Annotated in this window: 54 protein-coding genes, 1 tRNA gene and 1 pseudogene; 13 read left to right on the top strand and 43 right to left on the bottom strand. The window is 50.8% G+C overall.

Features of this window, described 5'->3' with window-relative positions; genetic code table 11:
- Window positions 1-25: 25 nt before the first annotated feature.
- From AC3RCL_RS07455 to AC3RCL_RS07445, 3 genes are all read right to left on the bottom strand, one after another.
- Window positions 26-466, bottom strand: coding sequence for a hypothetical protein (locus tag AC3RCL_RS07455; RefSeq protein WP_096775385.1), 441 nt, complete (start codon window positions 464-466; stop codon window positions 26-28).
- A gap of 61 nt (window positions 467-527) precedes the next feature.
- Entirely contained in the window at window positions 528-992 is a 465-nt protein-coding gene (locus AC3RCL_RS07450) for a GNAT family N-acetyltransferase (protein WP_492535077.1), read from the bottom strand.
- Between the two features lie 281 nt (window positions 993-1,273).
- Window positions 1,274-1,347, bottom strand: a tRNA-Arg gene (locus tag AC3RCL_RS07445).
- Window positions 1,348-1,506: 159 nt separating this feature from the next.
- Between AC3RCL_RS07445 and AC3RCL_RS07440 the strand changes: the two genes are divergently transcribed.
- Complete coding sequence (locus tag AC3RCL_RS07440; protein ID WP_015733988.1) at window positions 1,507-1,803, top strand: magnetosome magnetite crystal formation protein family; 297 nt, start codon at window positions 1,507-1,509, stop codon at window positions 1,801-1,803.
- A 50-nt stretch (window positions 1,804-1,853) separates the two neighbouring features.
- Here AC3RCL_RS07440 and AC3RCL_RS07435 read toward each other — a convergent pair whose 3' ends face one another.
- From AC3RCL_RS07435 to AC3RCL_RS07425, 3 genes are all read right to left on the bottom strand, one after another.
- Window positions 1,854-3,335, bottom strand: a complete 1,482-nt coding sequence (locus AC3RCL_RS07435; RefSeq protein ID WP_277748290.1) for a copper amine oxidase N-terminal domain-containing protein — start codon at window positions 3,333-3,335, stop codon at window positions 1,854-1,856.
- A gap of 297 nt (window positions 3,336-3,632) precedes the next feature.
- Window positions 3,633-3,998, bottom strand: a complete 366-nt coding sequence (locus tag AC3RCL_RS07430; RefSeq protein ID WP_036662602.1) for a hypothetical protein — start codon at window positions 3,996-3,998, stop codon at window positions 3,633-3,635.
- Between the two features lie 52 nt (window positions 3,999-4,050).
- Entirely contained in the window at window positions 4,051-4,365 is a 315-nt protein-coding gene (locus AC3RCL_RS07425) for a hypothetical protein (RefSeq protein ID WP_090910465.1), read from the bottom strand.
- A 162-nt stretch (window positions 4,366-4,527) separates the two neighbouring features.
- On the opposite strand from AC3RCL_RS07425, the gene asnB reads away from it, so the two are divergent.
- Window positions 4,528-6,372 carry an asparagine synthase (glutamine-hydrolyzing) gene (asnB, locus tag AC3RCL_RS07420; protein WP_096775381.1) on the top strand — a complete coding sequence of 615 codons (1,845 nt, stop codon included), beginning with the start codon at window positions 4,528-4,530 and terminating at the stop codon, window positions 6,370-6,372.
- A gap of 74 nt (window positions 6,373-6,446) precedes the next feature.
- Here asnB and AC3RCL_RS07415 read toward each other — a convergent pair whose 3' ends face one another.
- From AC3RCL_RS07415 to AC3RCL_RS07405, 3 genes are all read right to left on the bottom strand, one after another.
- Window positions 6,447-7,079 carry an XTP/dITP diphosphatase gene (locus AC3RCL_RS07415; protein ID WP_015733983.1) on the bottom strand — a complete coding sequence of 211 codons (633 nt, stop codon included), beginning with the start codon at window positions 7,077-7,079 and terminating at the stop codon, window positions 6,447-6,449.
- Between the two features lie 4 nt (window positions 7,080-7,083).
- Window positions 7,084-7,842: a ribonuclease PH gene (rph, locus tag AC3RCL_RS07410; protein ID WP_015733982.1), complete on the bottom strand. Its 759-nt coding sequence runs from the start codon at window positions 7,840-7,842 to the stop codon at window positions 7,084-7,086.
- Between the two features lie 115 nt (window positions 7,843-7,957).
- Window positions 7,958-9,016 carry a GerMN domain-containing protein gene (locus AC3RCL_RS07405; protein WP_096775379.1) on the bottom strand — a complete coding sequence of 353 codons (1,059 nt, stop codon included), beginning with the start codon at window positions 9,014-9,016 and terminating at the stop codon, window positions 7,958-7,960.
- 166 nt (window positions 9,017-9,182) lie between these two features.
- Between AC3RCL_RS07405 and AC3RCL_RS07400 the strand changes: the two genes are divergently transcribed.
- Window positions 9,183-9,746 carry a phosphatidylglycerophosphatase A family protein gene (locus tag AC3RCL_RS07400; protein ID WP_015733980.1) on the top strand — a complete coding sequence of 188 codons (564 nt, stop codon included), beginning with the start codon at window positions 9,183-9,185 and terminating at the stop codon, window positions 9,744-9,746.
- Between the two features lie 358 nt (window positions 9,747-10,104).
- On the opposite strand, the gene AC3RCL_RS07395 is transcribed toward AC3RCL_RS07400, so the two are convergent.
- The 7 genes from AC3RCL_RS07395 to AC3RCL_RS07365 form a co-directional block, all read right to left on the bottom strand.
- Window positions 10,105-12,549, bottom strand: coding sequence for a glycogen/starch/alpha-glucan phosphorylase (locus tag AC3RCL_RS07395; RefSeq protein WP_492535073.1), 2,445 nt, complete (start codon window positions 12,547-12,549; stop codon window positions 10,105-10,107).
- Window positions 12,550-12,586: 37 nt separating this feature from the next.
- Window positions 12,587-13,690, bottom strand: coding sequence for a glucose-1-phosphate adenylyltransferase subunit GlgD (gene glgD, locus AC3RCL_RS07390; protein WP_090910469.1), 1,104 nt, complete (start codon window positions 13,688-13,690; stop codon window positions 12,587-12,589).
- 13 nt (window positions 13,691-13,703) lie between these two features.
- A complete protein-coding gene (locus AC3RCL_RS07385; RefSeq protein WP_277748286.1) occupies window positions 13,704-14,885 on the bottom strand; it encodes a glucose-1-phosphate adenylyltransferase in 1,182 nt (393 codons plus the stop codon).
- A gap of 443 nt (window positions 14,886-15,328) precedes the next feature.
- Window positions 15,329-16,351: an MBL fold metallo-hydrolase gene (locus AC3RCL_RS07380; protein WP_492535071.1), complete on the bottom strand. Its 1,023-nt coding sequence runs from the start codon at window positions 16,349-16,351 to the stop codon at window positions 15,329-15,331.
- A gap of 634 nt (window positions 16,352-16,985) precedes the next feature.
- Window positions 16,986-18,713 carry a proline--tRNA ligase gene (locus AC3RCL_RS07375; protein ID WP_492535070.1) on the bottom strand — a complete coding sequence of 576 codons (1,728 nt, stop codon included), beginning with the start codon at window positions 18,711-18,713 and terminating at the stop codon, window positions 16,986-16,988.
- A gap of 372 nt (window positions 18,714-19,085) precedes the next feature.
- Entirely contained in the window at window positions 19,086-19,391 is a 306-nt protein-coding gene (locus AC3RCL_RS07370) for an ArsR/SmtB family transcription factor (RefSeq protein ID WP_009591630.1), read from the bottom strand.
- A 4-nt stretch (window positions 19,392-19,395) separates the two neighbouring features.
- On the bottom strand, window positions 19,396-20,442 hold the full coding sequence (locus AC3RCL_RS07365) for a flavin-containing monooxygenase (RefSeq protein WP_492535069.1): 1,047 nt from the start codon (window positions 20,440-20,442) through the stop codon (window positions 19,396-19,398).
- A gap of 245 nt (window positions 20,443-20,687) precedes the next feature.
- On the opposite strand from AC3RCL_RS07365, the gene AC3RCL_RS07360 reads away from it, so the two are divergent.
- The 3 genes from AC3RCL_RS07360 to AC3RCL_RS07350 are packed head-to-tail and all read left to right on the top strand — an operon-like array spanning window position 20,688 to window position 23,015.
- Window positions 20,688-20,939 carry a FeoA family protein gene (locus tag AC3RCL_RS07360; protein WP_015733973.1) on the top strand — a complete coding sequence of 84 codons (252 nt, stop codon included), beginning with the start codon at window positions 20,688-20,690 and terminating at the stop codon, window positions 20,937-20,939.
- A complete protein-coding gene (locus tag AC3RCL_RS07355) occupies window positions 20,936-21,679 on the top strand; it encodes a FeoB small GTPase domain-containing protein (protein ID WP_492535067.1) in 744 nt (247 codons plus the stop codon). Before AC3RCL_RS07360 ends, AC3RCL_RS07355 begins: the two co-directional genes overlap by 4 nt.
- On the top strand, window positions 21,630-23,015 hold the full coding sequence (locus AC3RCL_RS07350; protein ID WP_492535066.1) for a nucleoside recognition domain-containing protein: 1,386 nt from the start codon (window positions 21,630-21,632) through the stop codon (window positions 23,013-23,015). Before AC3RCL_RS07355 ends, AC3RCL_RS07350 begins: the two co-directional genes overlap by 50 nt.
- 194 nt (window positions 23,016-23,209) lie before the next feature.
- On the opposite strand, the gene AC3RCL_RS07345 is transcribed toward AC3RCL_RS07350, so the two are convergent.
- From AC3RCL_RS07345 to AC3RCL_RS07315, 7 genes are all read right to left on the bottom strand, one after another.
- The gene (locus AC3RCL_RS07345) at window positions 23,210-24,094 is read right to left on the bottom strand and encodes a carbohydrate ABC transporter permease (RefSeq protein WP_492535065.1); all 885 of its coding nucleotides are present in this window, start codon (window positions 24,092-24,094) and stop codon (window positions 23,210-23,212) included.
- Between the two features lie 13 nt (window positions 24,095-24,107).
- Complete coding sequence (locus tag AC3RCL_RS07340; protein ID WP_090910779.1) at window positions 24,108-24,989, bottom strand: carbohydrate ABC transporter permease; 882 nt, start codon at window positions 24,987-24,989, stop codon at window positions 24,108-24,110.
- 95 nt (window positions 24,990-25,084) lie between these two features.
- Complete coding sequence (locus AC3RCL_RS07335) at window positions 25,085-26,404, bottom strand: extracellular solute-binding protein (protein WP_096775369.1); 1,320 nt, start codon at window positions 26,402-26,404, stop codon at window positions 25,085-25,087.
- A gap of 112 nt (window positions 26,405-26,516) precedes the next feature.
- A complete protein-coding gene (locus AC3RCL_RS07330; protein ID WP_192569344.1) occupies window positions 26,517-27,305 on the bottom strand; it encodes a response regulator transcription factor in 789 nt (262 codons plus the stop codon).
- Complete coding sequence (locus AC3RCL_RS07325) at window positions 27,280-29,073, bottom strand: cache domain-containing sensor histidine kinase (RefSeq protein ID WP_492535064.1); 1,794 nt, start codon at window positions 29,071-29,073, stop codon at window positions 27,280-27,282. Before AC3RCL_RS07325 ends, AC3RCL_RS07330 begins: the two co-directional genes overlap by 26 nt.
- Window positions 29,074-29,251: 178 nt before the next feature.
- Window positions 29,252-29,524 carry a hypothetical protein gene (locus AC3RCL_RS07320; RefSeq protein ID WP_096775366.1) on the bottom strand — a complete coding sequence of 91 codons (273 nt, stop codon included), beginning with the start codon at window positions 29,522-29,524 and terminating at the stop codon, window positions 29,252-29,254.
- Between the two features lie 278 nt (window positions 29,525-29,802).
- A complete protein-coding gene (locus tag AC3RCL_RS07315; protein WP_006208732.1) occupies window positions 29,803-30,027 on the bottom strand; it encodes a helix-turn-helix domain-containing protein in 225 nt (74 codons plus the stop codon).
- Between the two features lie 289 nt (window positions 30,028-30,316).
- Here AC3RCL_RS07315 and AC3RCL_RS07310 point away from each other — a divergent pair, with 289 nt between their 5' ends.
- From AC3RCL_RS07310 to nagA, 3 genes are read left to right on the top strand one after another with little or no spacing between them, the layout of a single operon-like run.
- On the top strand, window positions 30,317-31,192 hold the full coding sequence (locus AC3RCL_RS07310) for a MurR/RpiR family transcriptional regulator (protein ID WP_015733966.1): 876 nt from the start codon (window positions 30,317-30,319) through the stop codon (window positions 31,190-31,192).
- 3 nt (window positions 31,193-31,195) lie between these two features.
- Window positions 31,196-31,924: a glucosamine-6-phosphate deaminase gene (nagB, locus tag AC3RCL_RS07305; protein WP_492535063.1), complete on the top strand. Its 729-nt coding sequence runs from the start codon at window positions 31,196-31,198 to the stop codon at window positions 31,922-31,924.
- On the top strand, window positions 31,921-33,108 hold the full coding sequence (gene nagA, locus AC3RCL_RS07300; RefSeq protein WP_492535062.1) for an N-acetylglucosamine-6-phosphate deacetylase: 1,188 nt from the start codon (window positions 31,921-31,923) through the stop codon (window positions 33,106-33,108). The genes nagB and nagA overlap by 4 nt, the downstream gene beginning before the upstream one ends.
- A gap of 95 nt (window positions 33,109-33,203) precedes the next feature.
- On the opposite strand, the gene AC3RCL_RS07295 is transcribed toward nagA, so the two are convergent.
- From AC3RCL_RS07295 to AC3RCL_RS07225, 15 genes and pseudogenes are all read right to left on the bottom strand, one after another.
- The gene (locus tag AC3RCL_RS07295) at window positions 33,204-34,277 is read right to left on the bottom strand and encodes a YhcN/YlaJ family sporulation lipoprotein (RefSeq protein WP_492535060.1); all 1,074 of its coding nucleotides are present in this window, start codon (window positions 34,275-34,277) and stop codon (window positions 33,204-33,206) included.
- 316 nt (window positions 34,278-34,593) lie between these two features.
- Window positions 34,594-35,444 (bottom strand): annotated as a pseudogene (locus tag AC3RCL_RS07290) (dTDP-glucose 4,6-dehydratase); the annotation flags it as partial.
- A 6-nt stretch (window positions 35,445-35,450) separates the two neighbouring features.
- Complete coding sequence (gene rfbC / locus AC3RCL_RS07285; protein WP_492535058.1) at window positions 35,451-36,008, bottom strand: dTDP-4-dehydrorhamnose 3,5-epimerase; 558 nt, start codon at window positions 36,006-36,008, stop codon at window positions 35,451-35,453.
- 170 nt (window positions 36,009-36,178) lie between these two features.
- Window positions 36,179-37,354 carry an ATP-grasp domain-containing protein gene (locus tag AC3RCL_RS07280; protein ID WP_492535057.1) on the bottom strand — a complete coding sequence of 392 codons (1,176 nt, stop codon included), beginning with the start codon at window positions 37,352-37,354 and terminating at the stop codon, window positions 36,179-36,181.
- Complete coding sequence (locus AC3RCL_RS07275; protein WP_492535056.1) at window positions 37,351-38,484, bottom strand: DegT/DnrJ/EryC1/StrS family aminotransferase; 1,134 nt, start codon at window positions 38,482-38,484, stop codon at window positions 37,351-37,353. Before AC3RCL_RS07275 ends, AC3RCL_RS07280 begins: the two co-directional genes overlap by 4 nt.
- Window positions 38,485-38,511: 27 nt before the next feature.
- Window positions 38,512-39,549, bottom strand: coding sequence for a glycosyltransferase family protein (locus AC3RCL_RS07270; RefSeq protein WP_492535054.1), 1,038 nt, complete (start codon window positions 39,547-39,549; stop codon window positions 38,512-38,514).
- A 22-nt stretch (window positions 39,550-39,571) separates the two neighbouring features.
- Window positions 39,572-40,774, bottom strand: a complete 1,203-nt coding sequence (locus AC3RCL_RS07265) for a glycosyltransferase (RefSeq protein ID WP_192569355.1) — start codon at window positions 40,772-40,774, stop codon at window positions 39,572-39,574.
- A gap of 1 nt (window position 40,775) precedes the next feature.
- Window positions 40,776-41,039 carry a hypothetical protein gene (locus AC3RCL_RS07260; RefSeq protein ID WP_041621943.1) on the bottom strand — a complete coding sequence of 88 codons (264 nt, stop codon included), beginning with the start codon at window positions 41,037-41,039 and terminating at the stop codon, window positions 40,776-40,778.
- Between the two features lie 23 nt (window positions 41,040-41,062).
- Window positions 41,063-42,397, bottom strand: a complete 1,335-nt coding sequence (locus AC3RCL_RS07255) for a glycosyltransferase family 2 protein (RefSeq protein ID WP_492535053.1) — start codon at window positions 42,395-42,397, stop codon at window positions 41,063-41,065.
- Window positions 42,394-43,221, bottom strand: a complete 828-nt coding sequence (locus AC3RCL_RS07250) for a GT-D fold domain-containing protein (RefSeq protein ID WP_492535051.1) — start codon at window positions 43,219-43,221, stop codon at window positions 42,394-42,396. The genes AC3RCL_RS07255 and AC3RCL_RS07250 overlap by 4 nt, the downstream gene beginning before the upstream one ends.
- A 283-nt stretch (window positions 43,222-43,504) precedes the next feature.
- Window positions 43,505-44,632 (bottom strand): CgeB family protein, encoded by a 1,128-nt coding sequence (locus tag AC3RCL_RS07245; protein WP_492535049.1) that lies wholly within the window; start codon window positions 44,630-44,632, stop codon window positions 43,505-43,507.
- 40 nt (window positions 44,633-44,672) lie between these two features.
- The gene (locus AC3RCL_RS07240; protein ID WP_492535047.1) at window positions 44,673-45,380 is read right to left on the bottom strand and encodes a sugar phosphate nucleotidyltransferase; all 708 of its coding nucleotides are present in this window, start codon (window positions 45,378-45,380) and stop codon (window positions 44,673-44,675) included.
- 28 nt (window positions 45,381-45,408) lie between these two features.
- Window positions 45,409-46,137 carry a glycosyltransferase family 2 protein gene (locus tag AC3RCL_RS07235; protein WP_015733953.1) on the bottom strand — a complete coding sequence of 243 codons (729 nt, stop codon included), beginning with the start codon at window positions 46,135-46,137 and terminating at the stop codon, window positions 45,409-45,411.
- 12 nt (window positions 46,138-46,149) lie between these two features.
- Window positions 46,150-47,280 carry a glycosyltransferase family 2 protein gene (locus AC3RCL_RS07230; protein ID WP_492535045.1) on the bottom strand — a complete coding sequence of 377 codons (1,131 nt, stop codon included), beginning with the start codon at window positions 47,278-47,280 and terminating at the stop codon, window positions 46,150-46,152.
- Window positions 47,281-47,284: 4 nt separating this feature from the next.
- Window positions 47,285-48,091 carry a glycosyltransferase family 2 protein gene (locus AC3RCL_RS07225; RefSeq protein ID WP_492535044.1) on the bottom strand — a complete coding sequence of 269 codons (807 nt, stop codon included), beginning with the start codon at window positions 48,089-48,091 and terminating at the stop codon, window positions 47,285-47,287.
- Between the two features lie 185 nt (window positions 48,092-48,276).
- Between AC3RCL_RS07225 and AC3RCL_RS07220 the strand changes: the two genes are divergently transcribed.
- The 4 genes from AC3RCL_RS07220 to AC3RCL_RS07205 all read left to right on the top strand — a co-directional run bounded on the left by AC3RCL_RS07220 (window position 48,277) and on the right by AC3RCL_RS07205 (window position 51,973).
- A complete protein-coding gene (locus tag AC3RCL_RS07220) occupies window positions 48,277-48,678 on the top strand; it encodes a CHRD domain-containing protein (RefSeq protein WP_041621942.1) in 402 nt (133 codons plus the stop codon).
- A gap of 253 nt (window positions 48,679-48,931) precedes the next feature.
- Window positions 48,932-49,846 carry a right-handed parallel beta-helix repeat-containing protein gene (locus AC3RCL_RS07215; protein WP_015733950.1) on the top strand — a complete coding sequence of 305 codons (915 nt, stop codon included), beginning with the start codon at window positions 48,932-48,934 and terminating at the stop codon, window positions 49,844-49,846.
- A 115-nt stretch (window positions 49,847-49,961) separates the two neighbouring features.
- Window positions 49,962-50,978, top strand: a complete 1,017-nt coding sequence (locus AC3RCL_RS07210) for a glycosyltransferase family protein (protein WP_015733949.1) — start codon at window positions 49,962-49,964, stop codon at window positions 50,976-50,978.
- A gap of 47 nt (window positions 50,979-51,025) precedes the next feature.
- Window positions 51,026-51,973 carry a phosphotransferase gene (locus AC3RCL_RS07205; RefSeq protein ID WP_015733948.1) on the top strand — a complete coding sequence of 316 codons (948 nt, stop codon included), beginning with the start codon at window positions 51,026-51,028 and terminating at the stop codon, window positions 51,971-51,973.
- Between the two features lie 48 nt (window positions 51,974-52,021).
- Here AC3RCL_RS07205 and AC3RCL_RS07200 read toward each other — a convergent pair whose 3' ends face one another.
- The 5 genes from AC3RCL_RS07200 to AC3RCL_RS07180 all read right to left on the bottom strand — a co-directional run bounded on the left by AC3RCL_RS07200 (window position 52,022) and on the right by AC3RCL_RS07180 (window position 57,382).
- Complete coding sequence (locus AC3RCL_RS07200) at window positions 52,022-53,542, bottom strand: glycosyltransferase (protein WP_492535042.1); 1,521 nt, start codon at window positions 53,540-53,542, stop codon at window positions 52,022-52,024.
- Entirely contained in the window at window positions 53,535-54,911 is a 1,377-nt protein-coding gene (locus AC3RCL_RS07195; RefSeq protein WP_492535041.1) for a nucleotide sugar dehydrogenase, read from the bottom strand. Before AC3RCL_RS07195 ends, AC3RCL_RS07200 begins: the two co-directional genes overlap by 8 nt.
- 244 nt (window positions 54,912-55,155) lie before the next feature.
- Window positions 55,156-55,743, bottom strand: a complete 588-nt coding sequence (locus AC3RCL_RS07190; protein ID WP_009591613.1) for a GNAT family N-acetyltransferase — start codon at window positions 55,741-55,743, stop codon at window positions 55,156-55,158.
- A complete protein-coding gene (locus AC3RCL_RS07185) occupies window positions 55,740-55,970 on the bottom strand; it encodes an acyl carrier protein (protein ID WP_015733945.1) in 231 nt (76 codons plus the stop codon). The genes AC3RCL_RS07190 and AC3RCL_RS07185 overlap by 4 nt, the downstream gene beginning before the upstream one ends.
- A complete protein-coding gene (locus AC3RCL_RS07180) occupies window positions 55,967-57,382 on the bottom strand; it encodes an HAD-IIIC family phosphatase (protein WP_251499236.1) in 1,416 nt (471 codons plus the stop codon). The genes AC3RCL_RS07185 and AC3RCL_RS07180 overlap by 4 nt, the downstream gene beginning before the upstream one ends.
- Between the last annotated feature and the right edge of the window lie 289 nt (window positions 57,383-57,671).

Below are 57,671 nucleotides of genomic sequence, written 5' to 3'. Positions count from 1 at the left end.
GATCAAGTACGGTGGCTATCTTATTTTATTGCAATCCTCTGACGGTCAATCTGACCTGAACGCCGTCTGACGCCGGCTCTTCCTGCAGGGTCCAGTTGACAGCCAGCGCTTCCTTCAAGCGAGCCAACTGCTCCTTCTGGAGCTTCAATCCTTCAATAATGCCCTCGCCCACGCTGAAATCGGATTCCGAGCTGATGCGGAAGGCTTCCTCCAGCCAGATCTTCAACCCGTTCCGGGTATTAAACGTAATTTGGTACCCCTCGCTAACGGCTTTCTCCAAATCTTCCCCATGCTCTTTTGCGTAAGAGAATAATTCCTCATAGTGAAAATGACCGTTATTGGCGATCTGGAATCTCTCTGCGTCTCCTGAGCGCACAGCCTCCAGCAGATCGGAAGAAGTCAGCCCCGATTTTCTGGCATGCTCCAATAGAATGGCGGTATTCTGTGATATTTTAGTAAGCTGCATGCTCGATGCCTCCTCGATAGGGTTCGTAAAATATTTTTTCTTCTATTATAAGACCAAATGGCTAGGATGTCAGACTCTTCTCAAGACATAAACTATATTCGCACCCGATGTATTCGCCAAACGGTTCAATCTGGGCATACCCCAGCTTCTTGTAAAAATGAACGGATTCCTTCTGCGGTTCGCCTGTTTCCAGGCGCGAGAAACGATAGCCCCGCGTCTTCGCTTGTTCTTCCAGAAAGAGCAGGATCCGGGAAGCTACTCCCCTATTTCGATACGGGACATTCACGAAAAACCGTTTAATTTCAACCGATTCTGCATCCAGCGGCCGGATGGCTCCGCAGCCGACAGGCTGGCCATCATGGTAAGCCACCACGAATAGCGTTTCGTTTACTTTGGGATCGGCCAGATCCAGCCCGAATATCCCTTCCGCCGGGTATAACGTCGATAAGTAATCGTCCAGCTTCGCGATGAGCTCCTGAAGATCCTTGTGAGTCTCTCTTACCAAAGTCATAGTGATGTCATTCATCCCATGTATCCCCTCCACTGTTTCTAATCGTGTCACGAATACCTTTCGTTTGCAAGAAAACCTTCAGGCCGACTGCGAAGTAATCCTAACGAAGCGTATGCGCAGGCGGACCCCCAATCGGGGTTCTCATCCTCACGGGACGTTTCGTCCCAGTCGGGATGCGGCCTTCCAGGCCGACTGCGATGTAATCCTAACGAAGCATAGCTCCGACGAACCCCAACTCGGGGTTCTCATCCTCACGGGACGTAAAAAACACCGTCATATGACGGTGTCTTTTTTTACGTCCCAGAAGGGATTCGAACCCCTGACCGACGGCTTAGAAGGCCGTTGCTCTATCCAGCTGAGCTACTGGGACATATATGTATGAAAATATTTTAAACAGTAACGAAGTATATTATATCGCATCTTTTGTTTTTTTCAAAGTACTTTTTTTCGGGTTGATCACCTGACCGAATCAGGAGCCTGCTTACTGGGTAAAATGTAAACATGAGAATGACTTCAGGAGCGTGATACCATGAGACAGCTTTTATCCTCTTTATCGTATTTCAGCATCTTCTTTGCACCGTTCATCCTCCCTGTCCTTGTATGGATTCTGTCTCCGGACGCCTATGTGGCCAAGCACGCACGCCGCGCCCTGTTCTCCCATCTGTTCCCCGTTATAGCAGCGATCCCGTTAATCTACATGGCCGTGACCTCGGGCTCCTTTGGTTCCGTCATCGGATACCTTATTCTGTTCGGCATCATTTATTTCGGGGCTTTTGTGTATAACGTGATCATGGGCATTCAGGTGCTGAGGGAGCACGCTTATTGAACTTACCCTATAAAAAAGGACCATGCGCTTACCGCATGGTCCTTTTCGCATTATTTGGTCGTAATCAATACCATTTTCTCATTGCCGTCCCATTTCACTTCACAGCCCAGCGCGGATGCCACGAAACGCAGCGGTACCATCGTGGTGCCCTTCACCATCCGTGGCGCCGAATCCAGCGTGACGGTCTTCCCGTTAACGACCGCTTGCTTGGAGCCCATCTTCAGCTTGATTTGGGTCGAGCCTTTGGAGGAGGATACGCTTTGCGTCTTTTGGTCCCATTTGACCGAAGCATCGAGGGATTCGAAGATCGGACGCATAGGCACAAGAACGCTTCCTCCGACCATCACCGGCGACTGCGCATAGGATTGGAGCTGGCCGTTGATTTTGATGCGGATCGGCGCTTCTCCGATTTCCCTGCCGGATTGGTCATAATATTTCAGCTTCACGCTTTTGACCCGAGTATCGTAATCAATGCGCAAGGTCGTCGTTTCATTGGCGGTCATGAACATGGAGTCCGTATCGGTTCCCAAGGAGCGTCCCTTCGCATCGTACGCCGTCGATTTCACGGTAATCCGTTGCGACACATCCCCGTTCTCCACGCCGATCGTAACGACAAGCTTGTTGTTGATGGTCGTTCTGCCCTCGGCTATGATTTTAGGCGTCTGGCTGTTGCCTGTCAGGAAAACCTTCAGGTCGCTGATGGCTTTGCCGCCTTCCAGCTCGGCCTGGAAATTCGCGATTTCGTTGGATGAAAGATATCCGGACGTCGTGTTGACCTCCAGAACCTTGCCGCCGGCGTTGCTGCCGACAACGATGACGCCGGCCTGCCCGCCTTTATTCCGGTTTTGAATCGAACCGGTAACGATAAGCTTTCCGTTCTCCAGGCGGCTGCCGGATTGCAGCAGCTTCACGGCATCTTCAACCGGATCAACGACCGATACCTTTACGCTCTTGATCAGCTTCGCTGCTTTAAGCTCTACGACGAAGGTGCCGACATCGCTGCCGCCAAAGTAGCTGTCCGCCGATGTCACTTCGACCGCTTTGCCGGAAGCATCATACCCTACGGCGAGCATACCCACATTGTGCCCGACCGTAGAATTCTGCACGACGCCAGAAACGTTGACCACGCCGTTGCTCGTATAGTATCCGGATGCCAGCAGCCGCGCCTGATCACCAGCCGGTCCTGCCGGGAGCACTTCCACCCGCTTGACGCTGCTGCCGCTGTCAAGATCCACTTCATATGTACCGATTTCGTCGCTCATCATATATTCGGAATCACCGACTGCCTCGAGCGCTTGGCCGTTTGCATCGTAACCGACAACATAGAATCCCGCTTCCGCTCCGGTTCCTCCGTTGCGAATGTCCGCCGTCACGCGCATCTTGCCGTTCACGAGCTCATGAGACGATTCAAGAACCGTAACGTTCTGCGTTGCTTCGGCGCTTGCCGGCATCTGCACGGATCCCAAGGTAAGCGACAACGCCAGGAATCCCGCTCCCCATAGCTTGACGATATGTTTATTCCATCTGCCCAATTCCAATCTCCCCTTGTCCATTATGTTAGTAGATGACACTAATCCAACATTATAGGGAGGATTCTCCAGTAATCATATAGAGGAAAAGCCCTATTTGTATCTATTTCGTAAACAAGGATACCGGATGGTCCATACTCCCTACCGCAGCGAAATCGAAATCGACAAGAAACCTATCTTTGTTCGACCTTTTTTGCAGAACTGCGTAAAAACCCCATGCAATCTTTCATAGATGAACCTGCACATGCAAAAAGAGATCTGCCGATGGTATCCGGTCAGATCTCTTCGTTCGTCAAAGCTCTAGAAATATTGAGGGCCTTCGCTGAGCCGCTGGTTCAGCTGCTCATATAGCTGGCCTGTCGAAAGCAGCTGCTGCTTGAATGCATCGCGGTCTTCCTCTGCCGTGGACTGAACGTTGTTCTCGAATGCTTCGTCCGTGGCATCCACAAAAGCATCATGCATGCTGTTGTCGAACCAGTCCACCTCCATGCTGGCGTTGCTGCGGACAATTTTCACCAGCTCGTAGCCTCCCAATGGGGAAGATGGCGTCAGATAAGCCAGCAATGCGCTTTCTCCTTCCGCGGCAGGATAGACTTCTACCTCTGCGCACGGGGCGCCGTTTACTTCCGTAATCCGGCGGATTTTTGCATCTCTGATTGCATACATCATACATTCTCCTTCATCAGGATGTACTGGGACAGCACGATCCTTCATATTTTCATGTCAAATCGGAGAGCAGCCGCAGCTCTTCCATTTGCTGGCGCGTAGCCGGCGTACCCAATTGATAAATGGTTCGATACACCTTGTCCAAGGAAGATTGAAACAGGGCGTTGGCGCTTTGTTGCGGCGTATCCGGCCAAGGAAACATGTAGCCTGTCGCTTCTTCGTCCTTCTCCTGCATCAAATCCAGCTCAATCCGAACTTGATCGGCCTCTTCCGGCGTTGCTTCGATCTCCCATTCATAAGCGCTCGCTCCCTGCTCGGTCAGCACGGACCGGCTCTGCACGGAAACATAATAGGTTGACTTCTCCATGGACGCATCTCTCCTTCTCTTTGATATTCGTCCTCTTCCTTAGTTTTCGTAAAAGGACAGACATTTTATGCCTTCCTTCGGCATATATCTGTATCACTTTGGCGACGTAGGATGAAAAAGAGTGGACAGCGTATGACAAAGACAAAGAGAGGATGAACCGTCATGTGCGGAATAACCGGTTTTATACAATGGAGCGGCGATTTGACGCAGGACTCGCAGCTGCTGGTAAAAATGACAGAAAGTTTGGCTCACCGCGGACCTGACGGATCCGGCACCTGGATTTCCAACCCGTGCGCATTCGGTCACCGAAGACTCAGCGTGATCGACCCCGAAAATGGCGCTCAGCCGATGATCATTCATCAGGAAGAGGAAGTCTATGCCATTGTATATAACGGGGAATTATATAATGCTGCGGAGCTTAAAGACGAATTGGTACGACGCGGTCATCGTTTCAATACGAAATGCGACACGGAAGTTTTGTTAGTCTCCTATATCGAATGGGGCCCCGAGTGTTTGGAGCGCCTCAATGGAATATTTGCTTTCGCTATTTGGGACAGCGTCCGGGAACAGGTATTTTTGGCTCGGGACCGGGTGGGAGTGAAACCCCTGTTCTACAGCTATATTGACGGAACGCTTGTATTCGGCTCGGAACCGAAAGCGTTGCTTCAGCATCCGAAGGTGGAGCCCGTCGTAGGGGCCGAAGGGCTTGCGGAAGTATTTATTATCGGCCCGGCGCGTACCCCTGGACATGGCGTCTACAAGGACATATCGGAGCTCCGGCCCGGCATGGCCATGATCTTTAACCGGGAAGGCTTGCGCAAGTATACTTATTGGAAGCTGGAAAGCAAACCCCACGAGGATGATGCCGACCAAACGGCAAGCTTCCTTCGCGATCTTCTCCGCGACACCGTGGAGCGTCAGCTGGTCTCCGACGTACCGGTCTGCTCCCTGTTATCCGGCGGGCTCGATTCCAGCGCGCTTTCCTCGCTGGCCGTCGATTACTACAAGCGGACGGGCCAAGGACAAGTGCACACCTACTCCGTGGATTATGTGGACAACAACAAACACTTTAAGTCCCATTCCTTCCAGCCGGGAGCGGATGCGCCATGGATTAAACGGATGCACGAGGAGCTGGGCACGAACCACCATTGGATCGAATTCGACACGCCCGAACTGGTAGAAGCGCTGGATGTCTCCACGCAAAAACGGGATCTTCCGGGCATGGCCGACGTGGATGCTTCCTTGCTTCTCTTCTGCCGCGAGATTAAAAAAGGCGCAACCGTCGCAATATCCGGTGAAGCCGCTGATGAAATATTCGGCGGTTACCCTTGGTTCCACCGGGAAGAAATGCTCAATTCCGGTACCTTTCCGTGGTCCGTCGCGCCGGATATGAGAGCCGGGCTGCTGTCTGCCGAAATCCGGGACTGGATCAAGCCGCTGGAATACCTCGGGGACCGCTACTCCGATGCGGTAGCCGAAGTGCCTAAGCTGGACGGGGAGACCGGGCAGCAGGCCAAAATGCGGATCATGTCTTACCTCAATATCACCCGCTTCATGCCAACCCTGCTTGACCGCAAGGACCGGATGAGCATGGGCGTTGGACTGGAAGTCCGGGTACCCTATACCGATCACCGCCTAATCGATTACGTGTGGAACATCCCTTGGAGCATCAAAACGACAGGAGACCGGGAGAAGGGCATTCTGCGCAAGGCCCTTGAAGGCGTGCTGCCGGATGACGTCCTGTACCGCAAAAAAAGCCCGTATCCGAAAACCCATAATCCGAACTATCTGGCGGCCGTCAAAGCGCAGGTGCTGTCCATTCTGGATGATTCTTCTTCGCCGCTCCTGCCGCTCATCGATACCGCCCGGATCCGGGAGCTGGCATCTTCGCCGGATGCTTCCTCCAATCTGCCTTGGTTCGGCCAATTGATGTCAGGTCCGCAGCTGTTTGCCTACCTGGCCCAGGTTCATTTCTGGCTCAAAGAATATAACGTATCCATCCGTTAAGTCCTTATGGACTGCGACAAATCAAAAAAAACCATACCGGCACATGCCGGTATGGTTTTTTCGCGAATGGTATATCAATTAAGCGCCTGCAGGTCCGCTACAAGCTTTCGCAGCGCTTTTCCCCTGTGGCTGATCTCCTGCTTCTCCTCCAGGGAAAGCTCGGCCATCGTCTTCTCATGGCTTGGCAAATAGAAGAGCGGGTCATACCCAAAACCACCCGCTCCGGCAGGATCCGAAGTGATCCAGCCTTCAACGTTCCCCTCCGCCTCGAGCTTTTCTCCCGAGACCGGATCATACAGCACCAGAACGCAGACGAACCGGGCCGGACTTAGCAGGGGCTGCTCGGTGTCCTCGCCGAGCCTTAACCGTTCGAGCTCGCCGAGCAGCTTCTCGTTATTGTCCTCGTCCGCGCCATGCTCACCCGCATACCTGGCGGAATAAACGCCGGGCGCGCCGTTCAGCGCATCCACGCACAATCCGGAATCATCGGCCAGCACAGGCAATCCCAGTGCGTCGCCGACTTCCTTGGCTTTTTTGAATGCATTGGCTGCGAAGGTTGCTCCATCCTCAACGACGTCAGGCAGATCAGGGTAATCGTACATGCTCTTTACATCCGTGCCGAAAGCAGCAAAAGCATGCGCGAATTCCTTGACTTTCCCCTGATTGCGTGTAGCTACAATGAGTGTATCTCCAAGTGTCAGTTTCATGGGATCAGACTCCGGTGCTCGCATTCACGGAACCGATCTTGGCCGCAATCGGGCCAAGCGCCTCCTGCTGACGCTCGATAAGCTCGCGGATTCCCTGTTCTCCCAGCTCCAGGATCTGATCCAGCTCCTCGCGGGAAAACGGGCTCTCTTCGCCGGTTCCCTGAACCTCAACGAATTTGCCGCTTCCGGTCATGACCAGGTTCATGTCCACCTTTGCCTTGGAATCCTCTTCATAGTTCAGATCCAGCAGCGCCTGTCCGCCGGCAATGCCCACGCTAATGGATGCCAGGTAGTCCGTGATCGGGAATACCGCTAATTTATGTTGTTCTGCAATTTTATTTACAGCTATGGCTAAAGCTACAAATGCTCCTGTAATGGAGGTGGTCCGCGTTCCGCCATCCGCCTGGATTACATCGCAGTCCAGCGTAATCGTCCGCTCGCCAAGAGCATGCAGATTCACAACAGACCTGAGCGCTCTGCCGATCAGCCGCTGAATTTCCATCGTCCGGCCACTGAGTTTACCGCGATTGGCTTCCCGTTGGTTGCGGGATTGTGTTGCGCGCGGCAGCATTGAATATTCAGCCGTCACCCAGCCCTTTCCTTGTCCTTTCAGAAACGGGGGAACTTTCTCGTCCACGGTTGCCGTAATCAGCACCTTGGTGTCTCCCATCTCGATGTACACGGAGCCTTCCGCATATTTATTCACATGGGTCGATAAATTCATCGGTCGGAGCTCATCGCTCTTACGTCCGTTAGATCTCATGTTTTCTGCCTCCTACTTCTTATCGCAATCCTGATTAGCATTCCCTATTCTACCAAAGTGCAGGCACAAAAGCACCTTTTGCGGGGGAAATTTCCCAAAGCTGGCGGAGAATCGGTCAGATCGAGATTTCGTTGATGAACTCCGGACGGCTGACGGGCTCGCTATAATTTCGGCTATCCGTTCCAACCACCTCCGTGAGATCGTTCATCCGGATTTTCACTTTGGCATCATCCGCATTCTCGGCTACGGTAAGCACGACGGCCTGCAGCAGCTCGGTCGGAACCTGCTCTCCCTGTTCAAACATGCTGTCCTGAAGCGATACGGTTACGGCTCCGTCCTCCCCTTTTTCAACCGCCGCAACGGTGGTGTCATCCGGGATGACCTCAACCAGTCCGTCGCCATACTGCGGTCCGCGAATCAGCTCGTTTAAGGCCGCCTTCACCGCGTCTTGTCCGGTTGGAACAAGTCTTGTGACCGGCACGTAGTACTGAATGCCTTCCGGCGTCACCGACGAGAAATAGACCGTGACCGGTGAAGAGTTCGTGTACAAGGCATCATCCGCTTTTTGAAGATTGATTCCCATCGAACGTGAAAGCGGACGGTCCAGCGGCGTGTGATTGACCGGCATTTCCGTCAGTTTGACGCCGTCCACCCATACCTGCATCTGCTCGATGCCTTCATGTCCTGTCAGCGTCCACGTCAACGCCTCCAGGATTCTCCGTTCATCTGCCGCTTTATATTCCGCAAATGATTTATTGAATTCGACGACCGCCAATTTGCTCTCCGGATCGACTGTCACGTTATGGACCTGCGTACCGGCAGGCAATACCGCCTGAAAGCCCTGTGGAACATAGCCCGCGTAACGGCCTCCGTTCACTAGCACTTCAAGGGATTCCTTCACCACGCTGGCGCCCTCCACCTTCGGAATGCCCAAGGTTACAGGTGCCAGCATCCCCCGTGCATCCGCAAGATATACCGTTGTCTGCATGCCGATGTCTCCTTGAGCCGCCGTGGATCCGGCCGTGTTCAGCATCTGCTTCTCCACTTGCGCAGGCGGCGGGTCAATCGCTTCCGATTGCTTCCCGGATAACATGCCGCAGCCGGACATCACGATCGGAACAGCAAGCAGCCCGGCGGCGGAAAGCCTGCGAAGAGTACGTGGATTACGTTTCATGTATTGTTCCTCCCTAACATTTTTTTGTACAGGTTGTACTCCTATGTATACGAGCCCTTTCCAAAAAAATAACTCTCAGTTTTGCCCTTTCTGGACAAAGGGGTGCGGAAAAAGTACAATCGTCGTAAGCATCTTCATCAACCACGAAAATGAGGTGAGTTCCATCATGGCAGAAAACGATTCAAACATTCCATACAGCCTGAACAGCAAGAAGGTAGCGGAAGCGACACGGAGCCTGCTGCATAAGCGTGGAATCAAGTTGGAGGAAATCGCGGAGCTGGTGATGATCCTTCAGAAAAAATACTACCCGAATTTGACGATGGAAGAGTGCATCGAGAACGTGGATGCCGTACTCAGCAAACGTGAAGTGCAAAACGCGGTGTTAACCGGCATTCAATTGGACATTTTAGCCGAGGAAGGCAACCTTATATCCCCGCTTCAAGAAATGCTCGCCAATGACGAAGGGTTATACGGCGTGGATGAAGTCCTGGCATTTTCCATCGTTAACGTGTACGGAAGCATCGGCTTCACCAATTACGGGTATATCGACAAACTCAAACCCGGCATTCTTGAGCAATTGAATGATAAATCAAGCGGCCGCGTACATACCTTTCTCGACGACATCGTCGGCGCGGTTGCCGCAGCCGCCAGCAGCCGGATCGCCCATCGCAAGCAAGCGGACCGGGAGATCGAGCTGTACGGTACGACCGAAGAGCTTCCAAAAGAATAAAACCACTTCAAAAAGGGAGATTCGCTCAGCGTGCGAATCTCCCTTTTCCAGCCTGCCGGAAGATTGCGGCTTATCCGCAACTAGCGACCTACCGCAGGGCTGATTTCAAAGAATCATAGACGATAGCAGGTAGAAACGCAGCCGGGATTCGGACCCGAAAGCTGAGTTTCTTCCTTTATAAGAAGGCTGGTCACCGCATGAAAAATCGGGCGGCCCCTTCACATCAATCGGTAAATCTATCTATTCATTTTTACGAGTCTCGATCATATGTTATGTTGAAGCACAATCCAATAGAGGACCTATGGAAAGCCCCGCCATTTCTATGGCGGGGTTCCTTTTTGAGCATCGATATCGTTGACTATCCCTTCAGGCCAACCTTCACAGGCGAAACATTCCAGATGTCGGAGGCATAGCGGTGAATCGTATTATCGCTCGAGAAATGTCCCGAGTGCGCGATATTGACGATCGACTTCTCGGTCCAGGACCGGGCATTCAAATAAGCATCATCAATGGCCGACTGGGTTGCGACATAACTGGCAAAGTCCTCTAACACAAAAAACTCGTCATTATGGTCCAGCAGGGACTGCAGGATCTGCCCGAACTCCAGCTCGTGGCAGCAGAACGGGCCCGAGGAAATCAACTGATTCAGCACGCGGGCGATTCTCGGATCCTGCTCATACCGCTCCCTGGATACATAAGCCCCCGTCCTGTAATACGCTAACACGTCCTCCAGCTCCAATCCGAAGAGGAACATATTCTCTCTGCCGAGCAGCTCGAACATTTCCACGTTAGCCCCATCCAGCGTTCCGATGGTCAACGCGCCGTTCATCATGAACTTCATGTTTCCCGTGCCGGAGGCTTCCTTGCCGGCCGTGGAAATCTGCTCGCTTACATCGGCTGCCGGAATAATCTTCTCCGCGAGTGAGACCGAATAATTTTCAAGAAACAGCACCTGCAGTTTGTCATTGACCTGCGGATCCTTATTCACGACATTCGCAACGACGTTAATGAGTTTGATGATGCTTTTGGCCAGATAGTAACCCGGCGCTGCCTTGGCGCCAAAAAAGACGGTACGGGGAACGCGCTCCATGCCCGGCTGATCCTTAATCTCATTATACACATGCATGACGCGTAAAATATTCAGCAATTGCCGCTTATAGCCGTGCAGCCGCTTCACGTGCACATCGAATATGGAATCGGGATTGACCGCGATCCCTTGTTTATTCGCGATATAATCGGCAAGCCGCTCTTTATTGCTCCGTTTGATCCGCTGAATGCCCTGCTGGAAGGCGGAGTCGTTCTTCAGTCCCTTGAGCTGAATTAACCGACGCGGATCCGTAATCCATGAATCGCCGATACCATCGCAGATCCATTGACTCAGGCCGGGGTTGCTGTGCATCAGCCAGCGCCGGTGGGTAATCCCGTTCGTTTTGTTGCTGAAACGCTCCGGATACAGCTCATAGAATGGTTTCATGACCTGCGTCTTCAGCAGCTCCGTGTGCAGCGCGGCCACGCCGTTCACGTGATAGCTGCCCACGATCGCCAAATTGGCCATGCGGATCTGGTCGCTTTCCAAGATGGCGAGCTGGGAGATGCGCTCATGATCGCCAGGATAACGGTCCAGCAGCATGCCGCAGAAGCGCTTGTTGATCTCTTCGATGATCATGTAAATGCGCGGCAGCAGCTCACGGACCATGCCGGCAGGCCATTTCTCCAACGCTTCGCTAAGCAGCGTATGGTTCGTATACGATACGGTCCGGCTCGTGATGTCCCACGCCTCATCCCAGCCGAAGCCTTTGTCGTCGATCAGAATTCGCATCAGCTCCGGAATCACCAAGGTCGGGTGGGTATCATTGATATGAATGGCAACATGTTCGGGAAGCTCATGATAGGTTTTGCCCAGCTTGTCGAACGTTCTAAGAATGCTCTGAACGCCGGCCGAACAGAGGAAGTACTGCTGCTTGAGGCGAAGGAGCTTGCCTTCGTATGCCGAATCATCCGGGTACAAAAACTCCGATATCGATTCGACCGAACGGTTGTATTCCAAAAATTTATAATAGCTGTTATGATGATGGGTCGAACGGATTCTGGATATATCCGAGGCGGACTCGGCGCTCCACAGCCGCAGCGTGTTCACCTGCCCCTCGCCGTAACCGATGACCGGCACGTCATAAGGCACGGCCAGGACCCGTTCGTAGTCCGCCGTGCGAAACACGGTCCGCCCCTCCTGCACGTCCACCTCCACGCGGCCCCAGAAGCGAACTTCCACCGCCTTGTCTGCCCGACGTTCTTCCCAGACGTTCCCCCGCTGGAGCCAGTTGTCGGGCAGCTCCACTTGATGGCCGTCGATGATCTTCTGTTCGAACAGGCCGTACTTATACCGGATGCCGCAGCCATGGCCTGCATAGCTAAGCGATGCCAACGAATCGAGAAAACACGCCGCAAGGCGTCCGAGCCCCCCGTTGCCTAGGCCCGCGTCCGGCTCCTGCTCCTCGATCTCATTCAAATTCCATCCCAGTTCCATAAGGCCGCTGCGGACCATATCCAGCACGCCCAGGTTCAGCAGATTGTTGCCCATCAGCCGGCCGATCAAAAATTCCAGAGAGAAATAATACACCTGCTTCTGCCCGGTATCCCGGTATATCCGGTTGGCATCGGCCCATTCCCGTCCGACATATTCTCGGATCATGCCGCCGATGATTTTGTAAACATCCTCAGCCGTTGCTTCCTCAAGTCCCTTCCCCAACCGACTCACCAATTGCTCCGTAAAGACCTGCTTGAATGTTTCCTTGTTGTTAAACAAAAGAAAGTTCCTCCTGACGGATCGTTTTATTTTAGAATCAGATCGAAATGTCCTTGGCAATGACAAAAGGTTTGCGAAAATCGCCTTGGAGCTTATGGTCGCGAGAGATGATCACATCTTTATCGAGTATGACGTTCTCGAGCCTTACGTTTTCGCCGATGACGCATTTTTGCATAATGATGGAGTTATGGATGCTTGCGCCCCGCTTCACCTGTACCCCGCGGAACAGAATGCTGTTCTTCACTTCCCCGTCGATCTGGCAGCCGTTGGCGACCAGCGCATTGCTTACATCGGCCGAATTCAGGTATTTGGCGGGAACCTCGTACTTGATCTTGGTGTGGACCGCCTGCTTGCGGAACAAGCTGTTATACGCCTTCGGATTCAGGAGGTTCATGCTCGTGCGGTAATAACTTTCCAGGGAGTTGATCACTGCGTGATATCCGAGGTATTCATATCCCGCAATGTTCAGCTTGTGCCGGTTTTGCATGATCGCGTCCCGAAAAAAGTTGTTGCCGCCATGGGCGATGCAATGATCGGCCATCTCGAGAAAGCGCGATTTCTCCATCACGAACATTTCCATATATACCGCATCATGCTTGTGTTCATAATGAATGTCCGTGACCATGCCGTCCTCGTCAACTTCCAGGCGGGCGCAGGAACGATGCTCCTCCCTCGGTGCATTCACCCTGGTATACACGAGCGTTACGTCAGCGCCTTGCTCCAGATGGTACTCGTACACCTCGTTCAAATCCACCGTGCTGATATGCTGGCTGCCGGAATGCACGATAAACTTCGCCGCCCCCCGCTCAAAAAAATCGAGATTGTTATAAATATGCCGCAGCTCGCCGGCGGACACATCCGTTTCATCGTTCCAATCCGGCGGAAGAATGAACAGGCCGCCCCGTTTGCGATGCATATCCCACGGCCGGCCTTCGCCCAGATGATCCATCAAGGAGCGGTACTTCCTGCGAACGAACAGGGCGATATCCTCAATGCCCGCGTGCATCATATTGGACATCACAAAGTCGATCAGACGGTACCTTCCCGCGAAAGGGACGGCGGCCCCGCACCGGTAATACGTCAATTCACTCAGCACATCCCGTTCATGCTCCAAATTTATAATACCCATGAGTTCTCTCATCTGCGCACCCGCCCTAACCTTGATTATTGTGGGACGAAGACGATTGAAGCAGCTTCAGGACGTCTTCATCATGACCGCTTACAAGCACAATCTGGGATGGATCTTCCGGCGGCGGACCGATCCGGGCATGATCTTGAATGACCATGTCCTCGGTGACGATCGCCCGGTGTATGCGAACATGGCTGCCGATGCGTACCTTGGGCATGATGACGGAATCGGTAATGACGCTGCCTTCCCCCACCTCCACGCCATAAAAGAGGACCGAATGCTCGACCTCGCCGCACACGGTGCAGCCTTCGTTGATCATGCTGTTCCGGACGACGCCGTTCGGAGAAATATACTCTGCCGGCTGATTCGGATTCCGGGTGTAAATGCGCCACAGCGGATCGTTCAGATCCAGCTTGGGCTGCTCGCTCAGCAGATCCATATTGGCTTCCCACAAGCTCTCGATGGTGCCGACGTCCTTCCAGTACCCTTCGAACGGATAAGCATACAGCGTTTTGCCGTCCGCGAGCATCCTCGGCAGAATGTCGTTGCCGAAATCATGGCTCGTATCCGGAAGGTCCGCATTCTGCAGTAAATAAGAACGCAGCAGCTTCCAGCGAAACAGATAAACGCCCATGGAAGCCGTTGTGCTCTTCGGATGCGCCGGCTTCTCCTCGAACTCGAAAATCCGGTAGTCCTCATCCGTGTTCACCATGCCGAACCGTTTCGCTTCGTCCAGACTTACTTCGATGACGGAGATGGTGCAATCGGCATCTTTCTCCTTGTGGTAAGCCAGCATGCGGTCGTAATCCATCTTATAGATGTGATCACCCGACAAAATCAAAACATGCTCGGGATCATACTGGTCGATAAACTTGAGATTCCGGAAGATCGCATCCGCCGTCCCGCGGTACCAGGTCGTCCCGTCCTCGCGTTCATGCGGCGGGAGCACGAAAACGCCCCCATTCAGCCGATCCATATCCCAATCGCTTCCTACGCCAATGTAGGAATGCAGAACCAGAGGCTCATACTGGGTGAGTACCCCGACCGTGTCGATTCCCGAATGGGAGCAGTTACTCAGCGGAAAATCAATGATCCGGTATGTACCCCCAAAATAAACGGCCGGTTTGGCCAGCGTCTTGGTCAGGCCCTTCAGCCGTTTGCCTTGACCTCCTGCGAGCAGCATCGCGACTACTTCCTTTTTCTTCATGACAGATTCTCCTTTGAGGGGCTTAATGAGATACGAATCCTATAACATGAAAATTGCAGAGTGAACCAAGGGAACGCTTCGATACGAAAAATGGCGGGTGGATCATGGTGATCAGTGTTAAAGAAAAAAGCGCTTGAGGGAATGCCTTGCCAAACAGCAAAGGTACATCAACTATATGCGGGGTAGAGAGAAACTCTGACTCGAATGAGGAAAGGCCGCCCCCATCTTAGGTATCACCTGCCTTCTCTTCTCTAAAAAAAGGCCGTGGAGACACTTGCCAAGCATCCTGATCGCGGCCGTTACGCCAGCAGCCTAAGGGCCACTTCAAAATATCGGATGCTCCATTATGTAGCCTTCTGAATCTATTAAACAAAAAACCGCCCTTTCTACGCATGATGGAAGCCAACGTACAAGAAGACGGTTTTATTCATGTCTTGATTATATCAGGAATGCGGCGGTTTCCGTACAGAAAAATAGCACATTCCGTCCCCGGTTTCGATCATCGCGGCGTCTCCGCGCCGGGCCAGCTCGGCGAGATGGGCCAGCGCTTCGCACATGGCGAAGCGCAGCTGGTGGATGCCGAGCTTATCGCCGAAGAGGGCGGTGCAGACCTCGTAGGCGGTGAGCCGTCCGGCAGCGCTCAGCATGCCGGCGATGGTGATCAGGCGCTCCTCGTGATGGAGGAGGAGCGCGTCGATCCGTTCACGGAAATGCGTGAACGGGTGGCGGTGTCCGGGATACGCCGTCCGGACATGCAGCTCCCGCAGGCGGCGTAGCCCTGCAAGGAAAAGTGCCAGCGGCTCGGCGTCGCTGCCGGGCAGCAGGCTCACGTTAGGCGAGATTTGCGGCAGCACGGCATCGCCGCATAACAGGACGCCGCTGTCCGCATGGAAGAATGACAGATGCCCCGGCGCATGGCCGGCCGTTTGCACCGGCATCCAGATCCGGTTCCCCATCCGGAACGGCAGGTCCTCCCCGATGAACGAGATCTCCGGCTGCGGCGCGACTTGGGGAAAGAAGCTGTTCAGATGCTCCGGCAGCAGGGCAAGCTTGGTTTCCGGCATGCCATGCTGCCGAAAGAACGCGGGGAGCGCACGATCCATCGAGGAATCCGCTCCCCACATCAGCATCGCTTCCCGATGCGCCCGCTCTGACATCCACACCTTCGCGCCCGAGCGTTCCTGAAACCACCCGGCAAGCCCGTAGTGGTCCGGGTGATGATGGGTCAGCACGATGGAGACGATGTCGCTAAAATCCATCTCCAGCTGCTCCATCGCCGCCAGCCATTCCCGCTCCGAGGAAGCCGTGCGCGGCCCCGGATCGATGACGGTCACCCCGTCATCTCCCCGCAGCACATAGCTGTTCACCCATCGTAACGGGTTGGACAGTGCAATTTTTACCTGACTGAGCTGATGCTCTTCTATATAATGAATATCCGGGCTGGAGCCCTTCTCTTCCTGATTCATCGTAGATGTAACCTCCGTCCGCAGTATGACTTATTATCCGACTCCTTCATCATAAGCTTGTAATCGGGATATGTATAGAAGGCTGCGGTGGTTTGTTTGCTCGCATTGCCGAAGTGTCGGTTTCGGAAAGATAAGGTGTCAGGGTTGCAGCAATGTTAGTACAAGGATTCAAAGATTGATGTGAGCGGGTTACTATGTTCCATTAAAGGACGCTGCACGTACGTATCGTTCCTCCAATCGCTGCTGCCGCTTTTCCGGAATCGATTCGTTCGCTCCGCTGCTTCATGCTACTTCATCATAAAGCGTTAAACATCTGGTCGGCTCCTTATGGCTTATTAGCAAACGAACCATCTTCATAAACGAAAAAGCATCCCCTAAGGTCATACAACCTTGGGGATGCCTTCTCCATTTACGGAAACCGTAGGTTCTCTAGAGCTAGCTGCGTACGCTCCATTATCCATCCTGTAAGTCGTTTTTAGAGTCTTGAAAGGTGTGCAAACTCTCTTTTCGATCCACGAAATCCCTCTCCGGGGGAATTGCACGTTCTGCAACTTCATGATCTTCGAAGCTCATTCCTTCTCATCATCCTCCAACTACATGAATCCTCGCCTCATACTGAGAGGCTCCACAGCATTCACTTCAGCTGACGGGCTGCCTCCTCGCGGGAACGCTGGATTGCTTCCTCGGCAGGCAAACTGATCTTGACTCCATCCTCGCCCATCCATTCAACCTCCCCCGAAGCCGCACCGCGCCCGACGATGATGCGCAGCGGAGCGCCCGCAAGGTCGGCATCCTTAAACTTGACCCCGGCCCGTTCGTCCCGGTCGTCCAAAAGAGGCTCAAGACCAGCACCGCTCAGCTCGCGGTAGATGTGCTCGGCCAGTTGCATCTGGGTCTCATCCTTCACCGCAACCGGGATGATGTGGACCCTGAACGGAGCGACGGACATCGGCCAGACCAAATGTCCATCCGAAATTCGCTGTTCGGCAATGGCCGCCATGACGCGGGAAACGCCGATACCGTAGCATCCCATGATCAGAGGTTTTTCCCGGCCGTCGGCATCCAGGTACTTGCCGTTCATGGCGTCACTATATTTGGTTCCCAGCTTAAAAACATGCCCGAGCTCAATCCCGCGATGAAACTGCAGCGGTGCTCCACAGCGCGGGCAAGGCTCTCCTTCCGTCACATTCCGGAAATCGCCGACGTAATCCAGCGAGAAATCAAGTCCCGGGCGGACCCCCTTCAGATGGGTGTCCTCCAGGTTCGCACCGGTAATGCCCTCCGCCATGGCGGCCACTTCATGATCGACCATGATCTTTAGTTGTAAGCCAACCGGTCCCGCAAACCCGACAGGTGCTCCTGTCGCCTGTTTGACCTCTTCGGCACTCGCCATTTCCGCAGCTTCTGCTCCCAAGTAGGACTTCACCTTGGTCTCGTTTGCTTCCCTGTCGCCGCGGACAAGCACTGCAACCAGTTCCCCGTCCACGCGGTAAATCAGCGTCTTCATCAATTGCTCCACACCGACCTGGAGGAAATCCGTCAGTTCCTGAATGCTCTTTACTCCAGGAGTGAATATGCGCTCCATAGCTGAGCTGCCGCCGGTTTTTACGGAATCCCGCATGGCATCAGGCTCTCCCGGAGCCGCGGACTCCGCACGTTCCAAATTCGCCGCATAACGGCAATCGCTGCAGGATACAACGGTATCCTCCCCTATGTCGGCCAGTGCCATGAATTCATGGGTCTCCCCTTGTCCGCCAATCGCGCCGGCATCGGCTTCCACCGCCCGGAACATCAGACCGCAGCGGCTAAAGATTCGCTCATACGTGTCATACATGTTCCGGTAGGACGCGTCCAGTCCCTCCCAGTCCCGATCGAAGGAATACGCGTCCTTCATCAGGAATTCCCGGCCCCGGAGCAGGCCAAAACGAGGGCGTCGCTCATCCCGGTATTTGCTCTGAATCTGGTACAGGTTGACCGGCAGCTTCCGGTACGAGGAAATCTCCTGGCGTACGATGGACGTAATCACTTCTTCATGGGTTGGTCCAAGCACGAATTCACGGTCATGGCGGTCATGGAGCCTGATCAGCTCCGCGCCGTATACCTCGTATCTGCCCGATTCCTTCCACAGCTCGGCGGGCTGGACAGCGGGCATGAGAAGCTCCTGCCCGCCTGCTGCGTCCATTTCCTGCCGGATGATCGCTTCGATCTTCCGCAAGACCCGCCAGCCCAGCGGCAGGTACGAATAGATCCCTGCCGCCGTTTGACGGATATATCCGCCGCGGAGCATCCATTGATGGCTCAGTGCTTCCGCCTCGGACGGCACATCGCGCATCGTGGTCATCAATAATTGGCTTTGCCGCATCTTCCTCATACTCCTTCTTCTACTATCCATGAATAAGCACCAGCCGCACGCAAAAAAAGCACATTCGCCTCCTAGGGACGAATGTGCTCGTGGTACCACCCTGATTCCATCTTGCAGACCGTCTGGACGCTTCTAGCAAGATGCTTCATGCGGCGGTAACGGGCCAAACCGGCGCCGCTTGGTTACGGCGGGCAACTACAAGGTAGGAAGAATGCAGCCTGGCGGGGAGAAGCCTTTCAGCCGTGGGCTTCCTCTCTGTCTCGCCGAATCTTGCATTCTCATGTCCTTGATGATGGTTATTCACGGAATTTCATTTTCCAATACATTACAGCCGTGCGGCCGGAATGTCAAGCCTCAATAGGACGGGATGTTCTAATGAGCGATATGGTCCAGCACCTGCTGCAAAATCCCGATAACATGCTCATCTTCATACGTGTAATAATATATATTTCCGTCCCTTCGGTATTTGACCAGTCTCAAACTGCGCAGATAGCCAAGCTGATGGGATACCGCCGACTGACTCATGCCAAGCACCTCGGCAATATGACCGACAGGGCATTCTTCCTGTGAGAGCAAATGAAGAATCCGGATCCGCGTCGGATCCGAAATGGCCTTCAGGAGTCGTGACGCTTCCATGGCCTGGTCTTCGTGCAGCAGCTCATGGTGTTCTTTTTCCATAAACTTATCCCCTCTTCTCCATAATGGCTTGAACGATTTGGCGGGCATCCCGTGAAACTCCTGCCAGCAGCGCGGAGCCCCGATGCGTCTGCCAAGGCAAGCCTACATAATACAGCCCCTTCACCGGACTGATGCCGCGTGTATGAATAAGTGCCTTCTTGCGATCCAACGCTTGCTCTATATGAAGCCAATCATAGCCGGCAGCAAAGCCGGTAGCCCAGACGATGTTCCGGACCTTTAACGCCGTCCCATCCTCGAATCGCATGCCGGAAGCGCCGGCACCAACGGCTCTCGTTTTCAACACCACTTTACCGCACTTGACCGCTTGTTTCAATTCATATCCGAAAATCGGGTCCCCCATGCCCCTCAGCTTGCGTCCCACCCAGGAGGAACTGCTGGCTGAGAGAACGCCGAGCCTGTCCAGCCACCAGAACATCCCCTTCCCCCAAAGAGCCATTGGCAAATACCGCGGCGGCTGCCCAAGCGCCAAATACGTCTCCCGGTCCACGGACAATTCCACCGCGATCTGCGCCCCGCTGTTTCCGCCGCCAACGACAAGCACATCGCCCTCTTGAAGCTGGGAAGGCCTCTTGTACTCGGACGAGTGCAGCTGGAGAACATCCCCCGGAACAGAGGCTGCAAACGCAGGGATTCTAGGCTGCTGAAACGGTCCGGTTGCGATAATAAGCGCCTTGGTATGGAAGCTTTTGCGATCGGTATCGACGATAAACATTCCACCTTCCTTGCGGACCGATGTTACATTCGTCGCGAACTGAATGGGCAGCCTGAACCGTGCCGCATAGGATTTCAAATAGGAAGCCACTTCATCTTTATCCGGGAACCCGTGCGGATCCCCCTCTATATCCATCCCATATAGCGCGCTATGCGTTCTGGGCGTGAACAATTTCAGGGAATCATACCGCGTCTTCCAAACCTCCCCCGCATCCGATCCCCGATCCAGCATCAGAAACTTCATCCCCGCCTGCTGCAGCCAATAGCCGGATGCCAATCCCGCCTGTCCCGCTCCGATTACGATAACATCCCAAACCATATAGGAATCCCCCTTATTTATATGAGTAATTGCTCATATATAAATATTACACGCATCTTGCTTCCCTTTCAAGCATAAAATGGAAGTTCCAAGGGAAGCTGCATGGGGACCATCCGCATGAAACCGGAATAAATATCTGATGAATCCAGTTGACAATACACGCATTCGGTCATACTATAGGCATAAAGTTGCTTCAAGGAAACAATATATGCTCGGCCCAATTTATTAGGGAGAGGTTAAACTTTATGGATGAGACAAAACATCGGCAGCATCTGCATCAGGCAGCTCTCGGAGAGCGATTTTTGATTGAACAGGTGGATATCCGCGGCGAACATAAACGGCGGCTTCTGGACCTCGGTTTCGTTCCGGGTTCCGTCATCGAAGTGTTGAAGGCCAGCCCGCTCGGAGATCCTACCTCTTATAGAGTAGCAGGCACCGTCATTGCGTTAAGAAAAGAAGAGAGCCAGTTAATATGGGGTAAGGTGATATCATCATGAGAACGTATACCGTCGCGCTGGCGGGCAACCCGAACACGGGAAAAAGCACGCTTTTCAATGCGCTCACCGGCTTGAAGCAGCATACCGGCAACTGGTCCGGCAAAACGGTCAGTCTCGCGAGCGGCCATTACGAATACAAAGACGCCCGCTTCCAGTTCATCGATCTGCCCGGGACGTACTCCTTGTTCTCCAACTCGGCCGATGAAGAAGTGGCGCGCGATTATATTATTTTCGAGAAACCGGACGTCACCCTTCTGGTCCTGGATGCAACCGCGCTGGAGCGCAGCCTTAACCTGGCCCTTCAAGTGCTGGAAATGACCGACCGCGTCATCGTTTGCCTGAATCTGATGGACGAAGCGAAGAAAAAAGGAATTCAGGTTAACGCGCGCAAGCTGGCGGATCAGCTCGGCGTTCCCGTCATTCCCATATCGGCCAGAAACAACGAGGGGCTGGACGTATTGTCCGAACAGCTGCTGATGTCCTCGGGACAGACTCCGACCAAGCCCTACCGGATGAAATACAACGAACAGCTGGAGGCGCAAATTTCGGGATTAGAGTCCCAATTACGAGACGTTGTCGGGGACGAATATCCGGCCAGATGGCTGGCCATCCGCTTTCTCGACGGAGACCGCAAGCTGATTGCGACGTTGAAAGAGAGATTAAAGGCCGCGGATAAAGGGGGGATTTCACTTGGAACAGCTAAGGCGCTTGGAAGCTCTAACAGCGGCCATTCCTTCTGATCAGGTTGAGGATGTCCGGGAAGACATCGTGGGCGAGTTATTCAAAAAATCCCGGGAGCTGTGCAGCGACGCCGTCACCGTAACCAACCGGGAGCTGCTGTACCGTTCCGAGCGGCTGGACCACATCTTCACCTCCAAGCTGTGGGGATTCCCGATCATGCTGGCCATGCTCGGCGTTATTTTTTACTTGACGATCGCCGGGGCAAACGTGCCCTCTTCCATGCTGGCCAGTTTCTTTGGCTGGGTTGAAGGATACCTGACCCTGGCTTTTCAGGCCATCCATGCTCCCGACTGGCTCCATGGCGTGCTGATACTCGGGTTGTTCCGGGGAACCGCTTGGGTTGTCAGCGTGATGCTGCCACCCATGGCCATCTTCTTCCCGGCCTTCGCGCTGCTCGAGAACTACGGCTATTTGCCGCGGGTAGCCTTTAACCTGGACCGACTGTTCAAAAAAACGGGAGCGCACGGCAAGCAGTCCCTCACCATGGCGATGGGATTCGGCTGTAATGCGGCCGCCATTATGTCGACACGGATTATCGAATCGCCGCGGGAGCGGATGCTCGCCATTCTGACCAACAACTTCGTGCCCTGCAACGGTCGTTGGCCGACTTTGATCCTGCTGGCTTCCTTGTTCATGGCGGCCGGCTTTTCGGGAGGAGCCCAGACGCTCGTGACCGCCTCCGTTGTCATGGGCATGGTGTTGATCGGCGTCGTTGTCACGCTTACGGTGTCATGGGGATTATCGAAGACGGCATTGAAAGGCGTTCCTTCCCACTACACGCTGGAGCTGCCGCCATACCGCAAACCGAAAATCCTGAATACCATACTCCGGTCTACGCTCGACAAAACGATTTATGTCCTGCGCAGAGCCATCATCGTCGCAGCGCCCGCAGGCGTGCTGACCTGGATTTTGGCCAATATCTACGTCGGGGATTCCAGCATCCTGATTCACTTTGTAAGCTTCCTTGACCCGTTTGCACGCGCGCTCGGACTTGACGGCTTCATTCTGATGGCCTTTATCATCGGGCTTCCCGCGAACGAGATCGTGCTGCCGATCCTGCTGATGGGATATTTGGCAACAGGCTCCCTGACGGAGGTGGAGGATATGTTTGCCCTCAAGCAAATCTTCCTGGACCAAGGCTGGACCTGGCTGACCGCGCTGAACATGATGCTGTTCTCGCTGCTCCATTACCCCTGCGGAACCACGCTCGTCAACATCTGGAAGGAAACGAAAAGCGCGAAGTGGACGTTCCTGTCCTTTGCCATTCCGACGGCCATCGCCATCGGCGTGACCTTCCTGGTCGCCCAGGCGGCGCGGGCATTGGGATGGGTTTAAACGACAGGCTTCGGCAGGCAAAAGTTAGTTTCATCATGTACGGGGCATCCGCAAGGTTAATCCAACCTTGGATGCCTTTTTTATGGCAAGCGGCCCTGCAAGCCAAACATTATGCAATAGAAAACGAGCCGCTCCAAGAAATCCCTTGAATCGGCTCGTTTTTTTTATCCGAATATTAATGAGTTCGAAGAAACTTAACCTTTAACAGAACCCGCCGCAATGCCCTCCACGATACGATCGCTGAGGAAAAGGAACATCAGCAGGATCGGCAAAATGCTGATCATCAGGGTTGCGCCGATAGCGCCCCAATCGGTCGTGTACTGACCGATAAAGTTCTGGACGCCGACGGTCAGCGTCTTGAACATATCCGAGCTGATGAACGTGTTCACGAAGATAAATTCGTTCCAGTTATAAATCATGTTAATGATGGCAGTCGTCGCCAGCACCGAGCCCGTCATCGGAAGCACGATCCGGAAGAAGACCCGGTGAACCGAACAGCCGTCCATGACCGCCGCCTCTTCCACTTCCTTCGGCAGCGTGTAATAGAATCCGAGCAGAATCATGATCGTGATCGGCATATTGAAAGCCACGTACGACAATATCAAAGAAACCGGATGATCGGTCAAACCGACCTTGTTAAAAATGCTGAACAGCGGAATCAAGGTAGAGTGAACCGGAATCATCATGGCCACCATAAACAACCCGAGCACGAATGAGCTGCCCTTCCATTTCATTCTCGTAATCGCGAAGGTGACGAGACTTCCCAGAATGACCGTAAGCGCAGTCGCGACAACGGTGATCCACACGCTGTTCAGAAAATAAACGCTGATGTTGCCGGCGCTCCATACCTTCTCGTAATTCTCCCAGCGCGGATTCATCGGAAGGGACAGAGGCGGAAGATCGAATACTTCCTGATTGTTTTTCAAAGAGAACAGCAGCAGCCATACGAGCGGGAACAGCTGGAATACGGCTACGCCGATCAGCACGATGTACAACAGCGCGTATCCGATCTTGCCGCCCGCTCCGTTTCCGGACCGATCACGCCCTTCTTGGAGCTGTCCAGTGGCTCCGGATATCATGAAGCATCCCTCCTTATGAATATTGGATCGTTTCTTTCGATGCCGTTAATTTCCGAATGACCCACGTTACGATCAGACAGATCACAAGCAGGAAGAACCCGATCGCGCTGCCGTAACCGAAATCATAAGCGCGGAAAGCCGTATGATACATGTAGGACGCCATGACTTCACTCGCGCCGTTAGGCCCTCCGTCCGTCATGACGAAGATGAGGTCGAAGTATTTCAAGGAACCTACCACCGCCAGCACGATCGTCACCTTGATCACTTCCATGATGAGCGGAAGCTTGATTCGGAACGCTATTTGGAAGGAGGTTGCCCCATCGATTTTAGCTGCTTCAACCAGCGAGGCCGGGATATTCTTCAAGGCTGCATAATAGATCAAGATATAAAAACCGGCATACTGCCACAAAATCGGAATAAACAATGCAAATAATACAAGCGACGGTTCGGCAAGCCATGCGGGCGGGTTCGTGATCCCGATGGACTCCAGGAAGCTGTTCACGATCCCGTTCGTCGGGTGATAGATGCGCAGCCAAAGCTGCGCGATGGCAACGGAGGACAGCAGCATCGGAATGAGATAGATTTTGCGGAACAGGTTGGCGCCTTTGATCTTGGAGGCCAGCACCATCGCCACGGCCAGGTAAATCATCAGGCTTGCAGCCGAGAATACGGCTAACAGCAGGGAGTGCCATGCACTGTCCCAGAACTTGCCGTCCGAGAGCAGGGCCTGGTAATTATCCAGCCCGATAAAGGTCATCGCACCGATTCCGTTCCATTCGTTCAGTCCGTAATAGGCGGTTAGCATGATCGGAATATACACGACAGCCATGATCACAAGCAGTGCAGGCAGAACATACAGCGCGATGATTTTTTTGTTGGACATCACTTTATCCAAAGTGTCCGACTCCTTTCTTCCTATGGTCTTGAGGAAAGATTTATCCGGCATCGCTGCCGGATAAATCGCATCCTGTTTCATCGTTGTCCCGAGTCTTAGTTCCCTTTGGAAATCGCTGCGTCATGCTCTTCGGAGAATTTCTCAGGTGTGACGGCTTTGCCGAAGAGCGCCTGGATCATGTTCAGATGCGTTTCGGCGGCATTCGCCTGCATTTGCACATCCGCGAACAAGGTAATGCTGCTAGCTTTGTTCATTTCATCGAACAGATCAATGTACAACTGTGGAAGCTCAAGCGCCGAGGTATCCACCTTGGTTGCCGGGATGACGCCGGCACCCGTTACCGACTGCTCGCCCCACTTGGTCACGAAATACTCCACGAATTTCTTGGACTCTTCCTTCACCTTCGAGTTTTCGCCGATGAACAAGCCGACGCCCGGTCCGCCTACCCAGCTGTTAATATCGCCCTTGCCGCCTTCGACGGTCGGGAATTTGAAGAATCCGACGCTGTCGCGGAATTCTTGCGGAATCTCTTCATTCGTCGTGAAGTTCGGCAGCTCCCAGGTACCCATCATGTACATGGCCGCTTTGCCGTTAAGGAATTCCGACTTCGCTTCCTCGTTGGACAAGCCGTTGAAGCCTTTGACAAACGCGTTGCCATCGACCAGCGATTGAACTTCGGCGGCTGCCTTGACGAGCGATTCGTCCTTAAACGAGCCAGAGCCGCTGATTGCACCGGCCAGCGTTTCTTGTCCGCCGATCCGGTCTGCCAGGTACATGTACCAGAGCGATCCGGTCCAGCGATCCTTGTTGCCGAGCGCGATCGGAGCAATTCCGTTATCGGACAGCGTTTTCACGACCGTCTTGAATTCTTCGTAGGTTTGCGGAATCTCCAGGTTGTGTTGTTCGAATATCGCCTTGTTGTAGTAAACCGGAGCGATATTGAACTCGAGTGGAAGCGCATACGTTTTGCCGTCAATCGCATAAGCCTCGGTTGTGCCCGCCACGAACTTGTCGCCCAGCTGGCCGTCCAGCAAATCGTCGACCGGTGCAAACAGGTTGCCTTCCACGTACGGCTTCAGGAATCCGGCTGCCCAGGTCACGCCTACGTCCGGAAGCTCGTTCGATGCGGAAAGCACCTTCAGTTTGTTTTTGTATTGCTCATTATCCAGAACTTCCTGTTTGATCGTCACGTTCGGATTCTCTTTTTGATATTCTTCGATGATCTGATTCACGATTTTGTTCTGTCCCGCCGAGACGCCCGCCGGCCACAAGTGCATGAAGTTTACCGTAACTTTATCGCCTTCGCTAGCGCCGCTGCCCGATTCACCCGTGCTGCTGCTGTTCGATCCGCAGCCGGCTGCAACCAGAGCGAGACACAATGTCAAAAGCAGAACCGTCCATTTTTTATTGAACACGTTTACAACCCCTTTTCTAGTATGCTGTTCGCGTTATGAAACCGCTTTAATCAAATTTTATCAGTGAGGGGAAGATTGTATAAGGTCATAATGATTGGGACTAATTCCACTTTTATTGGATTTCCTCTCCGTTATCGGATACGCTTTGGCGATATTGGCTCGGGCTTACTTCCTCAAGGTCCCGGAACACTTTCACGAAATATTTCGCCGTCTGGTATCCGACCTTCTCCGCAATTTCCGAGATCGGCAGCGGCGTCCCCGCCAGCAGTTCCTTGGCCCGCTGCACCCTGCGGCGCGTCAGATACTCGCTGAACGTGAGCCCGGTCTGCTCTTTGAACAGCACGCTGAAATAACTGGAATTCAGATGAAGCACCTCCGCCACTTCCTTCAGCGATACCGGTTCCTGAAGATGCTGATCCACGTACTTCAGCGCTTCCTGCACCTGGACGCTGTATCCCTTATCCTGCTGCGCCGCCTCCAGCAGCTTGGGGTCGACCAGTTTCTCCATCCGCTCAATCCGATCGATCTTTTCCCGCCGTTCCAGCGCCGATTCAACCGCGGTTACCAGCTTCCGCTTATCCAGCGGCTTCAGCAGATAATCTACTACCCCGTATTGCAGCGCTTTGCGGGCATAGTCGAACTCCGAGTAGCCGGATATGACGATAATGACTGGCGGATGCTCCAGTTCATGCAATCGCTCAATCAGCTCCAGCCCCCCAATTTCCGGCATGCGGATATCCGTTACCACCAGATGCGCCACCTGCTCCTGCAGCCACTCCAGCGCCTCTACGCCGCTTGTAGCCGTCACGATTTTGCATCGGCCGGACGACCACGCCTCCAGGGTCTTTCTTACCCCTTCCCTCGTTCTTGGTTCATCATCCACGATCAGTATCGTTTTCATGCTTTTCCCCCTCCCCGTCGATAGCCGGGAAATCGTTCGGTATTTGAAATGAAATGGTCGTCCCCTGACCGACCACGCTGTGAATGCGCAGGCCGGCCTGCTCGGAAGCGTAATACAGCCGGATTCTCTGCTCGACATTGGCTATGCCGACGCCGCTTTTTTTAGCGGATTCCGCATACCCTTTTTCCATGGAGGAATATAACGAGGCTACGGTCTCCTCGTCCATCCCGGGCCCGTCGTCGGTTATCGAAACAACCGTGTAACCCGGTTGATCGGAGGCTTGCGCGCGCACAATGACGGTGCCTGGCCCCAGTCGCTGCTCAACGCCGTGCAGGATCGCATTTTCCACGATCGGCTGGATCAGCAGCTTCGGAATCGGCACGTTCTTGCTGGCTTCGTCCGCCTCGATTCTCCAGGATAACCGGTCGAGCATCCGCATTTTCATAATCATCAAATAACGTTCGGCATGATCCAGCTCGTCCCGCACCGATACCCATTCATCCTCGTCTTTGCGGTTGATGACGTAGCGGAATAATCCCGACATGGCGACCACGATCTGGGCCAGCTCTTCTTCGCCTTGATCGTCGAGCGCCCAGTAAAACGCTTCCAAGGTGTTAAAAAGAAAGTGCGGATTGATCTGCGCCTGCAGCGCTTTAAGCTCCGTCCGGCTCTGAATGATCTCCTTCTGATACACGACCTCGATTAATTCGTTCAGGGAATCCACCATCTGGTTATACGAATTGTTAAGCTCATTGATCTCCATCGTCTTCGAGGTGACGGCAATGGGCTTCAGCGTTCCCAGCCTCACGCCGCGCATGGCTTTGATCAAATTCAGAATCGGCCGGATGATCATCGTCGTCAGTATAAAGCTCAAGATCAGAAACAGCAGCGCACCGACGGCTCCGGATACGATAATCGCGGTCCGCAGCACCGATATCCCTTCGGTCGTATAGTCTACGGGCGTCAGGATGACCAAATTCCAGCCCGTTGCCGCAGACTGCCTCTGTACGGCGATATAGTCCTCGTCGCCGACCGTAACGGTCTCTCCTTCGCGGTGCAGAACCGCCCTCGAATCCACCGCCGTCGCAAAATCCGACGAGATCTCATGGCCCGCCTGATCAAACAGCCCCATCGTTTCACGCGAATCGCCGCCCATGCCGCCGGCAGAATCCGTTAGCGCAAAATAGTCCTTCTCCAGCTTCACGAGCAGGTATCCGCCATGCGCAAAAGAATGGTCGATCAGCCGGATTCGGCGTACCGCTACCACCACGTCCGGATCCCGGGGATCCTGGCCGAACCATACCAGCTTCCCCATGCCCTTGTCAGCCGCTATAATCCAATCGACCCCGACCCGGCTGGTCAAACTGCCTTCGTCGAGCGGGAACAGCCGCCGATAATCCGTTGTATACAATTCAAGCGACCGGATGCCCGTAGCGTATGCCTCATACTTGCGCACTTCCTGCTGCAGGGACTGCCGTTCTCCGAACGTAATCGGATGACCTGCGGTCTCCTGCGCGAGATAACGCTGAACCGTTGCGTTCGTGGACACTTGGGCCGTCAGCGTATCCACCTGCTTAAGCAGCGCATCCAGCTTGCCCGTGGCCTGCACGGCCGTCTGCTGGATATGTTTCTCGGCACTGTTGCGCAGAAGGGCGGAAACCTGGTCATATACAAAAACCCCGACTAATGCCAACACGATGATCATCACCAGCATAAACCCGAGGAAGATTTGATTCCGCAGCGTATTCAGACTGCCAAACCTGTTCACGTGCTTACCCTCCCTTTCGCTTGGAGCTGTAATTCACTATACACAATCTTGAAGAAGTTAGGGAGTCCTCGTTCATCTGCACGGGCGGAAGCTATATGTACTTTATTACTAAAAAAGAGAAAGTGCGGGCAGGTTATTTTTCCCTCGCACTTCCTCTTATATACCGCTGAAACTTCCGCTATACGGGATACAATTCCTGATGACGACCCAGCTCCTTTTTGCAATCGGTGCACAGCCCTCTTACGGCACCGGAATCATCCGCATAAAAGGTCAGCGGACGCTTGCGGCGGCACTTGCTGCAGGCTTGTCCACGCTGCCCGCTGCTCGTTCGCGTTTTGGATTTCAGCTGGATGACATTGCCCTTTCTTCCGCTGCTTCGCTTGCGTCCAAACCCAATCAATACCAAGAGGACCAAAACGGCGCCGGCCGTAATCCCGATCATCCACCCCATGTTTATTCCACCTCCGACATGTGCAGGCTATTTGTATAAAACAGCTACAAAACGAAATGCAGGTTTGCATTCCAAGCTCGACCCAAACGATCGTACTGCCTCCAATACCAACTGCGAACATTTTACCATATCTTCATTGTTAATAGAGGTTCCTGCTCATTATCCGTCACCATCGATAACCGGATTCTTGGAGCCAAAACACAAAAAAGCCTTCTCACTCCCGAGCTAACGGGAAGGAAGGCTTTCGCTGTGCTTTCGTTCATGCAACCGGCATGGTGTCAGATCTTCAACTCACCGAGTTTTATCAACTCAACGACAGCTTGCGAACGGCCCTTGACGTTTAATTTCTGCATGACATTGGAGATGTGGTTACGCACCGTCTTTTCGCTAATAAACAACTGCCCGGCGATATCGCGAGTCGTTTTGTCCTGCACAAGCAATTCAAACACTTCGCGTTCACGGTGGGTTAACAAGAACTTGCTGTTATGGTCGGTCCCCTTCAATGGTGTCACCCCTCCTTGCCCGGGTATGTGTGGTCTAACAAGGTTAAGGGATACAGTCAACTCATCTTATGTCAGATCAGGGGGGAAGGTGCGAAAGAGGCGAATAAATTGGGCGTTTGGCCCGTATCAGCGATTTTTATCCTTGCTTCCCACCGCTTGTTGGTCTATGATGGGGGTGTAAAAATTATTTTCTTCATTTTTTCATATTTTTAAAAATAATTTTCAGAACGAAATCCCATTCGTTATGCCCAGGCAATAAGCTCACCGGGAACCTTGAAGGAGGCTTGTGATGACACCAATCTTGCATATTATTTCTGTCGAAAAGGAAAGTCTGCCCCGTCAGGAACGACGGCTCGCGGAATTCATTTTGACAGCCCCATCCGAGATTGTGCATATGGGCATTAAGGATCTTGCCGATCAGTGCGAGGTCAGCGCTGCCACCGTAACCCGTTTTTGTAAGAATTTTCAGTGTAAGGGGTATCCTGATTTTAAGCTCAAGCTTGCGGCCGAGATCGCTCATGCCGAAATGGCCTCGCGCACGGGAAACACGCGCTATCAGGACATCGTGGCGGGCAACCCGCTGGCCGGGATCGTCGAGGCGATCGAATCCAATCATCTGACTTCCATCCGCGATACGACGGAGCTGCTTGATCTGGGTCAGCTGGAGCGCGCCGTGGATGCCCTGTGCCGCGCGAAACGCATTGATCTGTACGGCGTGGCGACCTCTTCCATCGTGGCGCAGGACTTTTACCAGAAGCTGATCCGGATCGGAAAAAACTGCACCGCTTTTGCGGATTCCCATATGCAGATCACGTCAGCCTCTACACTGACCTCTAGCGATGTGGCCGTTGCCGTTTCTTACTCCGGTGAAACGCCGGAGACCATCGATGCATTGGCCTGTGCCAAAGACGCCGGCGCCTTCACGATCAGCATCACCTCTTACCGGAGCAGCGCGATCTCCGCCCTGGCGGATATTACGCTGTATTCATCGTCGCTCGAGGAAGGTATGCGCCGGGGTGATATGGCTTCGCGTATCGCTCAGCTTCACATTATAGACATCCTGTTCATGGGAATGGCCAGCCGGGACTTCTCCACGTATGTCCCCCGTCTGGAGCAATCATATCTTAATGTTCAAAATTATCGCAAAAGCCGAGGAGGACAATAACCAATGAATATTTACACATTCCGCGACGAAGAACAATTCGTGCAAACAGGCGCTAACCTGATTTCCAGCCTGCTGCACACCAATCCGCGCGCCACGCTAGGATTGGCTACGGGAAGCACGCCGGTTGGGCTCTATGCCAAGCTGATTGAAATGAACCGTCAGGGACTGGTCAGCTTCGCCCAAACCACGACATATAATCTGGACGAATATGTAGGCCTTCCGGAGAATCATCCCGAGAGCTACCGCACTTTCATGAATGAGAAGTTCTTCAATCATGTCGACATCCAGATGGATCGCACCCATGTACCGAACGGCAATGCTGCCGATCCGGAAGCAGAATGCCTGAATTACGACAAAATGCTCGAAGAATACGGGCCGGTTGATCTTCAGCTCCTCGGCCTTGGACATAACGGACATATCGGTTTCAACGAGCCTGGCGAATCCTTAAGCGGCGGTACCCATGTGGTTGAGCTGCAAGAAAAAACACGCAACGCGAATGCAAGATTCTTCCCAACCCTGGACGATGTCCCGACCTACGCGATTACCATGGGCGTTGCCACCATCATGAAGGCCCGCCAAATTCTCCTGCTCGTTCGAGGAGAGGATAAAGCGGAAATCGTACACCGCGCATTGACGGGGCCGATTACCACAGAGTGTCCGGCATCGCTGCTTCAATGTCATCCGAACGTAGTCGTCCTTCTGGATCAAGGCGCAGGGAGACTGCTGGTATGAGCAGCGAACGCAAAGATTCGGTCCAATTGTTGTACGGTCAAGTCTTGACGCCAGACGGCTTCTGTGCAGACGGCGTGCTGGCGATCAAAGGTGAGGACATTGCTTACGCCGGAGATGTTTCCGGGCTCCCAGCCGAGCTTAAGCAGGCTGCAGCGGAAGTGATCAACCAACCCGGCGGCTACATTATTCCCGGATTTATTGATATCCACGTGCACGGCGGCAACGGCGAAGATTTCATGGATGCAAGCAAGGATGTCCTGGATAAAATCACGTCGTTCCACAGCTCCCAGGGAACCACGTCCATGCTCGCCACCACGATGACGGCGCCGAAGGCAGCCATCGACCACGTGCTTCGCGAAGTTAACGAGTACCGCAGCCAAGGCATGCCTTATACCAAGCTGGTAGGCGCACATCTGGAAGGCCCTTTCATCAGTCCGAAATGGCCAGGCGCACAAAATCCGGAGCATATCGTCCATGCCAATATCGACTGGCTGGAAGAATGGGTGTCCACATACCCGGATCTGATCCGGCAGGTGACCCTGGCACCGGAGCGCGAAGGAGCGCTGGAGGCCATCTCCTGGCTCAGCAGCCACGGGATCGTGGCCGCACTGGGTCATACGGATGCCACTTACGAAGAAGTGGAGGCCGCCGTGGAGGCAGGACTGAGCCATGGCGTGCATACGTTTAATGCGATGACAGGACTGCATCACCGCAAGCCTGGCGTGGTGGGTGCGATGCTGGGCGATGATCGCCTAAGCTGCGAAATCATCGCCGACGGCATCCATGTTCACCCGGCTGCCATTCGGATTCTGGCCCGCATGAAACAGGACGGCAACCTGATTCTGATCACCGATGCAATGTCCGCTACCGGAATGGCTGACGGCGAATATACGATTGGCGATTTGCCGGTCGTTGTCGAGAACGGCATCGCCACGCTAAAGAGCAACAGGGATAGCCTGGCTGGGAGTACGCTGACGATGATCAAAGGATTCCAGCTGCTGGTCCGAGAGGTCGGTTTGAGCATTGAGCAGGCCTCTCGGGTCGGAAGCCTCAATCCCGCCAGAAAAATCGGCATCGATGACTGCACCGGATCCCTTGAGTCCGGCAAACTTGCCGACGTCCTGGTGCTCTCCAGCGACTTGGAGCTGCAAGGCGTTTGGATTCAAGGAGTACGCAAGCATTAATCCGCTACCTTAACACGCATTGCAAATAAGCAAAGGAGCTGCCTTAGTTAGGATGACTTCAATCCTAATGGGCAGCTCCTTTTGGTATAAGGGTTTTACCGGCTGTTTCGATTGCCGCCAAACCAACCGTCGTCCGTATCGTTCTTCATCAGGTTGCCGCGGGTGTCGTTCATGCCGTTTCGGCCGCCAAGGTTCAACGGGAAAACGCGGTTGATCCAAGAGCCGAAATCACGCGAAAGCGTACCAACCGTGTTCGCTGCATGACCATCCGTTCCAAAACGAAGGGCATGCTGATAAAATCCTTCATCTGCGGAAACATATACTTGACTGATATGTGGAGCGGTTTTGCGAATTTTGTTCGTTATTTCCTGACGAAGGTGCTGAGGCACTTCTTCACGATTGTTGCTCATGATGCCCATATTATTGTTGTAGGTCCCATAAGGAACGCCATTGATGCCTGTTCCCATGTACGTGTCGTTGGTTGCGCCGTTTGTTCCGGTAAAGGTATTGGTACGCGTGCCGTTAGTTCCCATAAGACCGTTCGTGCGCGTGCCGTTTAACGTATTATAATTGCTGCCGCCAAATCCGCCATGGGTTGTCGTTCCATTAACGCCGAAACCACGGTTATCAGCCGTGCGACCAAGCCCTGTTGTGTTTTCTACAGCACGCGTGGTATTTCCCACGACACGTTCTGTACCCCTAGCTATGTTGTTCAGCAGGCCCACGCTGCCCGTGCTCGAAGTTCCGAACGTACGGTTCCTAACATTTGTTCTGTTCATGCCTGTCGTCGTCCGGCCGTCTGTATAACGGTTTGGAGTGCTTAAGCCTGTGACATGCCCGTCAATACTGCCTATGTTTGCGCCATCTTTGGACAGCGAAACATAGGCAGTGTGATTCGTCACGAAAACATGCGCAGGTCCCACGCCACTGATATCCGACACTTTTTTGGACAGCGTTTTGCTGTACTTCAGGTTCGTCAGGTCATGCTGCTGCGTGTTTCGCACTTGCAGGTTATTATTGCGCACGGATTTCACACCGACACGGCCACCGTCCACATTGTTCGTACGTGTGGTGTTGCCGTCATTGGCGTTACCGCATCCTGCTACTGCAGCCATACTAAGCAGTAATGCCGCGGAGACGGTCAGGTTGAAGGCCTTGGATTTAATCATGTTTCATCCTCCATCTCTATAATGAGTGTGTTAACATCGTATAGGATGACCTTGCGGCAGAAGTGGTATGCTGAAAGGTTTTAACATGGAGAAAAATGCGCTACAGCCATTTATGCACAAAAAACGCCGATGGAATCATCGGCGATCATTTCATTAACTAATCATTCAATTAAAGAAGTCCTTCTTAATGACCGCTGTCTGCTGACTTTTCAAGCACTTGTTCCACCCAAGCCATGTTCTCCTGATACCATCGAATCGTCTCACGAATGCCGCTTTCGTAATGATATTGAGGAGCCCAACCGAGTTCCTTCCTTATCTTATCTGCATTTATCGCATAACGGCGGTCATGTCCGGGACGATCTTGGATATGCTGAATCAAGGTTTCGGGGTTGTTCAGTTCAGACAGGATCGTTCGAATAACCTGCAAATTATTCCGTTCATTATGTCCTCCGATATTATATAATTCGCCGTCGACGCCCTGGCGCAAAACCAGGTCAACAGCTCGACAATGATCTTCCACGTACAATCGCGAACGTTCAAACCGTCGCCGTATACCGGAAGGGGCTTGTTATGCAAAGCATTGTAAATGATAAGCGGTATTAGCTTTTCTGGATACTGATATGGGCCGTAATTATTTGAACAGCGCGTGATATTGATCGGTAATCCAAACGTCTCATAATAAGCTCGAACCATCAAAATCGGCGCCTGCTTTGCTTGCAGAATACGGACTGTTCGGTTGAAGCGGTGATTCTTCGGTAAATAGGCCGGTGGCTCCCAGCGTGCCATAGACTTTATAGTAGAGACCTGGACAAACTTGACGACTCCATATTGCCTCGACAGATCGAGGAGCGTCTGAGTTCCTGCCACATTCGTCAAGACAAACAATTCAGGCTGCAAAATGCTGCGGTCGACATGGGACTCAGCCGCAAAATTAACGACCGCATCAACCCCCTCCTTAAAGAGGGGTTCTAAAGCTGCCCGGTCTCTGATATCCGCTTTCACAAAACGATATTTGGGATTCGTCCGCACCTCGCTCAGATTTCCTGAATTGCCGGCATACGTTAGTTTATCCACATTAATAAATTCGTCATTCGGATGTTGAGACAGTATATATCGTATAAAGTTACTGCCTATAAATCCCGCACCGCCTGTGACAACGATCTTCATGCGACCTCACCCCCCGTATATATAGTTATTTTCTGCCAAAGCCAATCGAGGATGTTTTGAATCTTTCTCAGAGAGAACAGCTTTGTTCACAGGCCAATCGATATTGAGATCCGGATCGTTCCAGGCTATTCCCCGATCATGCTCTGGCGAATAGTAGGCATCGACCTTGTATATGACCTCCGTATCGTGAACAAGGGTACAGAAACCATGGGCAAACCCTTTGGGAACGAGAAGCTGAATGAAATTGGCTGCGGATAAGATAAAACCTTGCCATTGTCCATAGGTAGGGGAGCCCGACCGAATATCAACGACCAAATCATAGATCGCCCCGCTTACAACGCGGATCAATTTCGTCTGTCCCTCGGGAGACAGTTGGTAATGCAGCCCTCTAATAACACCTGCCTCACGTGACATCGAGTGATTGTCCTGAATAAAATGGTCGTTAATGCCGCATCCTTTAAGAACTCGATCATTGAAACTTTCCATAAAAAATCCCCGATGGTCTTGGTGAACGGCCGGTTCAATCCGTTTCACGCCTTGGAGCTTTGTATCCGTGATTTTCATCTGCTGCCTCCGGTACATGGATTAGAGAGAGCTTTACCGAAAACGTCCGGTTGCTGCTCTCTCGATTATTTATATGTCTAATCCCAAATTAGGATATAGGCATACGCTCCCCCATGCAAAAATCCCGATCGCCGCTGCAGATCGGGATTTCGCAATGATATATATAAGTTCTAACCTAAATCGGTTCTTATCTTCCCTTTAACTTCTTCCAGCAGGCTCAGCACTTCTTCCAAACGGTCCCCTTTCACGATGATCTGGCCGATTCGGTCAGTGCCAACCCTGAATTTATTTACCTTCTCGCCTATATGATAATCAAATGATATTTGAATAATATTCTCATGCTGATCATTTCCGTTCTCAAATCCCGTGATATCCCCATCTTTGTCGGAGATCAGTAGTTCACAAGCACAAGGCTGTGAATTCTGAGTGGGAAATGACGGATTCATGCGGAGAGCAGCCTTGATGATCTGCTCATAGTAATCGAATCCATAGAAAGTGGACACCAGTTCGGGCAAGCATGTAGCTCCTGCTCTGCCTCCGATTTCAAGAACATACACATGCCCGTCTTTCAAAATAAAATCCGCATTGATTGCGCAATGATTTAATTCCAGCGCTTCGATACTTTGTTTCAACTGGGAAAACAGATCGTGCTGCACTTCTTCGGGCAATTCATATGGGACATAGTGACCGATGGGAACACCGGTATCCCCATAAAAGACGAAATCCCCGTGCGGCATGATGAATTGAATTTGGTTATCGTAGACGAATGCCTGTGCGCCGAACTCGGTTCCTTCAATAAACTCTTCAACAATGAAAAAATCCAGTTTCGTATCCTTGCGCACGGTTTCAAATGCGTATTCCACATGGGCCATATCGGCAACCTTCACAATGCCCTTGCTTGCTCCCCCGTCCACTGCCTTAAAGATAAGCGGGGGCGACAATACTTCGAAAGCGCTGTAAGCTTCCTGCAAGGTTTGGACTTTCAGAAATCGTGCCGTTCGTACGCCATGTTTCATAAAAGCCTGTTTCATCTTCCATTTATTTGAGGAGAGTAGAGCGGATTCGTAACTCAATCCGCTTACTCCCAATTCATCCACGACTCTGCCGATCGACTTGACGGCCACGTCCGTACCCGTTGTACAGATTCCATGAATTCCTTCATGCCGGGCGATTTCGACAATCTTATCCATATGGGTCGTATCCTCGTAGTAAACCTTGTCTGCCTTGGCAAACCCGGGATAGTTTCCTTGTCGGCTCACAACAATAACGTATAATCCCATTCTTTTCGCGGTTTCAATTAATGGGAGCTGGGAGATTCCCGCACCTAGAACCAACAGTTTTCTCATGGCTTAAACTCCCTTATACGGGTTATGATCCGATCCAAGTCCTCCTCCGTAATGTTCGGATGAATAGGAAGGGTCAGAATTCTTTTCCAGATCTCCGAGGAGAGCGGCACGATCGCTTTGAGATGCAGGTAGCTCGGATGCAGATGGCACGGATAATAATGGACGCCCGTCGCGATATTGTGTTCCTGCAAGTGTCCAATCATACGGTCCCTCTGGCTTTCCTTGCTGAATTTAACCTGGAACAAATGCCAGGAGCTTTGAGCATACGGCTGTTCACGAGGAAGTTCCAGCCATTCCAAATCCTTCAGTTCGGATTGGTAACGAGCCGCTATTTCTTTTCGTCTTCCGTTCAATTGGCTCAGCTTATTTAACTGAACGAGCCCGATGGCAGCCTGCATGTCGTTCATATGATATTTGTATCCTACGTCATCAACGAAATACTGCCATGCATACACCTTCTCATGTGACGACCGTATCCACGTATCGCGGGAAATGCCTACCCACCTCTTCTCACGCAGCTTACGGTTCATCCACTCGGTATTGCAGGTAATTGCGCCGCCTTCACCACTCGTTAAATTTTTGACGGCATGAAAACTGAAGCATGTGATATCGCTGACGGAGCCGATCTTTTTGCCTTTATATTCCGCGCCGCATGCATGCGCAGCATCTTCTACTACCTTGATTCCATTGGCATGCGCCAACTCATGGATGGTATCCATATCGCCGGGATGCCCGCCCATGTGAACGACGATAATTGCCTTGGTTTTATCTGTTATCTTCCGCTTGATATCTTCCGGCGATATGTTCATCGTATCAGGTTCAATATCCGCAAAAACCGGCGTTGCTCCCACATAGCTAACCGCATGGACTGTGGATATGAACGTGATGGAAGGCACGATGACCTCGTCACCCGGCCCAATACCCAAAATGTCCATGGCCAGATGGAGCGCGGCCGTACCAGAATTGAGCGCAACCGCGAAACGGCTGCCGACATACTTGGCAAATTCCTGCTCGAACTGTTCCGTTTTGGGGCCAAGTCCAAGCCATCCTGACCGTAAAACATCTGCTACAGCGTCGATCTCCTCTTGACCTATACTCGGTTGAAGAACGGGTATCAGCTTATGGTCCAAGTGAACCTCTCCTTTCATAATCCCACGTTATTCCGACATTAGAATTTGTGAACGCCATCGTTCGGCGCAAGCTTCCACTGAAAAATTCGCCCATGCTACTTGTTCCGCACGCTCCGCGATGCTCTGCCGTAGTTCCGGCTGTTCGATCAGTTGGACCATGGCTTCGTACCAATCATCGCTCTCACCGGATACAATCAGGCCGTTTTCCTTCCCGGCAACCCATTCCTCGTAAGCCGGAGAAGAAGAATATATACCCGGAATCCTGCAAGCGGAATATTCGCGAAATTTGTTATTGCTCTTGCAATCATGCAGCAGCGTTCGCTCCAACGGCGCTAACCCGATATCCCAGTTGGAACGGTAAAGGCGCTTCAGAAAGTTTTTATAGTTCTCATCGTAGGATTCCGTAAACACCTGCGGCTTCTCCCTGAGTTCATCGGGAACATACCCGCAGAACTCGATTCTGAGTTTATCCCCGTACTTCCCAATGATTTTGTTCAATGCCCCGATAACAGGTTCAAAAGCCACTTGTTTTTTTCCGCCTTCATACCCGATTACGACTTTCCCTTCTTCTTTACGGTTCTTTTTCAAACCGGAAAAAACGGAGAAATCAACGCTTCCCGGAAAATAGATTATTTTTTGGGGACTAAAATGCGTTTCAAGATGTTTGGCAAAAAAACTGGAAGCAACCTTTACGCTTTGGGCGTTTTTCAGAAATTTAACATACGTCTTTCTTCGTGAAGAATCATGATAATATCGTCCCATATCCGAACCCGGAGACATCGCGATAAAATGGTCGTCGATCACGTACACCGTCTTTTTTCCCATCTCCCGGGCCATCTCCAGATACTTATAAGCTTCGGGCTGAACCGTTCGGAAGAAGAGGACGATATCCGCTACAGCCAGCCTTGATCTGTCCATCTCATCATCGGATCTGACGTCAAAGTCGCAAACTCCCATCTTCTCCAGATGGCGGAGGGGCTGCTCAATGCCGATTTTATAGGATGCGATTTTTTCCGATCCGACGATGAGTACGTTTATATCCCCTCTTTTCCCTCTTTTCCCCATGTTCCCGCTCTCTCCCCCGATTTTACGTTTTGAAGATATATCTCTTCCAATTATCGATGCATGTCTGAAGCGAAAAATGCTGCCGGGCTGACCTATGCGCATTCTCCTTGATTCTCTGCCGCATCGTCGGATCTTCAATCATGGCCTTGATTCCCTCATACCAATGCTGCTCGGTATGCTCAACCAAGTAGCCGGTTTCGCCCTGCTCGACCCAATGCGTATAAACAGGAGACTTCGAGTATATGCCCGGAATGCCGCAGGCACCGTATTCACGGAATTTGGTATTCGTTTTCCCCTTGTTAAATGAATTGTTGGCAAGCGGCGCAATCCCGATGTTCCAGTTGCTCTTATTAAGCTTTTTCAAAAACTCCTTGTATTCCATCCCCCCGCCTTCATATTTGACGCTTGGATGATCAGCCAGCGAAGGCGGAAGATAGCCGTAAAATTCTAATCTCACGAATCCTCCATAATAATCCAAAATTTTGTTCAACGCTGAAATGACGGGCACGAAATCTTCCTCTTTGTCCCCTCCTGCATAACCGATGACCACTTGCCCCTGATCCTTATCCGCCTTCTCGTTCTGGTCCAGCCACTCAAAATCGATGCTGGCAGGGAAGTAAATCACGTGTCTATTGTACCGCTCATGAATATAGGTGCCGAGATCAGGTGCATCGACTTTAATGATTTGCGTGTTTTTCAAAAACTTAATAAACGTCTCTCGACGGATCGGATCATTATAATATTCGCCCACCGGAGTTGTTGGCTGAATCTCCAGGAAATTATCGTCAATAACATAGACCGTCCTTTTATTCAGCTGATGGGCCAGCTCTAGTAATGCATAGGCCGCCGGTTCCACATTGCGAACGAATACAATCGTGTTCGCGGCCGCAATCATTTCGTGGGTCACGTCGGTTTCCAGTTTCACGTCGAATTGCAGGTTCTCTTGTTTATTCAGCGTTTGGAGGGGCTGGATAACGCCGATTTCAAGCGACGGTATCATGCCTGCCGCGATAACCAGAACGTCCATCTTGGGCAGAGCCGTCTCGATGACGGCAACAGCGGTTTGGGACCTTTTCTGAGCATCGGCGCGCCCTTGAGCGAGCCCTTCCTCTTTTCCCCGCTGGAAACCGTCTAAACTGCCCTTTTGATATGCGCTAAGACGAACAGGATGGTGTTTTCGTTTTCCAGCTCGCTTTCGAGGCCTTATTTTTTTTCTTAAAGCCATCTTATCCTTCTCCTTTATAAGCTTCTTGATGACCGGCCTCCATACCCTCCGCATAACCAACGTTAAATCCTTCGTTATACGCTTTATCAAACCCCGCATCATAGGATTGATTGTATTCGGCAGCCGTTTGTCTCGGAGCTATTCTTCCTGGACCTTTTCTTCTCTTTCCCCCAAAAACTCGATTCGCCCCCTTCCCTCTTAAGCCTCTTCCACGGATTCCTTTTCTCTTCAACGCAGCACCGCCATTTTTTTTCCTTGCTCTCATCCGTCTCACCCTTTTCTCTTTAATTAAATGTTATCCGCCTTAATCACCGGAGGAGAAATGATTGGAATTTCCTCCCCATATTGCTGGATTTCGTGTTCGTTCACTAGCAGCGGCTCGTAAAAATCAAGGCGCCAAGCCGCTAAGACGAGCCGATTCATGAATCGCTGCAGCCGATTCCCCTTATACTGATAAACGCTGCCGTTCTTATGCTTGATCAGTTTGCCTTCTTGCTCCCAAGATTCCGTGGATGGAAAATACACAGTCCTCATACGCCCAACGGCTTCCTCCGCAGCCATGGGATCCCCGAGCGGCCAGCAGCGGAGATCAACCTGTGAAACCCGTACTGCCTGAATGCCGACGGCTCCATGAATCGGACGCCGGATTCCGTTCTCAATCCAATAGATTACCGAGTCTGCCCCTGTCACGAAGACACACGTCGGATACATATCAACGGTCCGCAGCTTCATGTCCCGGTTTAAGCTCCGCTGCCACTTCAGGGACAACATCTCATGAGGATCTTCCCACTTGCTGGAGTAGAAAGTAAGATTATTCGCATACACTTGTTCGAATCTGGAATTTAACGTCTTCATGCTGACGCTGCCATAATGGTGAATAAACGTATCCTTGGCGATAATGAGCTGCATTCCAAGAAGACGGGCACGCAGCCCATAATCGTCATCTTCACAGTTGCCGATCTCAAAGCCCTCGTCAAAAAAACCCAATCGGTAAAAATCATCACGTCGGATCAACATGCAAAAACCTGTCAAGCGTTCTGTAACGGTCCAGCTGTGGGCATTAGTGTGATTGTATGATTTGGAGAATTGCTGCATCTCGGCGATATCGTGGTAGCTGACATGAATAAGTTGCTCTCCGCTGATATAATTTGTCACCGGACCGACAATCCCGAACTGCGGGTCGCTGTGCAGACAGACGAGCAAATTCGAGAGCCAGTTGGTCGTTACAACGGAATCATTATTTAAGATCATCAACGTTGTTCCTTTTGCCATCATCAGTCCCTGATTTACAGCTCCTGCAAAGCCTAAATTTTCTTCATTGATTCGAAAGCGAAGCCCTTGGGAAGATTTGAGGAATTCCGCAGTTCCGTCATCGGATGCATTATCAATAATAATGAGTTCATACGGCGTGCCGGTATATTGGGCGATACTTTCAATGCATTCTTTTAAATAAGGAAGCTGATTATAGGTCGGTATAATGATACTTGTACCCTCAAAAACATTCCTGAATTGGGATATTCCCATATGCCGCCCCCGGCTGTATCCATCCTTGTAGCCGGAATGGAAGCCTTTGTTAAACCCGTCGTTGTAACCGTCCGTTTTATGATGGCTGATGCGGTTCATAAGGTTGCTTCCCCGCTTGCTAAGGAATCAGCCAGATGTCCGAAATCGACAGCGACCTTTCCGAGCTCGGAGGCAATTCGCTCTGTAATGATAACAGCCGGAATGCCGGCGCCCACCAGCGCGATGTCGAATGAATGCCCTCGAATTTCATCCATGATTCTGGGAATATCGTGGATTCCTTCCACGGGAGAAACCGTGCCCGCCACCTCGATTCCGCGGCCCGACAGCACCCGTGAAAGACCGGGAGCGGAATTGCCCACCACGAGAACTCGACGTCCTGCTAGGGTCCCTCCCAGTAAACCTTCCAAATGCAATGCATAGTTGACCGTCGATAACGTTAGTTGCAACTTTCGATAATCAATGCCATGCGCTTTAAAAACCGAAAAGCCCAGAGGTTGAAAGTTCGGCAATCTTAGTTTGGGAATGCCAACGATATCGGCCTTTCTCACGGAGGCTGCCAACATATCTCTTGCTTTTAGATCAGGTAAACGAACACCGGCATAACTTAAAAAATGTCCTTCTTTACGCACTTCGTCCGTGTTCAAAACCAACTCCTGCGCAAGCGTAAGCAGCTCCCCATCCCCTAAGCGGATAACGGACAACGGGGAGCTTGAATCCAAAGCTTCGTTAAGCCTCCTTGCAACCTCCGCCGCGCTTAGAAGACGATAATATTGAGAACTCATTTGTTCCATACCAGCTTCGATAATCTGGCGAACCGAAATTTCAGGAAGAATCTCTAGCTCCGGGAGTATCGAGTCCACGATCCCTTCTCCTCCTTCATATAATCCCTTCGCGTACTCCTCTCCCGAGCTTGGTTTTGCCATCGTTTCGGGTTCCGAATGCCGCGACCTCATCATCGCCTGGTCGTAGCCGGTATCAAAGCCTTCATTAAACGAAGCTGCCGCTTGCTCCAGCAATTTCTGGGTACAGTCGCTTGGCGTTTGGCCTTTTGTTCTCTGAAGAATAACTTTTCGCTTATGTCGCCTCTTTACCGGCCTGTGTCTTCTTTTCTCTAAGTGCTGCCGTATGATGATCACCCCGTCTTACGCACAATATATTCTTTGGAACTCATTAGGAAACGGGTATAACAATCCAATTTGGCTTGACTCAAGGAAAAATGATACGAAGCATCGTACTCAATCGTTTATGGTAGGTATGATCCTTTCTTGTTCTTATCAAGCCATTTAAAGCAATTCGCTGTCGCTCTTCCTCATGACGCAAGTAATAGTCGATTTTATCCATCAGTTCATCATAAGAGCCGTAGGTTTCTATTTCCGTACCAGGGGAATATAACTGATCCATATCGTGGCGGATATCCGATAACTGAAGCGTGCCGCAGCCGGATATTTCAAACGTGCGGGGATTGACGGAAAGCGCCTTTACCTTTCTGCTGTTGGCGTTGATTGTATCGTCATCGGATGAACGGTGATGGTTGATGACGATCTTGGCTCCATTGTAGTACGTTGCCGTGTCCTCCGGCGTCATCCAATCGCCGAGCTTAATCTTGTCGGACAGCTGGGCGTAATGTTTCATCCGGTCCCACCACCATCCGGAAATGACGACTTTTTTATTATTCAATATCGGGGCCAGATGATCCATTAACTCCACTCTGTTCCAATAGGCCGTTCCGATAAAACAAATATCGGTCTGATTGGAGGTCGGCACATGCTTCGGATAAAATACGTTCGGATTGACTGCAAAAGGCAAGTGATACACATGCTGACAACCTAGATCGCGATAAAATGACACGCAGTTGGATTCTAGCGTAAAAATATAATCGTAACGGGGAGCGATGGAAACCGTCCAGTCCGTATAGTACGGGTCGTCCGTAAACCAAATGGCCGTTTTAAATCCGCTATCCCGGAGCGCTTTGAGCGAATCGGCTTCCAAAACGACACCGTTTAAAGCAAGTACTAGGTCCGGCTGGAATTTCTTAGCCAAATGGACGATATCTTCTGAAGGGCTCGCGACCAAGAGACTTCGAACCAGTCCCTTTAATGCGTCAGTCACCGCCTGATCCAGCGCAGGATACGGAACGCCAATGCCTGCAGTGACATAAAGAATACGGAGATCGCGGACCTGCTCCTCTTCCTTGGGTAAGGACCTTATTACCGCATCGGAAAAACCGAGCCTGTATCCCTCTCTCCGTCCCACTGAATAACCTTTTCTGTATCCTTCCAACTGGGCGGATTGCTCTCCCCCCTGAAGCAGCAAATGCTCATTCATTGTTCTCATGCGGTCAGGCCTCCGGATTTATTCATTCCCGAAATAGGGTTCACCACAATCGGCCGCTGGCTTGGTACAAGGACTGGAAGGTTCCGGCGTCCGTCCACCATCCGTCTAATATGTCATAGGTAAGCTGCCCCTTCGATGCATACACATTATTCACGTCGGTAATTTCCAATTCGCCTCGTGCCGATGGTTTTATGGTTCGGATCGTTTCAAACACCGTCGAATCATACATATAAATACCGGTTACGCAATAATCGGATTTAGGCTCCTCCGGTTTCTCTTCGATCAAAACGATGTTGTTTTTCTCCAAGACGGGAACACCGTATCTCTTCGGATCAAGAACTTTCTTCAGAAGTACGCGCGCTCCAGCGGCCTGTTTTTCAAAAGCTTGCACAAAGGTGATTAGATGATCCTCAAACAGATTATCGCCAAGAAGCACAACGAACTTTTCGCCCGGTGTTATGAACGGTTCGGCAAGGTATAATGCTTGGGCAATCCCCCCGGCTTCTTCCTGGATTTTAAATGTGACGCTTACCCCCCATTCTTCTCCGCTGCCGATCAGGTCTGTATACAGGCCAGCCGATTGCTTGCCGATCACGATGAGAATTTCCTCAATGCCCGCTTTTTTGAATTTCTCGATTCCGTGACATATCATCGGAACTTTCCCGACAGGCAGCAGATGTTTGTTTATGACTTTGGTCAGTGGATAAAGCCGGGTACCCGTACCTCCTGCCAGAATGACGCCCTTCATATAATCCTTCCTTTCGCAAAATAGATGATTATACATAGATCGTTGGATCGACGCCCCATTTATCCATGAATTTTTGTTTGTTAGTATCGATAAGATGCTTCACTTGACTCATGTCCTGCTTGGCAAAGCTGGCACTCCCATGATGAAAAACGAAAACATCGCCCGCAATCCTGAACGTATATCCCGCATTCCTGGCCCGATAACAATAGTCATCGTCTTCAAAATGACCTGGTGAATAACGTTCGTCCAGCAGTCCGATCCGATCCATCAATTCCCGTTTAAACAGGAAACATAAGCCCACGATTCGATCCACTTGAAGCCACTTACTGGCATCCGGCTCATTCAGCTGGTTCGACATCTCCTCTAAGCTGGTATATGGCATATCGATCTGTTGTTTCCCGCTCGCATAATTGGTAAGCGGCCCGACGATCCCGATATTGGTTTCGCTGTTCAAGCAATTCAACATATTCTGCAACCAGTTGCGGGTGACGATGACGTCATTATTCAGCAGAAGCAGCGTATCGCCGGTTGCAATTTTCAAACCCTTGTTGCATGCGGCTGGAAAGCCAATGTTATTTGCCAATGAAATGAAGGTAATCCCCTCCTGACGGCAGATATCAACGGTACCGTCGGAGGAACCATTATCAACAACGATGATCTCATAAGGCTCATTCGTATGGCGTTTAATCGAATAAATACAATCCTTTAGCAGATCCCTGCCATTGAAAGTCGGAATAATGATACTTGTTTTATTCATAGCTACCACCTTCTAAACCTTGGTTAGCTGCCTTTGTCTAATCTGATCCATAAAAGATAGCCGCGGCCCCTTTAAGTCGAATACCGTCTTGAGAGCTTCGATGTGGTCTCCAATGATCAAGTCGGAAACCGCGTTTTGTTGTCCGACATTTCGAGCTCGGAGCCGATTTTTTGTAATAACGTCTACACTGGCCGGTGCGTTTATTTTTAAACCCTTTTCAAGGGCGATGACTTGCGCTTTCGGTGGGACAGATAAATTGGCGTATCCGATGATCTGGGCAGCTTCCTTCCTCATCGCGTGAGGTACCGCTGTAAGCGAATTGGCTTCGAGATCCGCCCTGCCCATGGATCGATTAATAAACTCCTTAACCGTTGTTACGTAATCTCTTTCGGAAAACATCCCGATCCATGGAGAAATATTATTTAAGGCAATATCACTACCCTGTTCAATGGCATCAATGAAAGGTACGAGATGCTCGGCTAATATCGGAACATCTCCATCAAGGAACAGCAGAATGTCAGAATCGGCTAACTTCGCCCCGACCGCTCTGCCAACATCGTGTCCCAAAGCCTGTTTATAGTGCACAATAATGGCTCTCGATTGGTTTCGGATCATTTCAAAGCTTTCATCGGTTGATCCGTTCACCACAAATATGATTTCATGAAGCGGCAGCCGATGAAGCTGCTCCAGCAATTTTATAATCGTATCTTTCTCGTTCATCACCAGGACGATCGCCGCTACTCTTTTATCCGTTGGCAGAAGTACTGCATTTCCAAGATATACTCCAGTATGCTTGCTGTGTCCTTCCACAAATTTTGATGCCGCCGCGTGATAAACCGTCCATGGCAGTGGTTTGACTGAATGGTACCAGCGATTCCAGCTCTCGTTCACTTTGATATGTGGGGGTGTATCCGCCGTTGTTGAAACTTCATGGGCCGCTTGCTGATAACCGGCAGCATAAGCTCTCTCATTCCAATTGTCGACCGCTCCGTTTGAAATCCGGCGATTCTTGAAAATAAGAGCCCCCAATTTATGACCGCTCCGTTTTCTCTTGGTCCTTGCTCTTTTATTTATGCGTTTCATTGCTCTCCTTAAAGAACTTGAGGCGGGTATCATACCTCGTCTCCGCTTTCTTCGCACCATCTCATCACCACACGCTTTCTCTTTTTCGTGCGAGATCCGATCGATTTCCCCGCATGCCGGATTGAGAGATTAACCAATTTATTGCCTCCAAATGGTCCCCCACAATCAGGGTTTCAAGGGGATCATTCCCTCTGGTTCTACCCCTCCGGGGATTTCTTTTTCCTACATCCACGTAATGGATCCCGCGTACTTTCAAACCATTATAAATAGCCATTGCTTGAGCTTTCGGAGGAACGGCCAAATTGTCGATACCAATCAAATATACTGCTTTTCGGCTCATTGCATGTGGAATGGTTGTCAGTGAAGCTCCTTTCAAATCGGGATTGGATACCAAAATGTTTAACGTATGCTTAGCGAGGATAACGCTGTGAACGTGATGCTTATCGATCGGACCCAAATACTTGTTCAAAGCCACGTCCACCCCCTCTTCCACAGCTTTCGTTAAAGGGGTCAAATCACTTGTTTTTATTACGATGTCTGCATCGGTAAACAGCAAGATGTCTCCTCTAGCCGCTGCAGCGCCGATACTTCGTCCCACGTCATGACCAAGCGGAAAGGGCAAGTGGATCACCCTCGCTCCGATGCTCTGAGCAATATCTGCCGTACCGTCCGTTGAACCATTAGCAACAACGATAACCTCTGTGGCGGAGTGCACTTGGCTGGCTTGCCGAATGACTGCCGCAATGGTCTTCGCTTCGTTCATGGCAGGAATGATGACGGATACCTTCGGAGACTGGGCATTTATGATCCGGGACAGGGATCTTCCCCTCTTTTTTCTGTTAACGGGACTCGCAGGACTTCGTTTCGACATGTTTCTCACCTGCCAAGTTGGGATTAAGGACACTTCCTCCTCATTTTATGTATAGGTTTATTTACTGTAACGGCGTTCGTACCTTACACCGAATAAAATTGGGTTGAGCGGATGGACCAATAAACATACCAACTCTATCGATATCGAATAAACTAGAACATCAAAAAGAAAGGAAGTGAAGACCTATCAGAACATTCAGGGCAACATTATTAGGCAGAAACGAGGTACCCGCCGTTAGAACGCGGGCCACGGGGAATATTGTTTTTCAGCTCAACAACACAGGCACTCAGCTAAGATTCAGACTTGTTATTCGAAATATCAGCCAAGTGACCCAAGCTCATATCCATCTCGGAAGAGTCGGACAAAACGGCCCCATTGTCGCATTCCTGTTCGGTCCGTCAAAATTCGGTATAACCGTAAGACGCGGGATTATTCAGGGTGTCCTGACGAATCAGGATTTGATCGGTCCTCTGCAAGACAGAACGATTCGAGATCTGATCCGTGAATTCGAGCGTGGCAATGCCTATGTGAACGTTCATACGATCCAAAATCCGAATGGTGAAATTCGCGGGCAGGTTCGGCGATAAAATCACATCATCTTATTTGTATATACGTTTTATGAAGAAAACCCTCCAACTGTGCATAGAGCGGAGGGTTTTACACTTGGTCGGCTTTGGCAGCGGGAACGTAGGTTTTAATCTATCTGTTCTTCCAACCTCTCAAAAATGTGCGTTTCATCTCATCCATCTGCCTTTACATTCATCTCTCCCATTGCATTAACTGTTACTAGATTAAGAATACAAAAAACCTTAATCAATTCTATATGAGGAGGTAGACGTGATGGCCATTATTTCGGTCTTCCCTTCACCTACAGGGACGCCAATTGCAACTGCGGTAGCTTCAGCTGTCGCTGGTGACGTCGTATTGGTTAATGATGGAACGTATCCTGAGCCGGCGGTGACTGTAGCGACTTCCAACGTAAAAGTTATAGCTAAAAATGAAGGTGCGGCGATACGCCAAGGACTCAACGCTGCCGCAAGTGCGTTCATTGTCACAGCAGCTACGGGGGTTGAAATTAACGGATTCTCCATTCAAAACTACACGGCCGATGCGATTGATGTTACCGCTGGTACCAATCACCGCATCATTGGCAATACCATTAACAACACGCTTGGTATTGGTATTGATTTAGCGGCCGGTACCGGACATGTAGCCTGGAGAAACAGTGTTCAAGATGCAGGCGGCGTTGCAGGAATCAACGTAGTAAGCACCGACAGCTGGATCGTACAGAATGTATTCTTCAGCAATACAAGTGTGGGTATTTTGTTGGCCGGCGCCAATAATGCGGCTATTGGTAATACTGTCTCTCAAAACGGCACAATCGGCATCTCGAGCACCGCAGCGAACAATCTGTTATTCGGCAACACGGTCACGCAAAACGGAATAAGCGGAATCACCGTTGCAGCAGCAAACAACGTGCTGATACGCAATAACGTGGAAAACAACACAGGTACCGGTGTTTCGATCACAACCGGCGATAACGGATATCTTGGAGCCAACGATTCGAATCGTAACACTCAAACCGGTATCGCAATTGCCACCGATTTTAACAGTGTGGAATTCAACGAAATGGAGTTCAACCAGAATTTTGGACTCCTCATTTCCGGCGATGAAAACACCGCATTCGGAAATCGGTTCACCGGTAACACGCCAACTCAAATCTCCGTAACAGGTACAGATAATAACTTGTTCTAAATTCCTAGTGTATGTAAGGCTTTTACGCTTGCTCTCCTCGTGAGGGCAAGCACTATTTTTCAACTGAGTTACCCGCAAGGGCATCCCGTAAACATGATGGTTTGGAGGTCATTTGATGAGAAAAATTCTTGTGGTCGGCTCAGAGGAAACCGCATCATACCAAATCATTCTTCTTCCCCCTCTCCGTTATCTGGAAGGACAAGGATACTGCAGTTTCAAGATCCTTCCACATAAGCAAGTAACCCGATCTATCATTTCTTCATATGATATTATTTTGTTTCTGAGAAGCATTGAGCCTGCAGCGCTCCAATGTTTAGAATGGGCACACCGTGAGGGAAAGAAGACCGTATACGTCATTGACGACCATTTTCTCGCGATTCCTCAAACCACCCGTCTTGGCCAAATATACTCAAAACCCGCTTATAAAGAAACCTATACTTACTTTCTAAAGAACGTACACGCAGTCAAAGTAGAATCACCCGTCTTTCGCGATGTGATTAAGATGCACTTCACTCCTAAAGTGGTCTATTTTCCAGGAAGCATTGATGTTTCCTATACACAATTGTCCAACAGTCCGAAAAAGGAAGATCGACTCGTGATCGGATATGAAGGTGCCAAAAAGGAAAGTTCTTTCCGCCCGGTTATTCCTGCATTGCAGCGCATACTTAAGGAATACGGAGATTTTGTTAGACTGGAGTTCTACGGGTACTGTCCTGAAGAATTGAAGGGGCATCCTAATATCTCCCATTGGAAACATAATGAAAATTACAGCCAGTTCATGCAGCAGCTGTATCGGGCCAATTGGGATATCGGTCTTGCACCCATGGATGATGGTCTGTTCTACCGCTGCAAAAGCAATGTGAAGTTCCGCGACTATGCTGCCTGCCGCATTCCCGGCATTTATTCATTATCCCCCATATACCGTGATTGCGTATTCCACAAAAAAACGGGTTATTTTGTTCCTCAAACAGAGCAGGGCTGGTACGTCGGAATTCGAGAAATGATCGACAATCCCAAACTTCGAAAAAAAATTTCACAAAAGGCCGCAAAGGCCGTGGCCAAGAACTTTACGGTCAAACAGTGTGCGAAAAATTGGAAGTCTCTTTTTCAAGGCCTGCTCGACATACCATAGAACCTGTAATAGATGATGACCTATTATCTGGAATGGAGAGTGATAGCATGCCTACTATTCAAGAGGCAGCGTTGGTTCTTAACCAGCATTATGACATCAAAAAGCCGAAAATCGAATGGATTCAGGACGAACCGGATAAAGCGGTGTGGAAGGTAATCGATAACAAAGAAACCTATATCCTTAAGTCGGATTACAGATCAAGCAAAACCTTCACCCCTTCTATCACTCTACAATACGAGCTATCCCAACAGGGGTTGAAGGTTCCGGAGGTAATCGCCACGAATCAACGGAAACTATGTACGAAGCATGGTAAGCATCGTTATTATTTATCTAGATATATTTCTGGCGGTTCTGCATCGATAATTGACCGCGTAAAGGTCATTGGGGATTTTCATCAAAACGCTACATGGCCAAGTTCACTCTCATCCAATCAAAAACCGAGCGCCTTGAAGAATGGAATAAACAGATGGATATCTGAATATCAATTAAAATTAAAAGATTTGATGAAATGGAAAGACCAGTACTCCTTGCCGTATATTCAACCCTGTTTACAATTAGCTGAGAAATGTATAAGAGTTTCTTCCCGAAGAGCCCCCCTCCTCGCTGATCATCTCACATCCCTAAACAATAGGAGATGGCTTGTACATGGGGATTTAACCCATTTAAACGTAATAAAAACGCCATCAGGAGATTTATGGATCATTGATCTGGAGCATTCAAGAATTGACTCTCCCATCAAGGATATCCGTTATTTATTACCGAGGGTCGTGTTATCTTCCCACTATAAAGAGTACTTTACGAGATTTCCTGAAGGGAAGTCTTATAAAGAACTCTACTATATAGATGCGATATTTCCTCACAGCCTCCACTTCTACCTCGGCGGATCGATCAGGCAAATGAAACTTCCGCTGAAGAGTACCAAAGTACAAGAGATTGTATCAGACGAACTAGCGAAGGATGACATGATAAGCAAGGAGTTGGGCGGCATTAAATAAGGGAATACCGAAGGGGCCGTTGTACGACAACAGCCCCTAAGTTACATATTAGCGTTTCAATCTTTTCATAACCGGCTTCTTATGGTGCTTGCTCCAATTAAAAAATTCATTATTACGGATATTGCCATTGATCGCCGTAAAAGGAACCTTGTTCTTCCAGGCCACGTAATTAAAACTGATCTGGTCTCTTTTACTATAACTTATAATTTGTCTCCACCATGTGGTCATTGCTCCCATAACGATAGGATCATTATGGCGTCTTAGGATCACGCCGGACTCAATCAGTCCATTATCCCTCGGATATCCCGCATTCTTATACAAGGCTACTTGTTTTAGTATGACTTCTTTGTTATCCTTCCCCAAGGCAATGCAAGCCTCAGCTTCTTTATAAATACAATTCCGATGTGAATGTTTGTAGAACACGAGCGGTGAGGCGCTATATTTTTCAATAAACCGATCGATATCTCCGACGATTCTGATATTCCCGTCAACCCAAACACTGTGTTTGTAGGTCGGGAATAATAAGTGTGGCATAACTTTTACCCATCTAGCTTGACGGGCCGAATCAGCGAATATTTTATCTAACTTAATCATTTTCCAGGTTCCGGACTTTAATTTCGGATTATCCGTAAAACAATAGTAATCACAATGCTTGCTCATTTGTAAAGGATCCTGCAGCTTATCGTAATTGCCGGTTATCGCTGTGTATACTACGTTTTTTCGTTGATTACTTGTGATGATTTGTCGTCTGCACGCTAAGAGCCACTTTAATTTTGCCCTTGTTTCTCTGAGCGATTGATGGACGGCCATTTTTTGTATCGATCGTTGAACCCTTTCCTCGCCATGCTTGCGATAGAGAGCAGCTTTTCCATTCTGCACTAATTTCTTTCTTCTATCGGTTCCAAAACTTGCCGACTTTTGATGATAGATATAACAATGGGTGGCAACCTTTAATTTAAAGTTGGCAGCCCGGGCGCGAAGGCAATAATCATCTTCTTCCCCGTAACCTACCGGAAAGTTCTTCTCATCAAAATATCCGATTTTGTCTAACACTTCTTTCTTGATCATTAAACAGAAGCCGTTCAAAAACATGACTCTCGGAAAAATCTTATCCGAGGCTTGATAGACAAGCTCGGCCATTTGTTCGATCGTCAAGTTGGGCTCCAATCCATTACGGTTCCAGTCCCGATGGGGAATGGATTGCCAGCTGGCTGCATTTGACAGCGGACCGACGATACCGATCCTGCGATCGGATTCCATGGTTTCCGTCAGCCTTTCCAACCACTGACTGGTTACGATCGTATCGCTGTTGAGGAGGACGCAGTATCGTGATGTTGACTGTTTTAATCCTTGATTCGCTGAAGCCGTATAGCCTTGCGGTTTATCGTGTCGAATTAATTTATGGTGAAATTGTCGTGTGTACTGTTCCAGATATCGCTTTGTGGTTTGATCGCTTCCATCATCTATGATAATTAAATTAATTTCTTGTGTCGTGTTATTTTGAATGGAGCTCAAGCATTGTTTTACTGCGTTCAAACCGTTATGCACACAAATGACAACATCAATCAATCCCTTCCCTCCCTTCCCCGTTATCTTTGATCGACACAATCGGGGATGAGCTCTTCTCCAATCGCTTATGTCCGCCGAGCAAGACGATGTTTCCTTTAATCGACCGGGTCACATTTTTCGTGTCATACAGCAAAGCGGCATGCTCAGCAATAAATCGGTAATCGATCGTACTATGATCGGTAGTAATAACGACCAGGTCGGCGGAGGCAATCAGATCCGGCAAAAGTTCTATGGAGGATATCCTGTGGCCGTTGTCCATAAACCATGGAATGAGCGGGTCATAATAGGTTACCGCAGCCCCCTTCTGCTGTAGAAGCCTGAACACTTCCAGTGACGGCGATTCCCGCATATCGTTGACATCCTTTTTATAAGCCATGCCGATCAATATAATGTTGGAGTTTTTTAGCGGCTTTTCATGGTCATTGAGTATGTCGGTAATCTGCGATATGACATAGCGGGGCATATTGCTGTTGATATCGCTGGTCAATTCAATAAATTTGTTATAGAAGCCGAACTTTTTAGCTCTCCATGACAGATAGGTCGGATCGATCGGGATGCAGTGGCCGCCGATCCCCGGCCCCGGGAAAAAGGGGATGTAACCAAACGGCTTGGTCGAAGCAGCGTCGATCACTTCCCAGATGTTAATCCCCATTCGGTCACACATGAGCGTCAGCTCGTTCACGAGCGCAATGTTTACGCTTCGAAACGTGTTTTCGAGCAGCTTAACCATCTCGGCCGCTGCCGTTGAGCTTACGGGAATCACGTTATCCAAAAAAGAACGGTAAAATTGAATGCCGAGATGTGCACATTCCTCCGTGATTCCACCTAAGATTTTAGGTGTGTTTTTCACATTGAATTTACGGTTTCCAGGGTCCACTCTTTCCGGAGAATAACATACAAAAACATCCTTGCCCACTTCCCATGGCTTATTGGCTTCAATCACATTCTTAATTAATTCTTCGGTCGTTCCGGGATAGGTGGTGCTTTCCAAAATAATGAGCGTATCTCTCGAAGCATACCGGATGATGGAATCAACCGCTGACCGAATCATGGAAACGTCAGGATCTCTGTTGATGTTAAGCGGGGTGGGCAAGCAAATAACGATGATATCTGCCTCAGCCAGCGCTGAAAACTCATGAACGGCATACAGGCGCTGATGGATCAAAGAATCGATATCTTCATCCTTTATATCCGTAACATACGATTTTCCGCGTTGCAGCTGTTCCGTTTTATTCTTATCAATGTCAATTCCGTACACCCTGTAATTGGCTCTTGCCGCCTCCACTGCCACAGATAGTCCGACGTAACCAAGACCGATCACGGCCACCGTTGCCGTCTTGGTTTTTATTTTATGCAAGATTTCGCTCATCCTGGTTGTCCATCCTTTCTTGAAGAGTAAGTCCTTGTTCAAAAAACACCCATGATGAAATTACCGGGCGATCATGAATTTCCTTCTCCTGATAAAATATGAAATACGCCTGAGAGTAGCAACGGCGAATTCACCAGACATATTACCCATGTCATTCCTATTCGTCCGGTACATACAGAAAAGACAGCGAACGGTTTCGCTGTCGTAGTATACAAGCCATATTGTCCTGCCTCCCGAATGCATATTAATTACTTTCCGGAGTCTCCCCGAGCAAACGCTCCGCTAAAATGGCGGGCTTCTCTAAACGTTGTTGTACCGTTGGCCAGTTCTCCTTCGTAGCCGTATGAATAACCATATCGTAAGGGACCCCCCTGATCGTCAGGCCATTGCGTTCGATTCCGGTTCGCGGCAGCCCGCAGTGATCATGAAAAGAAACGACGCTCGCATTCTCGATAACCGTATTGGAAAACACACTGGACAAACCCAGAATATCGAACGCAACGTGAAAAATAAGCCATACGCTGGCAGGAGCGGCTGGGATCGAATCGGAAATGATCCATCTTCCCCAATTGCCGGCTTGACCATCAATATCATAGATCGCGATGGTTCCGATCGGCACTCCCGAGAGAAGCTCAATGCAGAAGTAATAATCGCCCTCTCTATGAAAATATTCTTTCAACCATGCTTCATGCACAGCATAACGAGAGTCGATTTCTCCGATGTACTTCGATAACTCAGGGGACCTTCTCAGCTTGAAAATAAATTCGGCGTCGTCCATCGTAATCGGTCTTAATCGAATGCCGAAACGTTCAACGGTGATGTTGTGGTTCACGACTTCACCTCAATGATCCTGGCGATGTCATCCAAGCTTTGAATACCCGCTACTTCCCTGATGGAAAAGCGAACATCGAATTGCTCTTCAAGGCGAAGAATGAGCTCCATGTGCTTTAAAGAATCCCAATTCGGCAATTCTCCCCGCTTTGGATTACCTTGAGGCGGAATCGGGGTGTTCAACACCTCGGATAAGATCGACCCAATTTGTTTGCGTATTTCCGTCATCGATTTACCTCCACTCTGGCAGGATGGTTCCCGCAAGCAGCTTTTACACGTGCATAGAGATCCCTAAGCGGCAGCTGTTCCGGCGAGCCCTCAACAAAACGCTTTATCCAGTCCAAGGCGGGGGCATTCCGCGGCCCCTGGGACATCTCAATGTGGATACGCTGCACTCCGCGATCCATCAATTTCTCCAAGATCCAGGCAAAGGCTACCGTTTCAATGTCACGTCCAAGCGCCCTGCAGCTAAAAAGCGTCTCGATGAGATGCGCTTGTTCGCCATCCAACCTGCATACAAAGGTGCCGATAATTCCGCTGTCTGACAGTATATCCGATAGGCCAACCGTAATCGTAACGTATTTGGAGGCGTCCATAACGTCATTTGCTTCATTTTCTGTCATACGCCTTAAAGCTAGGTTAAACTGATTTGTTTTATGACTTAGATCATACAGCCGCTTGACATGGGAAGCTTCATTCTCATAAATGGTAATGACCATGTTCAAGCTGTCTAAATAGGAATGGTAATCCGATGCGGTTTGCCTGATCTTCTCTCTTGCCTGATTGGCCTGGATATCCGTTGTTCGGGATACGGCAATGTCATCCCGGTGAAGTTGATACAATCCGGGAAAATGACATAAACCCAGCATCGTTTCTTCACCGTTTCGTTTGGCACGTAGAAGGCGTACCTCCGGTAGTTCTGCAGCCATCTTCACCAATTCCGCCGGATTGTCATCCACAAACAAGAAGGCAGACGGATCGATATTCAGTATTTGAGAGAGCCGATTCAGATTTTCTGCTTTTGTCTGCCAATTTGCACGAACAGCGGCAAAATCGTCCCATCTCAGCGGAAAATCGGTGCGCGCATCGAACAGTGCTTTAACATCTTCCTCCTCATTTCGGCTGCACAAGGTAAGCATAATTCCTGATTGTTTTAGTTGAAGCAGCAGCCTTTGCAACCGATGATGGCCTTCCGTTAACGTTACCCCTTCAGCTCCTTCTTCTCCGAGGACTCCGTGATATAGCGTATCATCTAGATCCAGGGCTATCGCTTTAAGCCTCGGAACCAAGGAAGCGGGCAAGAGCTGGACGCCAAGGTGACGGGAAATAATCGTTGTTGCCTGATTGGAAAATGGGTAGTTGCTGATTTCTTCGTTCCGATAATCATAGAAGGATTCGGTGCCTTCATGGGCCAATTGGGCTAAATCGATCAGAACACAGCCCGTGTTGTTCTCAACCGCCCCCAACAAAAACGAATTTAACTTCCGGAACCATCCACGGTCGCTGGCACGGAAGCTGAGCACCCTATCGGCATCTTCCAAGGACTCCGGCCAGTTATTTATCCAGATCGGTTTATCCGTTACCATTCGCAGTTTAACGATCCGTTCATTCAGCCATTGTGCAGCTTCTTGTGCACTCATAGAGCGGGCGTAAATCCGCCAATCTAACCAGATGATATATACATCCGCCTGAGCTTCCCCTCCAATACCGGACAGAGCGCTATCATAATCTGAGTAATCAAAACAGACATCAGCCTCCCATAATCCGCAAAACGGAGACATCAAATTGGCAACAAACTCAAAGGGCATCGTTCTGTCAACTCGTATTCGGAAGGTTCGAATGCTTGGAAGCTTCGGGCTTCCTGCAATCCGACCCCTGGAGGGAAGGGAGCACAGCAGAGAATCCGCTAAATCTAAACGGGTTAACACA

Source organism: Paenibacillus sp. MT86 (assembly GCF_058792535.1).
Note: the sequence above shows the minus strand (reverse complement) of the source record. Positions and strands in the feature narration are given on the sequence as shown.

Coding starts and splice junctions, on each gene's coding strand:
- AC3RCL_RS07455 (WP_096775385.1), bottom strand. CDS start 466: ATGCAGCTTACTAAAATATCACAGAATACCGCCATTCTATTGGAGCAT.
- AC3RCL_RS07450 (WP_492535077.1), bottom strand. CDS start 992: ATGAATGACATCACTATGACTTTGGTAAGAGAGACTCACAAGGATCTT.
- AC3RCL_RS07440 (WP_015733988.1), top strand. CDS start 1,507: ATGAGACAGCTTTTATCCTCTTTATCGTATTTCAGCATCTTCTTTGCA.
- AC3RCL_RS07430 (WP_036662602.1), bottom strand. CDS start 3,998: ATGTATGCAATCAGAGATGCAAAAATCCGCCGGATTACGGAAGTAAAC.
- AC3RCL_RS07425 (WP_090910465.1), bottom strand. CDS start 4,365: ATGGAGAAGTCAACCTATTATGTTTCCGTGCAGAGCCGGTCCGTGCTG.
- asnB (WP_096775381.1), top strand. CDS start 4,528: ATGTGCGGAATAACCGGTTTTATACAATGGAGCGGCGATTTGACGCAG.
- AC3RCL_RS07415 (WP_015733983.1), bottom strand. CDS start 7,079: ATGAAACTGACACTTGGAGATACACTCATTGTAGCTACACGCAATCAG.
- rph (WP_015733982.1), bottom strand. CDS start 7,842: ATGAGATCTAACGGACGTAAGAGCGATGAGCTCCGACCGATGAATTTA.
- AC3RCL_RS07405 (WP_096775379.1), bottom strand. CDS start 9,016: ATGAAACGTAATCCACGTACTCTTCGCAGGCTTTCCGCCGCCGGGCTG.
- AC3RCL_RS07400 (WP_015733980.1), top strand. CDS start 9,183: ATGGCAGAAAACGATTCAAACATTCCATACAGCCTGAACAGCAAGAAG.
- glgD (WP_090910469.1), bottom strand. CDS start 13,690: ATGAGAGAACTCATGGGTATTATAAATTTGGAGCATGAACGGGATGTG.
- AC3RCL_RS07385 (WP_277748286.1), bottom strand. CDS start 14,885: ATGAAGAAAAAGGAAGTAGTCGCGATGCTGCTCGCAGGAGGTCAAGGC.
- AC3RCL_RS07380 (WP_492535071.1), bottom strand. CDS start 16,351: ATGAATCAGGAAGAGAAGGGCTCCAGCCCGGATATTCATTATATAGAA.
- AC3RCL_RS07375 (WP_492535070.1), bottom strand. CDS start 18,713: ATGCGGCAAAGCCAATTATTGATGACCACGATGCGCGATGTGCCGTCC.
- AC3RCL_RS07370 (WP_009591630.1), bottom strand. CDS start 19,391: ATGGAAAAAGAACACCATGAGCTGCTGCACGAAGACCAGGCCATGGAA.
- AC3RCL_RS07365 (WP_492535069.1), bottom strand. CDS start 20,442: ATGGTTTGGGATGTTATCGTAATCGGAGCGGGACAGGCGGGATTGGCA.
- AC3RCL_RS07360 (WP_015733973.1), top strand. CDS start 20,688: ATGGATGAGACAAAACATCGGCAGCATCTGCATCAGGCAGCTCTCGGA.
- AC3RCL_RS07355 (WP_492535067.1), top strand. CDS start 20,936: ATGAGAACGTATACCGTCGCGCTGGCGGGCAACCCGAACACGGGAAAA.
- AC3RCL_RS07345 (WP_492535065.1), bottom strand. CDS start 24,094: ATGATATCCGGAGCCACTGGACAGCTCCAAGAAGGGCGTGATCGGTCC.
- AC3RCL_RS07330 (WP_192569344.1), bottom strand. CDS start 27,305: ATGAAAACGATACTGATCGTGGATGATGAACCAAGAACGAGGGAAGGG.
- AC3RCL_RS07320 (WP_096775366.1), bottom strand. CDS start 29,524: ATGGGGTGGATGATCGGGATTACGGCCGGCGCCGTTTTGGTCCTCTTG.
- AC3RCL_RS07310 (WP_015733966.1), top strand. CDS start 30,317: ATGACACCAATCTTGCATATTATTTCTGTCGAAAAGGAAAGTCTGCCC.
- nagB (WP_492535063.1), top strand. CDS start 31,196: ATGAATATTTACACATTCCGCGACGAAGAACAATTCGTGCAAACAGGC.
- nagA (WP_492535062.1), top strand. CDS start 31,921: ATGAGCAGCGAACGCAAAGATTCGGTCCAATTGTTGTACGGTCAAGTC.
- AC3RCL_RS07295 (WP_492535060.1), bottom strand. CDS start 34,277: ATGATTAAATCCAAGGCCTTCAACCTGACCGTCTCCGCGGCATTACTG.
- rfbC (WP_492535058.1), bottom strand. CDS start 36,008: ATGAAAATCACGGATACAAAGCTCCAAGGCGTGAAACGGATTGAACCG.
- AC3RCL_RS07280 (WP_492535057.1), bottom strand. CDS start 37,354: ATGAGAAAACTGTTGGTTCTAGGTGCGGGAATCTCCCAGCTCCCATTA.
- AC3RCL_RS07270 (WP_492535054.1), bottom strand. CDS start 39,549: ATGGGGAAAAGAGGGAAAAGAGGGGATATAAACGTACTCATCGTCGGA.
- AC3RCL_RS07265 (WP_192569355.1), bottom strand. CDS start 40,774: ATGGCTTTAAGAAAAAAAATAAGGCCTCGAAAGCGAGCTGGAAAACGA.
- AC3RCL_RS07260 (WP_041621943.1), bottom strand. CDS start 41,039: ATGAGAGCAAGGAAAAAAAATGGCGGTGCTGCGTTGAAGAGAAAAGGA.
- AC3RCL_RS07255 (WP_492535053.1), bottom strand. CDS start 42,397: ATGAACCGCATCAGCCATCATAAAACGGACGGTTACAACGACGGGTTT.
- AC3RCL_RS07250 (WP_492535051.1), bottom strand. CDS start 43,221: ATGGCAAAACCAAGCTCGGGAGAGGAGTACGCGAAGGGATTATATGAA.
- AC3RCL_RS07245 (WP_492535049.1), bottom strand. CDS start 44,632: ATGAGAACAATGAATGAGCATTTGCTGCTTCAGGGGGGAGAGCAATCC.
- AC3RCL_RS07240 (WP_492535047.1), bottom strand. CDS start 45,380: ATGAAGGGCGTCATTCTGGCAGGAGGTACGGGTACCCGGCTTTATCCA.
- AC3RCL_RS07235 (WP_015733953.1), bottom strand. CDS start 46,137: ATGAATAAAACAAGTATCATTATTCCGACTTTCAATGGCAGGGATCTG.
- AC3RCL_RS07230 (WP_492535045.1), bottom strand. CDS start 47,280: ATGGTGCGAAGAAAGCGGAGACGAGGTATGATACCCGCCTCAAGTTCT.
- AC3RCL_RS07225 (WP_492535044.1), bottom strand. CDS start 48,091: ATGTCGAAACGAAGTCCTGCGAGTCCCGTTAACAGAAAAAAGAGGGGA.
- AC3RCL_RS07215 (WP_015733950.1), top strand. CDS start 48,932: ATGGCCATTATTTCGGTCTTCCCTTCACCTACAGGGACGCCAATTGCA.
- AC3RCL_RS07210 (WP_015733949.1), top strand. CDS start 49,962: ATGAGAAAAATTCTTGTGGTCGGCTCAGAGGAAACCGCATCATACCAA.
- AC3RCL_RS07205 (WP_015733948.1), top strand. CDS start 51,026: ATGCCTACTATTCAAGAGGCAGCGTTGGTTCTTAACCAGCATTATGAC.
- AC3RCL_RS07195 (WP_492535041.1), bottom strand. CDS start 54,911: ATGAGCGAAATCTTGCATAAAATAAAAACCAAGACGGCAACGGTGGCC.
- AC3RCL_RS07185 (WP_015733945.1), bottom strand. CDS start 55,970: ATGACGGAAATACGCAAACAAATTGGGTCGATCTTATCCGAGGTGTTG.
- AC3RCL_RS07180 (WP_251499236.1), bottom strand. CDS start 57,382: ATGAGTGCACAAGAAGCTGCACAATGGCTGAATGAACGGATCGTTAAA.